General features: G+C 60.8%; 57 protein-coding genes (2 of these 57 only partly in view). 36 read left to right on the top strand and 21 right to left on the bottom strand.

From position 1 onward, the window contains the following. On the top strand, positions 1–615 hold the 3' portion of the coding sequence (locus HMPREF3138_RS05260; RefSeq protein WP_038873150.1) for a 2OG-Fe(II) oxygenase. It extends 99 nt beyond the left edge of the window; the window shows 615 of its 714 coding nt (coding positions 100–714); its start codon lies beyond the left edge, outside the window; it ends in the stop codon at positions 613–615. Here HMPREF3138_RS05260 and tehB read toward each other — a convergent pair. Continuing rightward, positions 610–1,473: an SAM-dependent methyltransferase TehB gene (tehB, locus tag HMPREF3138_RS05255; protein ID WP_038873152.1), complete on the bottom strand. Its 864-nt coding sequence runs from the start codon at positions 1,471–1,473 to the stop codon at positions 610–612. The genes HMPREF3138_RS05260 and tehB overlap by 6 nt on opposite strands. A 178-nt stretch (positions 1,474–1,651) precedes the next feature. On the opposite strand from tehB, the gene HMPREF3138_RS05250 reads away from it, so the two are divergent. Continuing rightward, the gene (locus HMPREF3138_RS05250) at positions 1,652–2,755 is read left to right on the top strand and encodes a DUF1615 domain-containing protein (RefSeq protein ID WP_047728783.1); all 1,104 of its coding nucleotides are present in this window, start codon (positions 1,652–1,654) and stop codon (positions 2,753–2,755) included. Between the two features lie 53 nt (positions 2,756–2,808). Here the strand turns inward: HMPREF3138_RS05250 and HMPREF3138_RS05245 are convergent, their stop codons facing one another. Then, entirely contained in the window at positions 2,809–4,488 is a 1,680-nt protein-coding gene (locus HMPREF3138_RS05245; protein ID WP_038873155.1) for an alpha-keto acid decarboxylase family protein, read from the bottom strand. Between the two features lie 673 nt (positions 4,489–5,161). Between HMPREF3138_RS05245 and HMPREF3138_RS05240 the strand changes: the two genes are divergently transcribed. The 4 genes from HMPREF3138_RS05240 (at position 5,162) to HMPREF3138_RS05225 (ending at position 7,316) form a co-directional block, all read left to right on the top strand. Beyond that, positions 5,162–5,641 (top strand): adenine nucleotide alpha hydrolase family protein, encoded by a 480-nt coding sequence (locus HMPREF3138_RS05240; protein ID WP_038873156.1) that lies wholly within the window; start codon positions 5,162–5,164, stop codon positions 5,639–5,641. A gap of 156 nt (positions 5,642–5,797) precedes the next feature. Beyond that, on the top strand, positions 5,798–6,388 hold the full coding sequence (gene pagP / locus HMPREF3138_RS05235; protein ID WP_038873159.1) for a lipid IV(A) palmitoyltransferase PagP: 591 nt from the start codon (positions 5,798–5,800) through the stop codon (positions 6,386–6,388). Between the two features lie 126 nt (positions 6,389–6,514). After that, entirely contained in the window at positions 6,515–7,003 is a 489-nt protein-coding gene (locus HMPREF3138_RS05230) for a YjjA family protein (RefSeq protein WP_015376789.1), read from the top strand. 49 nt (positions 7,004–7,052) lie between these two features. Next, a complete protein-coding gene (locus HMPREF3138_RS05225) occupies positions 7,053–7,316 on the top strand; it encodes a putative hemolysin (RefSeq protein ID WP_004940597.1) in 264 nt (87 codons plus the stop codon). A 35-nt stretch (positions 7,317–7,351) separates the two neighbouring features. Here HMPREF3138_RS05225 and HMPREF3138_RS05220 read toward each other — a convergent pair whose 3' ends face one another. Both HMPREF3138_RS05220 and HMPREF3138_RS05215 read right to left on the bottom strand, forming a co-directional pair. Next, on the bottom strand, positions 7,352–7,969 hold the full coding sequence (locus HMPREF3138_RS05220; RefSeq protein WP_038873163.1) for a hypothetical protein: 618 nt from the start codon (positions 7,967–7,969) through the stop codon (positions 7,352–7,354). A gap of 106 nt (positions 7,970–8,075) precedes the next feature. Then, positions 8,076–8,753 (bottom strand): ZIP family metal transporter, encoded by a 678-nt coding sequence (locus tag HMPREF3138_RS05215; protein ID WP_223294868.1) that lies wholly within the window; start codon positions 8,751–8,753, stop codon positions 8,076–8,078. Between the two features lie 150 nt (positions 8,754–8,903). Between HMPREF3138_RS05215 and HMPREF3138_RS05210 the strand changes: the two genes are divergently transcribed. Then, positions 8,904–9,686, top strand: a complete 783-nt coding sequence (locus tag HMPREF3138_RS05210) for a DeoR/GlpR family DNA-binding transcription regulator (protein ID WP_038873167.1) — start codon at positions 8,904–8,906, stop codon at positions 9,684–9,686. 5 nt (positions 9,687–9,691) lie between these two features. Further along, a complete protein-coding gene (locus HMPREF3138_RS05205; protein ID WP_038873306.1) occupies positions 9,692–10,075 on the top strand; it encodes a VOC family protein in 384 nt (127 codons plus the stop codon). Here HMPREF3138_RS05205 and HMPREF3138_RS05200 read toward each other — a convergent pair whose 3' ends face one another. Continuing rightward, positions 10,076–10,984 (bottom strand): LysR family transcriptional regulator, encoded by a 909-nt coding sequence (locus HMPREF3138_RS05200; RefSeq protein ID WP_038873170.1) that lies wholly within the window; start codon positions 10,982–10,984, stop codon positions 10,076–10,078. Between the two features lie 125 nt (positions 10,985–11,109). On the opposite strand from HMPREF3138_RS05200, the gene HMPREF3138_RS05195 reads away from it, so the two are divergent. The 5 genes from HMPREF3138_RS05195 (at position 11,110) to HMPREF3138_RS05175 (ending at position 14,085) form a co-directional block, all read left to right on the top strand. Then, complete coding sequence (locus tag HMPREF3138_RS05195; RefSeq protein WP_038873171.1) at positions 11,110–11,991, top strand: pirin family protein; 882 nt, start codon at positions 11,110–11,112, stop codon at positions 11,989–11,991. A gap of 117 nt (positions 11,992–12,108) precedes the next feature. Further along, entirely contained in the window at positions 12,109–12,735 is a 627-nt protein-coding gene (gene ycaC / locus HMPREF3138_RS05190; protein ID WP_038873172.1) for an isochorismate family cysteine hydrolase YcaC, read from the top strand. A gap of 154 nt (positions 12,736–12,889) precedes the next feature. After that, positions 12,890–13,219, top strand: coding sequence for a hypothetical protein (locus HMPREF3138_RS05185; protein WP_038873174.1), 330 nt, complete (start codon positions 12,890–12,892; stop codon positions 13,217–13,219). Between the two features lie 75 nt (positions 13,220–13,294). Continuing rightward, on the top strand, positions 13,295–13,747 hold the full coding sequence (locus HMPREF3138_RS05180) for a thiol-disulfide oxidoreductase DCC family protein (RefSeq protein ID WP_038873175.1): 453 nt from the start codon (positions 13,295–13,297) through the stop codon (positions 13,745–13,747). A gap of 86 nt (positions 13,748–13,833) precedes the next feature. Continuing rightward, entirely contained in the window at positions 13,834–14,085 is a 252-nt protein-coding gene (locus HMPREF3138_RS05175) for a hypothetical protein (protein ID WP_033642017.1), read from the top strand. Here the strand turns inward: HMPREF3138_RS05175 and HMPREF3138_RS05170 are convergent. The 3 genes from HMPREF3138_RS05170 to HMPREF3138_RS05160 all read right to left on the bottom strand — a co-directional run bounded on the left by HMPREF3138_RS05170 (position 14,076) and on the right by HMPREF3138_RS05160 (position 16,377). Continuing rightward, positions 14,076–14,624 (bottom strand): GNAT family N-acetyltransferase, encoded by a 549-nt coding sequence (locus HMPREF3138_RS05170; protein WP_038873177.1) that lies wholly within the window; start codon positions 14,622–14,624, stop codon positions 14,076–14,078. The genes HMPREF3138_RS05175 and HMPREF3138_RS05170 overlap by 10 nt on opposite strands. Before the next feature lie 95 nt (positions 14,625–14,719). Next, positions 14,720–15,466, bottom strand: a complete 747-nt coding sequence (locus HMPREF3138_RS05165) for a DUF2076 domain-containing protein (RefSeq protein WP_038873179.1) — start codon at positions 15,464–15,466, stop codon at positions 14,720–14,722. Between the two features lie 125 nt (positions 15,467–15,591). Next, the gene (locus HMPREF3138_RS05160; RefSeq protein ID WP_038873182.1) at positions 15,592–16,377 is read right to left on the bottom strand and encodes a helix-turn-helix transcriptional regulator; all 786 of its coding nucleotides are present in this window, start codon (positions 16,375–16,377) and stop codon (positions 15,592–15,594) included. Positions 16,378–16,494: 117 nt separating this feature from the next. Here HMPREF3138_RS05160 and HMPREF3138_RS05155 point away from each other — a divergent pair, with 117 nt between their 5' ends. Beyond that, positions 16,495–17,265 carry a class I SAM-dependent methyltransferase gene (locus HMPREF3138_RS05155; RefSeq protein ID WP_038873184.1) on the top strand — a complete coding sequence of 257 codons (771 nt, stop codon included), beginning with the start codon at positions 16,495–16,497 and terminating at the stop codon, positions 17,263–17,265. Positions 17,266–17,322: 57 nt separating this feature from the next. Here the strand turns inward: HMPREF3138_RS05155 and aqpZ are convergent, their stop codons facing one another. Continuing rightward, positions 17,323–18,018, bottom strand: coding sequence for an aquaporin Z (aqpZ, locus tag HMPREF3138_RS05150; RefSeq protein WP_004940529.1), 696 nt, complete (start codon positions 18,016–18,018; stop codon positions 17,323–17,325). Between the two features lie 426 nt (positions 18,019–18,444). On the opposite strand from aqpZ, the gene HMPREF3138_RS05145 reads away from it, so the two are divergent. Further along, the gene (locus HMPREF3138_RS05145) at positions 18,445–19,806 is read left to right on the top strand and encodes an esterase-like activity of phytase family protein (protein WP_038881661.1); all 1,362 of its coding nucleotides are present in this window, start codon (positions 18,445–18,447) and stop codon (positions 19,804–19,806) included. 198 nt (positions 19,807–20,004) lie between these two features. On the opposite strand, the gene HMPREF3138_RS05140 is transcribed toward HMPREF3138_RS05145, so the two are convergent. Then, positions 20,005–21,180 carry a low temperature requirement protein A gene (locus tag HMPREF3138_RS05140; protein WP_038873188.1) on the bottom strand — a complete coding sequence of 392 codons (1,176 nt, stop codon included), beginning with the start codon at positions 21,178–21,180 and terminating at the stop codon, positions 20,005–20,007. Positions 21,181–21,490: 310 nt separating this feature from the next. Between HMPREF3138_RS05140 and HMPREF3138_RS05135 the strand changes: the two genes are divergently transcribed. Then, a complete protein-coding gene (locus tag HMPREF3138_RS05135) occupies positions 21,491–21,775 on the top strand; it encodes a YdgH/BhsA/McbA-like domain containing protein (protein ID WP_038873191.1) in 285 nt (94 codons plus the stop codon). 240 nt (positions 21,776–22,015) lie between these two features. Then, positions 22,016–22,573 carry a class I SAM-dependent methyltransferase gene (locus HMPREF3138_RS05130; RefSeq protein ID WP_038873194.1) on the top strand — a complete coding sequence of 186 codons (558 nt, stop codon included), beginning with the start codon at positions 22,016–22,018 and terminating at the stop codon, positions 22,571–22,573. Here HMPREF3138_RS05130 and HMPREF3138_RS05125 read toward each other — a convergent pair whose 3' ends face one another. Further along, entirely contained in the window at positions 22,574–23,035 is a 462-nt protein-coding gene (locus HMPREF3138_RS05125; RefSeq protein ID WP_038873197.1) for a GNAT family N-acetyltransferase, read from the bottom strand. Between the two features lie 213 nt (positions 23,036–23,248). Here HMPREF3138_RS05125 and HMPREF3138_RS05120 point away from each other — a divergent pair, with 213 nt between their 5' ends. The 4 genes from HMPREF3138_RS05120 (at position 23,249) to aroL (ending at position 27,686) form a co-directional block, all read left to right on the top strand. Next, a complete protein-coding gene (locus tag HMPREF3138_RS05120; protein ID WP_038873200.1) occupies positions 23,249–24,364 on the top strand; it encodes an ABC transporter substrate-binding protein in 1,116 nt (371 codons plus the stop codon). Beyond that, on the top strand, positions 24,357–26,480 hold the full coding sequence (locus HMPREF3138_RS05115; protein ID WP_038873203.1) for a TonB-dependent siderophore receptor: 2,124 nt from the start codon (positions 24,357–24,359) through the stop codon (positions 26,478–26,480). The genes HMPREF3138_RS05120 and HMPREF3138_RS05115 overlap by 8 nt, the downstream gene beginning before the upstream one ends. 53 nt (positions 26,481–26,533) lie before the next feature. Continuing rightward, positions 26,534–27,052 carry a GNAT family N-acetyltransferase gene (locus HMPREF3138_RS05110; protein WP_038873205.1) on the top strand — a complete coding sequence of 173 codons (519 nt, stop codon included), beginning with the start codon at positions 26,534–26,536 and terminating at the stop codon, positions 27,050–27,052. A gap of 109 nt (positions 27,053–27,161) precedes the next feature. Further along, positions 27,162–27,686, top strand: coding sequence for a shikimate kinase AroL (gene aroL / locus HMPREF3138_RS05105; RefSeq protein WP_038873207.1), 525 nt, complete (start codon positions 27,162–27,164; stop codon positions 27,684–27,686). 36 nt (positions 27,687–27,722) lie between these two features. On the opposite strand, the gene HMPREF3138_RS05100 is transcribed toward aroL, so the two are convergent. Beyond that, the gene (locus tag HMPREF3138_RS05100; RefSeq protein ID WP_038873210.1) at positions 27,723–28,466 is read right to left on the bottom strand and encodes a helix-turn-helix domain-containing protein; all 744 of its coding nucleotides are present in this window, start codon (positions 28,464–28,466) and stop codon (positions 27,723–27,725) included. A 96-nt stretch (positions 28,467–28,562) separates the two neighbouring features. Between HMPREF3138_RS05100 and HMPREF3138_RS05095 the strand changes: the two genes are divergently transcribed. The 3 genes from HMPREF3138_RS05095 to ppnP all read left to right on the top strand — a co-directional run bounded on the left by HMPREF3138_RS05095 (position 28,563) and on the right by ppnP (position 29,778). After that, positions 28,563–28,967 carry a nuclear transport factor 2 family protein gene (locus tag HMPREF3138_RS05095; RefSeq protein WP_038873213.1) on the top strand — a complete coding sequence of 135 codons (405 nt, stop codon included), beginning with the start codon at positions 28,563–28,565 and terminating at the stop codon, positions 28,965–28,967. A gap of 47 nt (positions 28,968–29,014) precedes the next feature. Next, positions 29,015–29,215 carry a YaiA family protein gene (locus HMPREF3138_RS05090; RefSeq protein ID WP_004940491.1) on the top strand — a complete coding sequence of 67 codons (201 nt, stop codon included), beginning with the start codon at positions 29,015–29,017 and terminating at the stop codon, positions 29,213–29,215. A 272-nt stretch (positions 29,216–29,487) separates the two neighbouring features. Next, positions 29,488–29,778 carry a pyrimidine/purine nucleoside phosphorylase gene (gene ppnP, locus HMPREF3138_RS05085; protein ID WP_004940463.1) on the top strand — a complete coding sequence of 97 codons (291 nt, stop codon included), beginning with the start codon at positions 29,488–29,490 and terminating at the stop codon, positions 29,776–29,778. A gap of 65 nt (positions 29,779–29,843) precedes the next feature. On the opposite strand, the gene rdgC is transcribed toward ppnP, so the two are convergent. Next, entirely contained in the window at positions 29,844–30,755 is a 912-nt protein-coding gene (gene rdgC, locus HMPREF3138_RS05080) for a recombination-associated protein RdgC (RefSeq protein WP_004940461.1), read from the bottom strand. A 216-nt stretch (positions 30,756–30,971) separates the two neighbouring features. Here rdgC and mak point away from each other — a divergent pair, with 216 nt between their 5' ends. The 3 genes from mak (at position 30,972) to HMPREF3138_RS05065 (ending at position 32,605) form a co-directional block, all read left to right on the top strand. Next, the gene (gene mak / locus HMPREF3138_RS05075) at positions 30,972–31,886 is read left to right on the top strand and encodes a fructokinase (protein WP_038873216.1); all 915 of its coding nucleotides are present in this window, start codon (positions 30,972–30,974) and stop codon (positions 31,884–31,886) included. 102 nt (positions 31,887–31,988) lie between these two features. Then, positions 31,989–32,222 (top strand): type II toxin-antitoxin system Phd/YefM family antitoxin, encoded by a 234-nt coding sequence (locus HMPREF3138_RS05070; protein ID WP_038873218.1) that lies wholly within the window; start codon positions 31,989–31,991, stop codon positions 32,220–32,222. Further along, positions 32,219–32,605, top strand: a complete 387-nt coding sequence (locus tag HMPREF3138_RS05065; RefSeq protein WP_038873221.1) for a type II toxin-antitoxin system VapC family toxin — start codon at positions 32,219–32,221, stop codon at positions 32,603–32,605. Before HMPREF3138_RS05070 ends, HMPREF3138_RS05065 begins: the two co-directional genes overlap by 4 nt. Here the strand turns inward: HMPREF3138_RS05065 and licT are convergent. The 3 genes from licT to sbcD form a co-directional block, all read right to left on the bottom strand. Then, a complete protein-coding gene (licT, locus tag HMPREF3138_RS05060) occupies positions 32,602–33,450 on the bottom strand; it encodes a BglG family transcription antiterminator LicT (protein ID WP_038873223.1) in 849 nt (282 codons plus the stop codon). The two genes, HMPREF3138_RS05065 and licT, sit on opposite strands and share 4 nt — an antisense overlap. A gap of 231 nt (positions 33,451–33,681) precedes the next feature. Then, positions 33,682–36,933 (bottom strand): exonuclease subunit SbcC, encoded by a 3,252-nt coding sequence (gene sbcC, locus HMPREF3138_RS05055; RefSeq protein ID WP_038873228.1) that lies wholly within the window; start codon positions 36,931–36,933, stop codon positions 33,682–33,684. Continuing rightward, positions 36,930–38,162: an exonuclease subunit SbcD gene (gene sbcD, locus HMPREF3138_RS05050; protein ID WP_038873231.1), complete on the bottom strand. Its 1,233-nt coding sequence runs from the start codon at positions 38,160–38,162 to the stop codon at positions 36,930–36,932. Before sbcD ends, sbcC begins: the two co-directional genes overlap by 4 nt. Before the next feature lie 215 nt (positions 38,163–38,377). On the opposite strand from sbcD, the gene phoB reads away from it, so the two are divergent. The 5 genes from phoB (at position 38,378) to proY (ending at position 44,667) form a co-directional block, all read left to right on the top strand. Next, on the top strand, positions 38,378–39,067 hold the full coding sequence (gene phoB / locus HMPREF3138_RS05045) for a phosphate response regulator transcription factor PhoB (RefSeq protein ID WP_004940438.1): 690 nt from the start codon (positions 38,378–38,380) through the stop codon (positions 39,065–39,067). A 24-nt stretch (positions 39,068–39,091) separates the two neighbouring features. After that, complete coding sequence (gene phoR, locus HMPREF3138_RS05040) at positions 39,092–40,408, top strand: phosphate regulon sensor histidine kinase PhoR (protein ID WP_038873234.1); 1,317 nt, start codon at positions 39,092–39,094, stop codon at positions 40,406–40,408. Positions 40,409–40,422: 14 nt separating this feature from the next. After that, entirely contained in the window at positions 40,423–41,385 is a 963-nt protein-coding gene (locus tag HMPREF3138_RS05035) for a PstS family phosphate ABC transporter substrate-binding protein (protein WP_038873239.1), read from the top strand. Positions 41,386–41,870: 485 nt separating this feature from the next. Then, complete coding sequence (gene brnQ / locus HMPREF3138_RS05030; RefSeq protein WP_038873241.1) at positions 41,871–43,187, top strand: branched-chain amino acid transport system II carrier protein; 1,317 nt, start codon at positions 41,871–41,873, stop codon at positions 43,185–43,187. Positions 43,188–43,260: 73 nt separating this feature from the next. Then, complete coding sequence (proY, locus tag HMPREF3138_RS05025; RefSeq protein ID WP_019454218.1) at positions 43,261–44,667, top strand: proline-specific permease ProY; 1,407 nt, start codon at positions 43,261–43,263, stop codon at positions 44,665–44,667. Between the two features lie 32 nt (positions 44,668–44,699). Here proY and HMPREF3138_RS05020 read toward each other — a convergent pair whose 3' ends face one another. Together HMPREF3138_RS05020 and HMPREF3138_RS05015 are read right to left on the bottom strand one after the other, a co-directional pair. Then, a complete protein-coding gene (locus tag HMPREF3138_RS05020; RefSeq protein ID WP_070558822.1) occupies positions 44,700–44,963 on the bottom strand; it encodes a hypothetical protein in 264 nt (87 codons plus the stop codon). A gap of 132 nt (positions 44,964–45,095) precedes the next feature. Continuing rightward, positions 45,096–46,352 carry a mechanosensitive ion channel family protein gene (locus tag HMPREF3138_RS05015; RefSeq protein WP_038873245.1) on the bottom strand — a complete coding sequence of 419 codons (1,257 nt, stop codon included), beginning with the start codon at positions 46,350–46,352 and terminating at the stop codon, positions 45,096–45,098. Positions 46,353–46,599: 247 nt separating this feature from the next. On the opposite strand from HMPREF3138_RS05015, the gene malZ reads away from it, so the two are divergent. Further along, a complete protein-coding gene (gene malZ, locus HMPREF3138_RS05010) occupies positions 46,600–48,423 on the top strand; it encodes a maltodextrin glucosidase (protein ID WP_038873247.1) in 1,824 nt (607 codons plus the stop codon). Between the two features lie 53 nt (positions 48,424–48,476). Here malZ and ggt read toward each other — a convergent pair whose 3' ends face one another. The 3 genes from ggt to HMPREF3138_RS04995 all read right to left on the bottom strand — a co-directional run bounded on the left by ggt (position 48,477) and on the right by HMPREF3138_RS04995 (position 51,888). Beyond that, complete coding sequence (gene ggt, locus HMPREF3138_RS05005; protein WP_038873248.1) at positions 48,477–50,240, bottom strand: gamma-glutamyltransferase; 1,764 nt, start codon at positions 50,238–50,240, stop codon at positions 48,477–48,479. Between the two features lie 234 nt (positions 50,241–50,474). After that, positions 50,475–51,077, bottom strand: coding sequence for a peroxiredoxin C (locus tag HMPREF3138_RS05000; RefSeq protein ID WP_019454212.1), 603 nt, complete (start codon positions 51,075–51,077; stop codon positions 50,475–50,477). A 229-nt stretch (positions 51,078–51,306) separates the two neighbouring features. Next, positions 51,307–51,888: an ACP phosphodiesterase gene (locus HMPREF3138_RS04995; protein ID WP_038873250.1), complete on the bottom strand. Its 582-nt coding sequence runs from the start codon at positions 51,886–51,888 to the stop codon at positions 51,307–51,309. A 120-nt stretch (positions 51,889–52,008) separates the two neighbouring features. Here HMPREF3138_RS04995 and queA point away from each other — a divergent pair, with 120 nt between their 5' ends. The 3 genes from queA to yajC all read left to right on the top strand — a co-directional run. Then, positions 52,009–53,079, top strand: coding sequence for a tRNA preQ1(34) S-adenosylmethionine ribosyltransferase-isomerase QueA (queA, locus tag HMPREF3138_RS04990; protein WP_038873252.1), 1,071 nt, complete (start codon positions 52,009–52,011; stop codon positions 53,077–53,079). A gap of 72 nt (positions 53,080–53,151) precedes the next feature. Then, positions 53,152–54,276 (top strand): tRNA guanosine(34) transglycosylase Tgt, encoded by a 1,125-nt coding sequence (gene tgt, locus HMPREF3138_RS04985; RefSeq protein ID WP_033647322.1) that lies wholly within the window; start codon positions 53,152–53,154, stop codon positions 54,274–54,276. 33 nt (positions 54,277–54,309) lie between these two features. Further along, positions 54,310–54,581, top strand: partial view of a preprotein translocase subunit YajC gene (yajC, locus tag HMPREF3138_RS04980; protein WP_004940391.1) — the 5' portion only. It continues 61 nt past the right edge of the window; the window shows 272 of its 333 coding nt (coding positions 1–272); it begins with the start codon at positions 54,310–54,312; the stop codon falls past the right edge of the window.

Below are 54,581 nucleotides of genomic sequence, written 5' to 3'. Positions count from 1 at the left end.
AGCCAAGACCTGTGCCGCGAGCTGGCGGCGCTCTACCCGCTCGATGCGCACTTCCGCAGCCGCGTCGTGATGGCGCGGCACGGTTTTGGCCGCGGCGAGTACCGGTATTTCGCCTATCCGCTGCCGCTTCCGGTGGCCGAGGTGCGCAGCCTGATGTATGCACGGCTGGCGCCGGTGGCCAACCGCTGGAATACCTTATTGGGCTTGACGGTGCGCTATCCCGCCGAACACGAGGCCTACCTGGCCGAATGCCACCGGGCCGGCCAACGGCGGCCGACGCCGCTGCTGTTGCGTTACGAAGCGGGGGATTACAACTGCTTGCATCAGGATCTGTACGGCGAGCGGGTGTTTCCGTTGCAGGTGGCGTTTTTACTTTCCGCCCCTGAACGGGACTTCACCGGCGGCGAATTCGTGCTGACCGAACAGCGGCCGCGGATGCAGAGCCGGCCGGAGGTGGTGCCGCTGCAGCAGGGCGACGCGGTGGTGTTCGCCGTGCATCACCGGCCGGTGGCGGGAGTGAAAGGCTACTATCGGGTCAATCTGCGCCACGGCGTCAGCCGGATACGCGCCGGCCAACGCCACACGCTGGGGGTGATCTTTCACGACGCGCTATAGCTTGCGCGCCAGCAGGGTGGCGAAGCGCAGCGAGATGCGGTTGCCGGCGGCGTCGGTCTTGTGCAGTTGGCCGACGTCTTCGTTGTATTTGAGGATCCCCCAGTCGCGATAATAATGCTTCAGCTCACCCGGGCTGAAGGTGAACGGGAACGGCAGCGGGCAGGGATAATCCTCGGTATCCATCGCCGCCACGATCAGGTTATGGCCGCCGCGCACGGTGCTGTCCTGCATGTTTTGCACGATAGGCGGGATTTGCTGGCGTTCGAGGAACATCATCACCACGGTGGACAGGATGAAGTCGTATTCGCCGCTGAAGCGGTGGGTATTGAGATCCTGCACCCTGGCGCTCAGGCGGGTCAGCTGTTCGGCGTCGATGATTTGATTGAGGCGGTCTATCGACGGCGCGTGCTTGTCCCAGGCGGTGACGTCGAAACCTTTCAAATTGAGATAGAGCGAATTGCGGCCGCCGCCGCAGCCCAGATCCAGCGCCTTGCCCGGCGCGATGCGCGCCGCCGCCTCGATCACTTCAGAGTGGGTGCGCGTCAGTTCGTATTTCTTGTGGTAGTAATCTTCCGGCGTGCAGTAAAACGCCAGCCGGCAGATCATGTCGTCCGAGAAGGAAACGATGCGATGCCACTGCTGCGGTGCGATAAACGGCGGCTGGCTTTCGGGGCTGAACTGCCAGGTCTCGGTGGTGGCGCCGTCTTCGGTCATCATGGCGAACGTCAGGCTGCCGCTCAGGACGGTGAGCTTCGCCCAGGTGCCGCTCTGGGTGTTGTGGCGCTGGCGGAAGGCTTCCGGCAGCGTGTCGCTGTTCCATTCCGGCAGGGTTTTGTAGCAAAGCAGCTGCTGCTCCATAAGGGGCTCCTCTGGCTGGGCAAGCAAAGTGATTTATATAATGCATATAAAATACATCTTTATGGGGCATTTGAACATAGCGGCCTGACGGAAAGGCGCGGCGATATCTTTATACTGGATTGTGCGCGGCGGCTGGGCTAATTTCAGTGCTGTTCATGTCATCACGTTCAGGGAAAAGATGCCGATATCTCGTTTATTCCACCCGACGCCCTTCCGTTGGCTGAGCCTGGCCGCGCTGCTGGCGCTGGCGGGCTGTACCAGTAAAACCCCCACCACGGCGCCGGCGGCGCGCCCCGCCGATGTCAAAGCCCGACTGATGACGCTGATCCCGGCGAACGCCGGCGATCGTCAGGGCTGGGCTACCGATATTACCGCCGCCTTTGCCGCGCAGGGTATCGAGCCGAGCGATGAGAACCTGTGCTCGGTGCTGGCGGTGACCGAACAGGAGTCGACGTTCCAGGCCAACCCGCAGGTGCCGGGGCTGCCGAAGATCGCCTGGAAGGAGATCGATCGCCGTGCCGATCAGATGCACATCCCGAACTTTTTGGTGCACACCGCGTTGAAGATCTCGTCGTCGAACGGGCAGAGCTACAGCGAGCGGTTGGATAAGGTGCGCACCGAGAAGGATCTGAGCGATATCTTCGATGACATGATCGACCGCGTGCCGATGGGGCAGAAGCTGTTCGGGCATTTAAACCCGGTACATACCGGCGGCCCGATGCAGGTGAGCGTCGCCTTCGCCGAGGCGCACGCCAAAGGGTACCCTTATCCGATCGACGGCTCGATTCGCCGCGAAGTCTTCAGCCGGCGCGGCGGTATGTACTTCGGCATTATGCATTTGCTGGGGTATCCGGCCGATTACAGCCGGCCGATTTATCGCTTTGCCGACTTCAACGCCGGCTGGTACGCCAGCCGTAACGCGGCGTTCCAAAACGCGGTCAGCCGGGCGAGCGCGATCCCGCTGGCGCTGGACGGCGATCTTATCGACTTCGGCAGCGATAAGCCCGGCTCGACCGAGCTGGCGGTGCGCACGCTCGGCAAGCGCCTGAACATGAGCGACAGCGCCATTCGCCGGGCGCTCGAGAAAGGCGACACGGCCGGCTTTGCCGACACCGACCTGTATAAGAAGGTCTACGCGCTGGCGGGCGGCAAGCTGCCGCGTGAGATGCTGCCGGGTATCCAGCTGGAGAGCCCGAAAATCACCCGCAAGCTGACCACCGCCTGGTTCGCCAAGCGGGTGGACGAACGCCGCCAGCGCTGTATGGCGCGCGCCGGCGGATAATGACATAAAAAAACGCCGCCGGTGGCCTGAACCACCGGCGGCGCGACCGCGCCTCAGGCACTGCGGCGTGGGTTGGTCAGGCCGAAGTTAAAGCTGTTGCAGCGATTGCAGAACTCTTTCATCACCGGCGGCGTGTCCATCATCGGCACTTTCACCTCGATAAACGCCAGCCGATCCTGCCGCGAGGCGCGTTCCAGGGCCATTTCCAGCTGCTGCGTGGTCTCCACCGCCACGCTGAACGGCTGCGCCTGAGTATTCAGCACCGCCGGCAGTTTGGCGTAGTCCCACGGGCCGATGTCGTTGTAGGACGAGTTTTCGCCGAGGATATACCGTTCGATGGTGTAGCCGTCGTTGTTGATCAGGAAGATGATCGGCTTTTGCTCGCAGCGCAGCAGGGTAGACACTTCCTGCGCGGTGAGCTGGAAGGAGCCGTCACCGATGAACAGCAGGTGCCGGCGCTCCGGCGCCGCCATCAGGGTGCCGAGCAGCGCCGGCAGGGTATAGCCGATCGAACCCCAGATCGGTTGGTTGACCACCTTGACGCCGCCGGGCATGCGCATGCCGCCGATGGCGGCGCCCGAGGTGCCGTTTTCCACCACCACCACGTCATCCGCCCGGATAAATCGCTGGATCCGTTGCCACAGATAGGCCTGATCGATGGGGGTATCGCTCGGCGTCGCCAGCTTCTCACGCGGATCGGGCAGCGGCGCCAGGGGCTGTACCGGCGTGTCTTCACTCAGATCCAGCAGCGCCTGCAGCAGATCCGCCGTCGCCACCGCTGGGTAGGAGGTGTTGTCCAGCTTCAGCGAGAACGGCTGGATATCCACCTGAGCGGCGGCGGGAATTTGCTGCGAGAAATAGCCGGTGGTGGAGTCCACCAGACGCACGCCGAAGCTCAGCACGCAGTCCGAGTGGGCCATGCGCTCATACAGTTCGGGGCGCGACAGGTTGCCGCTGTAGCCGCCCATCCAACCGGCGGTATCTTCCGGAATAATGCATTTGGCGGTCGGCATATTGGTCAGCGGAATGGCAAAGCGATGAGCGACCTCGATCACCCGCTGCTGCAGCTGATAGCGATCCACCATTTGGTCGACCAACATGATTGGGCGCTGCGCGCGTTTTATTTTGGTTAACAGCGCCATCGCTGCCAGTTGCACATTGTATTTATCGCTGGCCGGCAACTGCGGCGCCGCTGCGGCTGCGGTGATTTCAATTTCGACGTCGCAAATATCGGAAGGCAGCTGTAAATAGACTGGTTTCTTCTCTATCCAGGCGCGGGAAATAACGCGCGGAATTTCCTGCGCGGCATTTTCCGGCGTTATCAAGGCTTGAGCAACGGTGAATTGTTTAAAACAGTTCATGACGTTGTCGAAATTGCCGTCGCCCAGGGTATGGTGCAATAGCTGATGATTCTTCATCGCGTGCAGCGGCGGCGTGCCGGCAATGCAGATCACCGGCGAGGATTCGGCATAGGCACCGGCGATGCCGGACAGCGCGGCCAGATCGCCGACGCCGTAGGTGACGATCAGCGCGCCGGCGCCTTTCATTCGGGCGTAGCCGTCGGCGGCGTAGGCGGCGTTCAATTCATTGCAGTTGCCGATAAACGCCAATCGGTCGTCGCTTTCCAGCAGCTCCAGCAGGCTGAGGTTATAGTCGCCGGGCACGCCGTAAATACGATCGACGTTCAGGGCGTGAAGCTGTTGCAGAATGAATGACCCGATAGTTATTTTCATTGATTGCTCCGGATTATTTATCTTTTTTTGTCAGGCGAAAATCAGCAAAAATAAATTGCTGGCGATGTTGTGTCGTTAGCTTTAACAGTTATTTAAAGCGTCGACTTGTTCAAGACAGGGTTGGCAGCCGGAAAATGGGCGGTTTGTATTCGGCGCTTTACGCGATTGAGTAAGACATAAAAAGTAGGGGTATTGTGTATTGGCGTGCGGCGGTATTTTTCCTTGATGGAATATCAGCAGAGAAACGGCGCCGCGTTGGCATTGGTCATGATGCAGGGGGAGTTTACCGGTACTTTTGATGCCGCGTTAAATCCTGCCTGGCGGTACCCGGCAGTAAGCCTGGAAAAGAAAAGCCGACGCTGACGCAAAGGGGGATTTTGGTGATCTGCCGCACGCTTATTTCAAGAAACCATCCAGTAACCAATTAAAAACAAAAAATTAACAAGGATCGTTTTTTATTCGTCGGTTTCCGTCAGCTTTACTTGACGGGGACGGCGGTGCGCGCCACGTCGGGCCGGCGTTAAAATACGCCGCCACGGGGGTTAAGATAACGTGGAGGCCATCACATTCCGTGGGAAGTGATACGTAAACTTTTCTCTACGTGCGCGCAGATGGCGTATACCTACCAAAGAGGGCAGTGCCTCAATGGCACTGACCAACGGGGGAAAGAGCGATGAAAAGCTATCGACACATTCTGGTACTGATTCACGATGAGCGCGATGGGCTGCCGTTGCTGCGTCAAACGGTGGCGATGGTGGGCGGGCTGCCGATCGCCATCACCGTCGGCCACCTTAACGCCGACTATGCGGAGCTGGAGTACGGCAGCGATGCGCTGGTCAAAGATCGCCAGGCGCAGGAGGTGATCGCCGCCAAGGCGATGCTGAGCCGGCTGGTGAGCGCCGTCGAGGCGCCGGTTGCGGTCAAGGAAATCGTCACTATCCGGCGCTTTAAGGACGTCAGCGATTTCATTCATCAGGCCGGTATCGATCTGGTGGTGGTCGGGCACCAAAATCGCCTGTTCGGTCTCTATTCCTCTTATTCCCTGGAGTTTGTGAACCGTCTCGATGTCGATGTGTTGGTCAAGCACCTTGCCCGCGAGTCGTGTGCGACAAAGCGGATTTTTCCCACGGCTTTGCCGCCCGAAAGGCGATAGCATACGCAGGCCGGTGCAACCTGTTAAAAGTTATCGGGAATTTTCCGGTGCTAAACTTAACCAAAGCATAACGGGCGTTGGATAAATTAGATACAGCTTGATCTTGCCTGGGCTATCGGTAAAAATCTGCGGCCGTATTTTTACAGGAGCTTTACGATGTTTCTCAAACGGACTCTTTTGGCATGTTCTCTGGCGTTGATATTTCCTGCACTGCCTTCTTACGCTGAGGTTGGTACAGAAAGTGGCAATACCGCGCAGGCTGAAAAACCGGGTCTATGGCAGCGTTTTACCCATAACGTGGCGGAGACCTGGAACAACTCGCCTAACCACGATCTCTATATCCCGGCCATCACCTGGCACAACCGTTGGACTTACGACGACGAGAAGATCGATAAGTACAACGAGCGCCCGTGGGGGGCCGGCTACGGTATCTCCCGCTACGACAGCGACGGTGACTGGCACGGCATCTACATCATGGCGTTTAAGGATTCCTTCAACAAGTGGGAGCCGATCGGCGGCTACGCCTACGAGAAGATCTGGCGCCCGCTGGATGACAAGGATTTCCGCCTGGGGCTGGGCTTCACCGCCAGCGTCACCGCGCGTGACAACTGGAAATACATTCCTATCCCGGCCCCGCTGCCGCTGGCCTCTATCGGCTATCAGCGGCTGACGTTCCAGGCGACCTACATTCCCGGCACTTATAACAACGGCAACGTGTTCTTCGCCTGGCTGCGCTGGCAGTTCTAAATTTCCTGAATTCCGAAAAACGGCGCGGCGGCGAGATAAAAGGAACTTGTCGCCGCCGGCGGCGTCGGAAGGGTATCCCGGCGCGCTGCGCCGATCGCATGCCGTTATTACAGGAGTTTCACCACTATGATCACCAAACATCGTTTACTGCTGGCCTTGGCGCTGTCCGCTACCTTGGCCAGCGGCGCCACCCAGGCCGCCGGGCTGATGGATTCCCTCAGTAGCGCGGCGGGTGAACTGAGCAAGTCGGGCGGCGACAGCAGCGGCGGCATGTCGCTCTCCTCGCTGACCGGCCTGTTGAACGGTGGCGACAAGGCGTTGAGCTCCAGCAGCATGACCAATGCCGCCGGTATCCTGCAGTACTGCGTGAAAAACAACGTGCTGTCGGCTAACGGTGCCGAAGGGGTGAAAGATCAGCTGCTCAGCAAGCTGGGCATCACCAGCACCGAAAACGCCAAGAGCCAGGATTATCAGCAGGGCCTGGGCGGCTTGCTGCAAACCGGCGAAGGCAAGAGCCTGGATCTGAACAGCCTGGGCACCTCGCAGATCACCGAGAAGGTGAAACAAAAAGCCTGCGATCTGGTGCTGAAACAGGGCAAATCCTTTATTTCATGATGAGCGAACGGCGGAGCGCTCCGCCGTTCTTTTTGCATAAGCTGGAAAAATGAAAAAAACGTTGATGCTTTCCCTGTTGGCAGGGATGACGATGTTGCAGGGGTGTTCCGTGAAATCCAACGATGCGCCGCCGCCACCGCAGGTGAAACCGATCGGCATGGCGAACCCGGCCGACGTGTATTGCACCCAAATCGGCGGCAAGCTGAATGCCAAAGAGAACGCGGCAGGCCAGTATTCCACCTGTACCTTGCCGAGTGGGCAGGAAATTGAAAGCTGGGAACTGTTCCGCCGCGATCACCCGGTGAAAAAGTAACCCTCGCGGCGCCGGCTCTTCCGCCCGGCGCCCGATCAGAATTGGCGATCCCCTATCGACTGCAGCTGCAGGCTGCCGTCTTTTTGTAGCGTCAGCGGCATGCGCCAATCGCTCTGTTTATCCAGGTTGAACGGCCGGGAGCGGAACATGCAGCCGGTCTTGATGTTCTTGATTTTCATGACGTGTTCCGCGTCCGCATTGATTTTCACCTCGAAGCTGCCGGCGGGCGGAATAAAGACTTCCGCCAGCTGTTGCGGCGCCGTCGGCGTTTCCAGCTTGACCAGCACCGCGAAATCGTTGCCCTGATTATCCAGCGTCAGCCGATGCAGACCGGTCGCGGGCAGCCGCGTCGGCTGATGCAGATAACCGGCTGAGGTGGGCCACGGCTGCCCGGCATTGTCGTGCAGCGGCCCGCCGCACTGTTCACGCGCCTCGCGCAGCGGCATTTCGCGCTTTATCGCGCGGTTGTAATCGGTGGGGGCGGCGAGGCTGAACTCGTCGTCATATTGGTGAGCGCGCAGATAGCGCTTGGCGCCGAGCACCGCGATGGCGACCAGCATAAAGAACAAAAATATCCTCAGGCGATTTTTAAAAATCAGCCCGAACAGCTTCCCGGGGAGTTGAAACAGCCACCTTGCGATCGTCAATAACATCGTTTTCCCTTTACGCCCAAGCCGTTACGTCTGCGGTAACTTCGCCTGCCTCAGTATAGCCAAAGCGTTGCCTCCGGGCGGCATGCGCCATGAAATTCCTGCTTTTTTACCCCAAACCTTCCTCTAACAGCAACAGCAGCAGGAAGCCGGCAAAGAACATCGCGGTGGCGAACGGTGTCTCTTTTCCGCCTTCATGCGCTTCGACCAGCAGCTCTTCGGTGACCAGGTAGAGCAGGGCGATCAGGCCAAAGGCCAAAAAGGCGGTCAGCCAAAATGCGCCCAGCATGGCCACCGGCGCCCCCAGCAGGCCACCGATAGGCAGCAGCAGCGCCAGGCCGACTATCGCCGCCATGGCCCGCAGCCGCCTGCCGAGAAAGTCTTTCAAATCGCCGACGATCGACAACCCCAGGAACAGCACTTCCAGCGTTAACGCCAGTGTCAACAGCAGACCGGCCTTGGCGCCGGCCGCGAAGGCAATACCCAGCACCAGCCCATCGATAAAGATATCGACGCCGACCGCGGCGATAAAACCGACCGGCCCCTGCGCTTTTTCACCCAGCTGCCTAACCAGCAGCATTAACAGCACCCCCGCAGCGCCGCCCAGCAACACGGCCACAGGCGACTGCTGCTTGAGATCGGGCAGGATTTCGGTGGCGGCGGCGGCGAAAACGATGCCGGCGGTAAAGTGATGGATGACGCGCATCGTGGCGGCACCGGGGCGGCGATAGAGTGCCATCGCAGCGCCGATGACGGTGGCTGCGGCGGGAAACAGTGTATAAAGCACGGCGGAGGTCATCGCGTCATAATCCCTTATCGGTGATGTCACTCTCAGTCTAGACGAGTGCCGCCGCTTCAGCGTGGCGAAAAAAATGATTGTTCGATTGTGTACGTTTATGTACATTCGTGATCACTTTAGCGTCACCGGATTTACGCGATGTCCAAACTGTTACCGAATGAACGCCACCAGGCCATTCTCGACGCGCTTCGCCAACAGGGGCGGGTGCTGGCCCTGGAGATGGCGCTGCGGTTGAATACCACCGAAGCCACCATCCGCCGCGATCTGCGCCAGCTGGCGGCGCAGAACCTGTGTAAACGTATCTATGGCGGCGCGCTGGCGCCGACGCCGGCCGAAGGCCCCGTTGCGGCGCGCATGACGCTCAGCGGCGATGAGAAGCTGACGCTGGCGCAGACCGCGCTGGGGTTGATCGGTGAAGAGCAGCTGATCTTCCTCGATGCCGGCAGCACCCACCTGTATCTGGCGGATCTGTTGCCGCGCGATCGGCGTTTGACGGTGGTGACCAATGCATTGAGCATCGCCGGCAAAATGCTGGAACGGCCGGGGATCCGCACCATCCTGATCGGCGGTGAGCTGGATGCGCAGGTCGGCGGCTGCGTGGACGCCAAGGCGGCGGAAGAGATAGACGGTTTCCACTTCGATCTGGTGTTCACCGGCATCTGCGCCTACGACCCGGACGGCGGCTTCTCCGCGCTGAGCTACCAGGACGCCACCTTCAAAAAGCGGCTGCTGACGCGCGCCGGCAGCGTGGCGGTGCTGTGTACCCGCGACAAGCTCAATACCTACGCCCCTTACCCCTTCCTGCCCGCCGGGCGGGTGGATCATCTGGTGACGGCGCGCGGCGTGCACCCGCAGCTCGAGCTGCAGGTGGCGCAGGGCGGCGGCCAGGTTTGGCACAGCGATTTACCGACCGGAGAATGATGATGATGAAAATAGCCCATGTTGCCCTGTGGACCCGTGATATCGACGCGCAGCTGGCGTTTTGGCAGTGCTATTTCAACGGTGAGGCGGGTGAGGAGTACGTCAGTCGCAACCGGCCGGGGTTTGTTTCCCGTTTCGTCAGCCTGGCGGCCGGGCCGACGCTGGAGATCATGCGCGTGCCGACGCTGTTGCCGGCGCCGGCCCAGGAAGAACGGGTAGGCTGGGCGCACATCGCGCTGTCGCTGGGGGATGAACGGCAGGTCGATCGATTGGCGCAGCGTGCGCAGCAGGAGGGTATCCTGCAGTCCGCGCCGCGCTGGACCGGCGACGGCTTCTATGAGGCCGTCATCCGCGATCCGGACGGCAACGCGATCGAAATTACCGCCTGATCACTCCTCTTCGATGCTGGCGAACTGCTCGCCCAGATAATCGAGCAGCAGCCGCACCGCCGGCAATAAACCGCGGCGCGACGGGTAGACTGCATGCACCACGCCGCCCTGCGGCTGCCAGCCGGGCAGCAGCTGGACCAGTTCGCCGCGCAGCATGTCGTCACGCATCATCATCGCCGGCAGCTGAACGATGCCGGCGCCGGCGATGGCGGCGGTGCGCAGCATCAGCATGTCGTCGGTGACCAGCCGCGGCGTGTGTTCCCACTCGATCCGTTCACCCTGCGGGCCGGTCAGCCGCCATTGGTGCTGAGCGCGCGCCGGGCCGAGATCGAGCGTCGGGTATTTACGCAGGTCTTCCGGCGTGTGCGCCGGCCCGAGGGTGCGCACCAGCGCCGGGCTGGCGGCGACGCACCAGGTGCGCTGCGCCAGGATCTTCAGCACCAGATCGCTGTCTTCCAGCGGCGGCGGCCGCACGCGGATCGCCAGATCCAACCCTTCCCCCACCACGTCCACTCGGCGGTTGGTGGCCTCCAGATGCACCGTCACCTTCGGATAGTCGGCCATAAAGGCCGCCACCATGCTGCCGACGCGGGTGTGCAGGATCGCCACCGGGCACGACATGCGCACCGTGCCGCAGGGCTCGGCGCGCGTCTGTTCGATCGCCTGCTGCGCCGCTTCCGCTTCCACCAGCATCGCCTTGCAGTGCGCGTAATAGTTTTGGCCGACCTCGGTCACCGAGAAACGCCGCGTCGAGCGCTGGATCAGGCGCACGCCCAGCCGCTCTTCCAGCAGCGCCACGCGGCGGCTGAGCTTGGATTTGGGAATGCCCAGCGCCCGGCCGGCGGGAGCAAATCCCTGGTGATCGACCACGCTGGCGAAGAAAAACAGATCGTTCAGATCGGTCAGCATCGTATCCCTTATCGTTCTACCAGTAGAACGCTGAGTGTACATCTTGCCTACTACTGCAGCAAACCCCGGCAGATTAAACTTCTGCCATCAACTTAAGGCCGTGAGGTCTGAAACGGGAGTTCAAGATGAAAAAAATCCTCGGTATTCACAACAGCCCGGAAGCACATTGGGTCGGTAACGGTTTCCTGGTGAATTCGCTGTTCTCTTATAACGATTTGGGGGCGGAAATGAGCCCGTTCCTGCTGCTGGATCATGCGGCGCCAACCAAATTCCGCTCTGCCTCCGGCACCCGCGGCGTGGGTCAGCATCCGCATCGCGGGTTTGAAACGGTGACCATCGTTTATCAGGGCGAAGTGGAACACCGCGACTCGACCGGCAGCGGCGGGGTGATTGGCCCCGGCGACGTCCAGTGGATGACCGCCGCCTCCGGCATTCTGCACGAAGAGTTCCATTCGCGGGACTTCTCGCGCAAGGGCGGCACCATGGAAATGGTGCAGCTGTGGGTCAACCTGCCGGCCAAGGACAAAATGGCCGAGCCCGGTTACCAGACGCTGCTGAACGCCGATATTCCGGTGGTTCCGCTGGCGGACGGCGCAGGGCAGGTGCGGGTGATCGCCGGTGACTTTGGCGGCCACGCCGGCCCGGCACGCACTTTCAGCCCGCTCAACGTGTGGGATATGAAGCTGAATGCCGGCCACACCACCACGCTGACGGTGAAAGAAGGCCATACGCTGGCATTGGTGATGCTGCACGGCGCGATCCTGGTCAACGGTGAAGAAGTGGTGCGCGAAACCCAAATGGTGCGTTTCGACCGGGCGGGGGATTCGATCACTATCGAAGCCAACAACGACGTCGCGCTGCTGGTGCTGAGCGGCGAACCGATCGATGAGCCTATCGTCGGTTACGGCCCGTTCGTCATGAATAGCGACGCGGAAATCCAGCAGGCGTTCCGCGACTTCAACAGCGGCAAGTTCGGCAGCATGAACGCCGAAGCGAGCGCCGGCTGATCGCAGGCGCCTGAGCCGTGAAGCGTTCTTCGGCTCAGGCGCTACACTTAAACCTCAACGCCCCGTCCCAGCGGCGGGGCGTTTCATCCGCAACATCTACCCCACAGGAGTAAAACCATGACTGCAAATTACAAACGCCTCGACAAGGACCAGGCCGCCGTATTGCTGGTGGATCATCAGGCAGGGCTGCTTTCGCTGGTGCGTGATATCGATCCCGATCGGTTTAAAAACAACGTGCTGGCGCTGGGTGATTTAGCGAAGTACTTCAATCTGCCGACCATTCTGACCACCAGTTTTGAAAACGGCCCCAACGGCCCGTTGGTGCCGGAATTGAAGGCTCAATTCCCCGATGCCCCGTTCATTCCTCGCCCCGGCCAAATCAACGCCTGGGACAACGATGACTTCGTCAAGGCGGTAAAAGCCACCGGCCGTAAACAGCTGATCATCGCCGGCGTGGTGACCGAAGTGTGCGTGGCCTTCCCGGCGCTGTCGGCGCTCAATGAAGGCTTCGAGGTCTTTGTGGTGACCGACGCCTCCGGCACCTTCAACGAGCTGACGCGTCAGTCGGCCTGGAGCCGCATGGAAGCCGCCGGCGCGCAGCTGATGACTTGGTTCGGCGTCGCCTGCGAGCTGCACCGCGACTGGCGCAACGACATTGAAGGCCTGGGCACGCTGTTCTCCAACCATATCCCGGACTACCGTAACCTGATGACCAGCTATAGCACGCTGACGAACGATAAGTAACACGGCGGCCCTTTACCCAACCTTTCGCCTTTCATCACGTTAGACGCGGGATGTAAGCAAAACGTAGCGGGGCGAAAAGGTAGCGAAAAGCGGCTTTCTCATTGGCCGGGGGCGGGGTAGCGTAATCCCGAACCCGGCAAATGAGGCTAATTTAATGAAACAAGCAATCAAGATCCTGGCGCTGCCCTGCATGGGCATGGCGCTGTTGTTCAGCGCGAGCGCGATGTCGGCCCCCGAGGCGCCTGCGGCCAACGCGTTGCCGCCCGCGGCGGATGAAGCGATGCGCATGCCGCCTTTCCCGGGCGGGCACCCGCCCAAACCGGGGTTCTGCCACGGCGGCGAACTGTTCTGCGCCACCTCGGCCAGCGACAATCCGGTGGAAACCATCAACAAACTGACGGCGGTGATCCCGGCGGGCAGCGCCAAGCATTACGAGGTGCGCGTCGCGGTGGTGGCCGTGCCTGACGCCCCGCCTGCGCCTTAACGGGCCCTGTCATCCCGCTCTGGTTCGCACGCTCAAGGCGCGTTAGGCTAAGGCGAGCGTTTATCGGGAGGCGGGATGACCCTTTTAGCACAACTGCCCTATCTCCAGCCCGGCGAGTGCGCGCTGTTGTTCGACGGCGAATGCAATCTGTGTCACGGGCTGGTGAGGTATCTTATTCGCGCCGATCGGCAGCGGCGCATTCTGTTGGCGACGGTGCAATCCGTCGAAGGGCAGGCGATCCTGCAGGCGTTTGGGTTGCCGACCGACCGTTTCGATTCCGTGGTCTATGTTGAGCAGGGGCGTTATTGGCTGCGTTCGGCGGCGCTGTTCCAGGCGTTGCGCCAATTGGGGTGGCCGTACCGCGTGCTGGCGCTGGCGCGTTACCTGCCGCCGCGGCTGGCGGACAAGGTCTACGATGCGGTCGCCGGCAATCGCTACCGGCTGTTTGGCCGCAACGACGGCACCGGTTTGCCGGGCGCCGACCAGCCCGGGCGCTATCTGCCCAGGCGGCGGGAACCGCCGGCCTGAGCTTTACGCTTCTTTACCATCCAACCGCTTGAAATATCAGCACTCCAGCTCCATATAATGGAACGTTCAGCCAACAAGGAGCGCGTATGGGAATCAGTGAAGAAGAGCACATCCGCCGTTTGACCCAGGAGAAGAACGACATGGGCAATACGGCGAAATGGGTGGCGATCGTTTCCGCCGTGTACTTTGCCTTGATGGTGTTTTACGGCCACCCGACCGGCGTATTGGCGATGTCGGGCGCGGTGTTCATCGTTTCTACCGCCACCTGGCTGAAAAAACGTCAGAAGGTCAAATCTTACCGCATGGCGTTGGCCAAAATCAGCGACGATCAGCCCTGATAGTCGCCGCGCTTTAGCGTATACACCAGGCTCGGCGCTGCGCCGGGCACGTCATCCAGCGTATCCACCCGCTGCATGCCAATCTTTTCCAGCACCCGCCACGAAGCCTGATTCTCCGCGCGCACAATGGCAGAAATCTCACCCAGCTCCAAACCGACAAACCCGTATTGCAGTGAAGCCAGCGCCATCTCGGTGGCCAGCCCCCTGCCCCACACCCGGGTGTCGAAGCGATAGCCGAGGTTAACGGTGCGCTGCGCGCCGAGCGGCTTCCAGGACAAGCCGCCAAAACCGATAACCCAATCCGGCCGTTCGCGCAGGGCGAGCGCCCAGGAGCCGTAGCCGTGTTGCCGCCAGACGGCGAGCCGCTCCTGCAGCGCCGAAGCGGCCTGCGCTTCGCTGGTGAGCGGGCCGGCGGGGTTGAAGCGTTGGGTTTGCGGATCGCCAAAGATGGCGTAGAAACGTTCGAGGTCCGCCATCACCGGCGGCCGCATCTGCAGGCGCTCGCTGAAGTACGGGGCTGAAGGATTAAAGCTCGGCATCGTTTCTCCCGGCCGGATCAATGAACAGCGTTCACTGTAGTCCAGATCGGCGAAACGGGAAATCCCCCTCTGCGGGTGAGAGGGGGAGAGGGGCATTACAGGAAGGAGTCGTCGTCGTCGTTGTAATCGTCGTCGGCGTAGTCCGTGTCATCCTGGTAGTTGGCGTTCTGGAAGCCGTTGTCCTGATTCAGGAAGCTACCGCCGTCGCCGTTGTTGAAGGTATCAAGGTTGTTGGAGGCGTCGAAATTGCGCATCGCGCTGTCGTCCAGCGGCGCCGGGTTTTCTTCGATAATATTCACGATTTCCTGCGGTTGCGAATGGCGGAACATGCCGGTCAGCATGTCGGCCAATACCACGCCGCCGGCGACGCCCGCCGCGGTTTGCAAAGCCCCACCCAGGAAGCCGCCGGCGCGCGAAGGTGCCGCCTGCTGCGGTTGGGCATAGGCTGGCTGCTGCGGCTGTGAGTAGCCCCCTTGCTGCGCGTTGTTCCAGGCCGCCGTATTTTGCTGCTGCGCCTGATACTGTTCACGCGGGCTTGGCGTACTGCGGCTGCCGCCGCCGAACAGGCCGGCCAGGAAGCCGCCGCTGCTCTGTTGGCCGTTGGCGGTTTGCTGCAGCTGCGCGACCTGGGCTTCCAGCTCTTTGACCCGCTGGTCCATCTGTTTGAGCGCCGCTTCCTGAATGATCATTGCCTGCGCCATGTAATAAGGGGCGGAAGGCTGCTCGCGAATATGCTGATTGATTTGCTGCTCTGCCTGGAGATCCCGTGGGCCTGTCTTGGTCTCGGCTTCTTTCAGGCGGCCAAACAGACCATCGATAAGGCGTTGTTCTTCGGATTGCATAGGCGTACCTCGGGAGATAAATAACGGTGCTGGACGATCGTTGTCATCGGTAACAATCACCCTAGCGCGTTTGCATGAACCAATAAATAAATGGCGGGTAAACCTGTCTATGAATTTGTTACCAATTACGGCAGCGGGATCAGCATCACCAGCTTCAGACCGCCGTGCTCCGCCGGATGGAAGGTGAGCTGGCGATAGCGCAGCGCACCTTGCTGAGGGTGCTCGAACGCGCGCTCGCCGCCTTCGCGCGCCATCACGTCATGCTGTTTCCACCAGTGATTAAAGTCCGCGCTGTTGTGCGTCATGTTGCGCACGAAGGCGCGCATCTCTTCGGTGTTTTGATGATGGCTGGTTTCGGCGCGGAATTCGGCCACCACGCGGCGGGCACGTTCTTCCCAATCGCTGACCAGCGTTTTCGCCAGCGGGTGGAAGAACATGAAGTGCAGCAGGTTAGGGCTGTTGGCCACATCCAGCCAGCCGCTGAACAGCGCCGCCGCCTGCGGGTTCCAGGCGACGACGTTCCAGGTCACGTCCAGCAGGTAGCAGGGCACCGTCATCTGGTGCACGCTTTGCAGCACCGCGTCGTTGGCGGTTTCGCGGTGCGTTTCCTGCTCGGGATCGGCGACGCGCGCCAGGGTAAACAGGTAGTGGCGTTCGGCGGGGCCGAGCCGCAGCGCCTTGGCGATGCGTGCCAGCGTATAGGGGGAAATGGACACCTCGCGCCCCTGTTCGATCCAGGTATACCAGGTGGCGCTGATGCCGCTGATTTGCGCCAGCTCTTCGCGCCGCAGGCCGCTGGTGCGGCGGCGCGAGGAACTGGGCAGGCCGAGCATTTCCGGCGTGATGCGCTCGCGGTGTGCGCGCAGGAATGCGCCGAGGGCCTTTGGCCCGGATAAGGCTTCTGATGACATAGCGTGGTACCTATTTATACCAGGATAACTGCTCATATTGTACCCGTATAGTAGCCTGATTATAGTAGCCGAAAGCCTTCAGGCACAGGCGCAAGCCGGATAATAACGGGAGCAAACATGAGCATCAGCAACAGCCATAAAAACGCGGTAGATCGGCAGTTCGGCGAGCAGGCCAACGCCTACTTAACCAGCGCGGTGCACGCGCAGGGCAAGGATTTGCAACGCCTCGCGCAGTTACTGGAACCGCACGCCGGCGCGCGCCTGCTCGATCTGGGCTGCGGCGCCGGGCACGCCAGCTTCACGGCGGCGGCCAGGGTGGCGCAGGTGGTGGCCTACGATCTGTCGGCGCAAATGTTGGCGGTGGTGGAGCAGTCGGCGGCGGAAAAAGGCTTGAGTAACATTCAGCTGCAGCAGGGCGTGGCGGAGTCTTTACCGTTTGAGGACGCCAGCTTCGATCTGGTCATCAGCCGCTATTCGGCGCACCACTGGCACGACGTTGGCCAGGCGCTGCGTGAGGTCAAGCGGGTACTCAAGCCGGGCGGCAGAGCGATCTTTATGGACGTGGTCTCGCCGGGGCATCCGCTGCTGGATATCTATCTGCAAACCGTGGAAGTGCTGCGCGACACCTCACACGTGCGCAACTATGCGCCGGGCGAGTGGCTGGCGTTATTGACCGAGGCCGGGTTGGTGGTGCGCGAGGTAACGTCGGATCGGTTGATGCTGGAGTTCGGCAGTTGGGTGGCGCGCATGCGCACGCCGGCGCATTTCGTTACCGCGATCCGCGCGCTGCAGCAAAGCGTGTCGCAGGAGGTGGCGGCGCACTTCGCCATTCAGCCGGACGGCTCCTTTACCAGCGATATCATGATGTTTGACGTGATGAAGGGCTGAAAGCAACGGGGCAGCCGATGAAGGCTGCCCCGTGAAACGCTATCGACTGCGATGCGCTTATTTTTTATCTTCCAGCAGGCAGCGGTAGATCAGGCCGCCGATAATGCCGCCGACCAGCGGCACCAGCCAGAAGACCCACAGCTGCTGCAGCGCCCAGGTGCCCTGGAAGATCGCTACACCGGTGCTGCGCGCCGGGTTGACGGAGGTGTTGGTCACCGGGATGCTGATCAGGTGGATCAGGGTCAGCGTCAGGCCGATCGCCAGCGGGGCGAAGCCTGCCGGCGCGCGTTTGTCGGTCACGCCATGAATAACGATCAGGAAGAAGGCGGTCAGCACCAGCTCAATCACGATCGCAGCCTGCAGAGAATAACCGCCCGGTGAGTGTTCGCCGTAACCGTTGGAGGCGAAACCGCCTGCGGTGGCGTCGAAACCGGCTTTGCCGCTGGCGATCAAATACAGCACCGCCGCTGCGGCGATACCGCCGATCACCTGTGCGATAACGTAAGGGATCACGTCTTTCGCCGCGAAACGGCCGCCGGCGAATAAGCCAACGGTAACCGCCGGGTTAAAATGCCCGCCGGAAATATGGCCGACGGCATAGGCCATCGTCACCACGGTCAGACCGAAAGCGAGCGCGACGCCGAGGAAACCAATACCCAGCTGTGGGAATGCCGCTGCCAATACTGCGCTACCACAACCACCAAACACCAACCAAAATGTGCCAAAAAATTCAGCAAAAAGTCGCTTTGACATAGATTCCATCCTGCGGAATAGACTAACGGGCGTTAGCACTAAAAACTATAGAACAGCTTTTTCAGTTCATGCAGATATTCTATAGAATTTTCTTAATGCACCTTGAATAACGGCGGTATTAAATCCCCGGCATTTTATTTTGTCTATGAGAAAAACGCCGTTTTTCGCCGTGCTGGCGCGCGTTTGCCGATTTTTTTATCTTTGATATAAGAATTTACCCTAAGCGAAATGATGGGTTATTTTCAGGCGATTTTTTCCAGCGGTTTTCTCCATTCAATATCCTCAGGTTAATTGCTCATTTCTATTTGCCAGCCAACCTTATTGCCTATTGCACATTTGACGAAGCGCCTGTTGTCATCTCAGTGTCATGCTAAATTAATATCTTCTTCTGCCTGATAACGCTTCGTTCAACCTCGGGTAAAAACCATGAAAATAAAATCGCTCTCCCTGCTGTTGGCTTCACTGTTTCCTGTATTCACCTACGCTGCAGATATTGAGGTGGCGCGTTATGTGGTCGGCTTCCCCGGCGGGGAACGCGTCGCCTATCAGGGGGCGTTCGCCAAGAATTTCCCGCAGGGGCTGCCGGTGGGGATCGGCTCCGGGCTGACGTTCAATAGCAAGCAGGGCGACGATCTGGTGCTGACGACGCTGACCGATCGCGGCCCGAATGCCGATGCCCCTGCGGTGGGCAAGCAAGAAGCCAAAATTTTCGCCAACCCGCAATTCGTGCCTCTGTTGATGGACATTCGTATCGGCGGCGGCAAGGCCGTGGCCGAGAATGCACGGCCCTTGCATGACGAAAAAGGGCCGATTAGCGGGCTGCCGTTGCCGGGCGAGCTGATTGGTTCCACGAACGAAGTGGCGTTGAACGACGCGTTGCAGCCGCTGTCCGGCGATCGCCGCGGGTTGGATACCGAAGGGGTGACCGGTGACGGCAACGGCGGCTATTGGCTGTGCGATGAGTACGGTCCGTTTCTGATCCATATCGACGGCAAAGGTAAAATTCTCGCCAAATACGGCCCAACACCGCAGGCCGGCGAGCAGGCGGTGGCGGGCGGTTTGCCGAACATCCTGAAGTGGCGCCAGCCCAACCGCGGTTTTGAGGGGCTGACCCGGATGCCGGACGGGCGCATTCTGGCGGCGGTGCAGAGCACGCTGGATGTCGATGGCAAAAGCAAAAACAAGGCGCAGTTTACCCGGCTGGTGAGCTTCGATCCGCGCAGTGGCAAAACCGCTATGTACGGCTATCCCATCGATATCGACAGCTATAAAAAAGCCAAAGACGCCAAGATTGGCGATGTCGTGGCGTTGGACAACCAGCGCATCCTGTTGATTGAACAGGGAACCGGTAAAGATAAGACGATGATCAACAAGATCTATCTGGTGGATCTCGCGCAGGCCAGCGATCTGAGCGCGTTTGACGGCCAGGGTAAAGCGCTGGAGTTCGACGATGCGAAAGATCTCGCTAAACGCGGCGTGAAGCTGGCGCAGAAACGGGAAGTGGCGGATCTGCGCCAGTTGGGCTGGCGCCAGGAGAAAGCGGAAGGGTTGGCGCTGATCGACGATCGCACGCTGGCGGTGATTAATGACAACGATTTCGGCCTGCAGGCCAAGCTGGTGGACGCATCGCCAAAAAGCAAGAAAATCGGCGATTATCAGCTGGAGAAAGAAGGGCGGCTGAGCCTCGACGGCGACAAGACCAACGCCCGTATCGAATTGCGCCCGCTGGAGCAGCCGGAGTCGCTGAGCGAGCTCTGGGTGCTCACCTTGCCGCATCCCTTGAAGTGAGACAGCGGGGGCGATAGCGCCCCCGTCAGACCGTTGACAAAGGAGGAAAAAACGTGGTTTTTCCTCCTTTGTGGCCATCAGCCGAAAATCAATAAATTGATTTTCCTTGTTTTTTTATCCGCTGCTCTCTGCAAACCCGGCAATGGCATGAGGTTTGTCATCAATCTCACAGCGGGGGCGGTGACGTCCCCGTTTGCTTCAGGCTTCCGCGTGCCGCCGCGGCGCTCTGCCGCGCGAGATGCTCTCCCACACCGCCACTACCACCATGATCAGCGTCGTCAGGCCATTGACCATCAGCAGATCGGTTAAATAGGCGACGGGGGCCAATACCGCCAGCGCCAGCAGCCCCACCAGGTGTGACAGCGGGAAGCGATGATACACCAGCCGTTTATACAGTGCGTTGGCGAACAGGTAGAGTGCCGGCCCGAGCAGCAACACCGCCGCCGTGGCGTTTTGGATGCGGCCGTCGGGATGGGCGATCACCAGCTCGTTGGCCACGGCGCAGACGATGATCGCCCCCACCAGCGCGACGTGCACGTAATGGAAGTAAGCGCCCAGCTGGCCGGGGTTTTCCGCCTGGCTGATGGCGTGGCTGCCGGCTTTGCTGCTGGTGTCGAAGTAGATCCACCACATCGCCAGGCTGCCGAGAAAGGCCACCAGCGAGGCGATGAGCACCGGCAGGTTCCAGCTTTCCATCTCGCTCAGGGTGGCGCCGGTGATCAGAATGGTTTCCCCCAGCGCCACGATCACGAACAGCTGGCAGCGCTCCGCCAGATGGTGACCCTCGATGCTCCATTCGCTGCTGCTGTCCGAGCGCCCCAGCACCGGTAGCCGGAAGCCGAACATCGGCGAGACGTATTCGCACAAGACCGCGACCGCCCACAGCGCCAGGCGGGCGTTGCCTTCCGCCAGCCCACCGGCGATCCAGAAGACGGCGGAGATGCACAGCCAGCCGAGAATGCGGTGAAAGTTTCGTTTTAACGGATGACCGGGCACCAGCAGGCGCAGCACCGTGACGGAGCGCCCGACCTGAATGGCGACATAGAACAGCGCGAAGATCAGGCCGCGCTCGCCGAACGCCTGCGGCAGTGCGGCGGCGGCGAACAGCCCCAGCAGCATGATAGCGAACAGCAGCAGGCGGATCTGACGGGTATCCGGATTGAACCAGTTGGTGACCCAGGCGGTGTATTGCCAGGCCAGCCAGACGGCGAACCACAGCAGCAGGGTTTCCAGCGCACCGGTCAGCGTCAGGTGGTGCAACAGATAGTGGGAAAGTTGGGTCACGGCGAAAACGTAGATCAGATCGAACAGCAGCTCGGAAAATGAGACCGACGCGCCCTGACCGTCACGCACACGCAGCAGGTTTTGCGACATAAGCGTTCTTCCTTAAAAGGGTAAGCCACAAAATTCAGCGTAGCTCAGCGCGCTCCGGCGGGTAAAAAATCTTAAATAGACGCGGCGCGCATTCTTTATCACGCGCCGTCTTTAATTGTTCATCAAATAGGGGTAAGGTGAAGCCTATAAAGTCATTCTCGCCTGAAAATACACACCCGCTCTCATTTCCTCCTTATTCTCCTCACAATGATTGATGTTCTTTACGTTGCATGACGTCCGTTTTCATTGGCTAGCGGATAATTAACATCACTGACAACGAGCTAATAAACAAGAACACCTGGAGTCAATCATGAAACTTATCCCAAGCATCGCAGCCGTATTGATCGCCGCCGCTTCCTTCTCCACTTTCGCCGCGCCGCTGTCGTCGGTGAAACAGGTCAACAGCGAACAGGCCGCCAATCTGCAAAGCCTCGGTGTGGTGTCGGTTTCCGGCATTAGCGGCTCACCGCATGACGCCATTCACGCCCTGAAAGAAAAAGCCGCGGCGGACGGCGCCGGCCATTACCGCATTATCGGCCTGGACACCCCCGGGGATTCCAGCAACTGGCGCGGCAATGCGGAAATTTATCGCTAAGCGTTGGCTTTTTACTCTCTGGCTACGGCAACGTGGCCAATAAAATAAACGGTCGTAATAATTATCTGATAGGGCGCACGTGGGCGGCTTATTTTCAGGTCATTATTACGGCCGTTTTTCATTTTTCCGCTGCGGCTGAGGTTGCATTTTATTACAACTGTGTCCGCCGCTTTCGGAATCATGTTAATGAATACTTAAGAAATTCGGCTCACATTGAGGGCTTAACCCAAGGAGGCCTCAATGTTAAATGCGACCCGGCTGCAACTGATGAATCACTTCGCTTACCTGCAGCAATTTATGGCTTCACCGCGCACCGTCGGTACGCTGGCGCCTTCTTCCCCGTGGCTGTGCCAGGCGATGCTGAACCAGGTTGAATGGACCCGGGCGCTGTCGATCGCGGAGCTGGGCGCGGCGGACGGCGTATTGACCAAGCGCATTCTGGGGCGGATGCGCGCCGATGCGGCGCTGGAGGCTTTCGAGATCCAACCGCATTTCGTGCATCGGCTGCGGGGAATAGACGATCGGCGGCTGCAGGTGATGGCCTATTCGGCGACCCAAATGGCCACGGATTATGACGTGGTGTTTTCCTGCCTGCCGCTGCTGTCGATCCCGATCAGGATCAGCGTGCGCATTCTTCAGCAGGCCCGGCAGCGGCTGCAGGCGCGCAACGGCACGCTGGTGCTGTTCCAATACAGCCACCTGTCGGAAAAATTGCTGTCCCGCTATTTTCACTGGAAGCGCCTGCGGGTGGTGCGCAATTTCCCGCCGGCGCTGGTGTATGTCTGTACGCCGCGTTAACTACAGCGTTTTCACCATCACCACCACGTCTTCGTCATACTGCCGCCGGCGTTCCAGAGGCTGCCAACCCCAGCCGGCGTACAGCGCTTCCGATTTGTCGGTGATGAGATGCAAAATCGAATGATGGCGCTGCCGCGCCGCTTCGACGATCGCCATCTCCAGGCGGTGGGCAATGCCCTTACGGCGGTGATCGGGATGCACGAAGACGCCGGCCAGCCACGGGGTGAGATCCTGGCGCTGATGATCGTCGCTGGGCCACAGGCTGGCCATGCCCACCGGGCGATCGCCGTCGATCATCATCAACGTCAGATGATCGTCGCTCGGCCGGCTGCATTGGACGAAGCGCTGCTGGGTGCGCTCCAGCGATCCGCCGTGCTGTGAACCCCACTGGCCGAAGGCCCAGGCGGCGCACACATCGGCAAACTGCGGGCACTCCGACAGCGGAATAATGCGTTGACCCATGGATGTCTCCCTATTTGGTGGTTTCCGCTCTATTTAACCGATTTCCCCGCCATTTTTTTAACTTTTTAAAGCCGCTCTTTTAGCGGTTTCGCCATGTTTCGCCGTGCGCCCGGCGCCATTTCCCGGATTTCTTTTGGCAATCGCCGTGCAGGATTGCAAGTGCTAATGAGAGTGATTATCATGCGCACACTATTCCCCCGTGTCGGCTTAATCATGCGCAATTCCCTCATTTTACTGCTGCTTTCCCTGTGCTTCGGCGTGTTCTCCGCTCAGGCGAAGACGGTGACCGATATCACCGGCCGCCAGGTCGTGGTGCCGGACAACCCGCAGCGCATCGTGGTGGGGGAAAGCCGCATGCTGTATACGCTGGCGCTGCTGGAGCCGGGCAACCCGGCGCAGCGCATCGTCGGCTGGCCGGCGGATCTGGCGCGGTTCGATGCGCAAAGCTGGCAGCTCTATACGCAGAAGTTCCCGCAGATCGCCGCGATCCCCATTATCAGCGGCAATAATTTCCGCCAGGTCAATATTGAAAGCCTGCTGCAGCTGAAGCCGGATCTGGTGATCCTGGCGCGCTACGCGCGTGAAGACGGCGACAACGATCTGCTGGTTTCCGCGCTGAACAAGGCCGGCGTGGCGGTGATCTACGTCGATCTGCGCATCGATCTGCTGAACAACACCATGCCGAGCGTACGGCTGCTGGGCGAAGTGCTCAATCGCCAGCAGCGCGCTGAGCAGTTCATCGCGTTTTATCAGCAGCATATGGCTGTGATTCAGCAGCGGCTGGCGGGCTATCAGGGGCCGAAGCCCAAAGTGATGCTGCACCTGCATCTGGGGCGGCGCGACACCTGCTGCACCACCGCCGCGCACGGCAACCTCGGCGATCTGCTGACCTTCGCCGGCGGCGACAACATCGCCAACGCCAGCGTCAAAGGGGTGTACGGCGAGCTGAACCCGGAAACCATCCTGAGCGCCAATCCCGACGTTTACCTCGCCACCGGCATGGCCGGGCCGCAGGGCAAGCGGCTGTCCGATCTGCGCCTCGGGCCGCAGGTCAGCCAACAGGACGCCGCCGACAGCTTCCGCCGGCTGATCGCCACACAGCCGATGCTGGCCAGCCTGCAGGCGGTGAAGCATCACCGCGCCTGGAGCGTCTGGCACAACTTTTACCTCAGCCCGTACCACGTGGTGCTGGTCGAGATGTTCGCCAAAGCGTTTTACCCGGATCTGTTCGCCGACATTAACCCGCAGCAGACCTTCCAACAGCTGTATCAGCAGTTTTTGCCGTTACCTTTTTCAGGGACCTATTGGAGTCAGTTAGATAATGAATAACAACAAGCGCGGCTGGTGGTGCGCATTGCCTTTGGCGGCCTGCGCGACATCGCCGACGTGGGCGGCGGAGAAAGCCGCGCCGCAGGAAGAGAGCCTGGTCGTGGTCGGCCGCAAAGATGCCGACGGCGTGCAGAGCTATCAGCCGTTGACCAGCGTCACCGGCACCCGCAGCGAAACCAACCTGCTGAACGTGCCGCAGGCGATCGACGTGGTGCCGCAGCAGGTGATTACCGATCAGGCGGTCAGCAGCCTGGACGAAGCGCTGTACAACGTCAGCGGCATTACCCAGGCCAACACGCTGGGCGGCACCCAGGACGCGGTCATGAAACGCGGCTTCGGCGACAACCGCGACGGCTCCATTCTGCGCGACGGCGTGCGCTCGGTACAGGCGCGCAACTTTACGCCGACCACCGAGCGGGTGGAGGTGCTCAAGGGGCCGGCCTCGATGCTGTACGGCATGGGCGAGCCGGGCGGGATGATCAACATGATCACCAAAAAGCCCCAGCTGCAGCAGCATACCCACGTGGAAGGCTGGGGCAGCAGCTTCAACGGCGGCGGCGGCCAGCTCGACGTTACCGGGCCGCTCGGCACGTCGGGGTTTGCCTATCGGATGATCGTCGATCACGATGAAACCGATTACTGGCGCAACTTTGGCCGCAATCGCCAGACGGTGATCGCGCCGTCGTTGATGTGGTACGGCGAGAACACCGCCGTGCGCTTGGCCTATGAACATATGGAATATCTGGTGCCGTTCGATCGCGGCACCATTATCGATTCGCGCACCGGCAAACCGGTGAATACGCCGCGCGATCGCCGTTTCGACGAAGCCTATAACGCCACCCGTGGCGATCAGGACAGCATTACCCTGCAGATCGATCAGACGCTCAACGAGCGCTGGAAAAGCTCGCTGACCTACGCCTACAGCCGCAACAGCTACAGCGACAACCAGGCGCGCGCCACGGCGTTGAATCCGGTGACCGGCGTGTTGAGCCGCCAAGCCGATGCGACCGCCAATGCCGTCAGCCACGCCAACGCGGTACAGCTGACGCTCAATGGCGACGTGGACTGGGGCAGCATTAACCACCAGATGCTGTTCGGCTTCGATTTTGAAGATAACCGTACCTACCGCGGCGACATGATCCGCGGCAAAAAGAACAGCGATTTTAATATTTATCATCCGGTATACGGCCTGATGCCGCCGTCGACGGCGGTCAGCGCCAAAGACAGCGACCAGCGGGAAAACCTCACCAGCTACGGTTGGTTTATGCAGGATTCCATTCAGCTAACCGATAAATGGCTGGTGATGGGCGGGCTGCGTTACGACGCTTTCGACGTCTATGCCGGTAAGGGGCGGCCGTTCCAGACCAACACCGACAGCTCGGACAGCAAGCTGGTGCCGCGCGCCGGAGTGGTGTACAAGCTGACGCCTTATGTGTCGCTGTACAGCAGCTATACCGAGTCGTTCAAGCCGAACTCTTCCATCGCCACCCAAATTGGTTCGCTGCCGCCGGAGCAGGGCAAGTCGTGGGAAGTCGGCGGCAAGCTGGCGCTGCCGAACGGCGTCACCGGCACGCTGGCGCTGTTCGACATCACCAAGCGCAACGTGATGGTCAATGAGCTGGTGGAGGGTGAAACCGTGACGCGCACCGCCGGGCGCGTACGTTCGCAGGGCGTGGAGCTGGACGTAGCCGGTAACCTCACCGATTCGCTGAGCCTGATCGGCTCCTATGCGTATACCGACGCGCGGGTGGTGGACGATCCGGACAACAAGGGGAAAGAGATGACCAACGTGGCGCGCCACACCGCCTCGCTGTTCCTGACCCAGAACCTGGGCAGCCCGGGCTTCTACAGCGGCGATGAGGTGCGCATTGGCGCCGGTGCGCGCTACGTAGGACGCCGCCCGGGTGACGCCGCCAACAGCTTCTCCCTGGATAATTACACCGTTGCCGATGCGTTCGCCGCTTACACCATGCCGATCAACGGCTATCGGGTGAAATGGCAGCTGAACGTGAAGAACCTGTTCGATAAAACCTACTACCCGTCCAGCGGCGGCAACTTGCGCGTGGCGGTGGGGGAACCGCGTGAGGTGGTGCTGCGCGGCAGTATCGATTTCTAAGCCACGGGCGGTGAAATTTGCTTAAATAACCGCCCCAACGTTAAGGAGAACCCATGAGCCTGCAGATTCGTTTGGCGCAGCAGCGGGATATCGTGCATCTGATGGCGGTTGAACGTTCGGCGGCGCAGCTGTTTCGCCAGCAGCCGGAGTGGCGCTTTATCGCCGAAGGCGAGGTGATGGCCCCGCAGCAGCATGCCGCGTTTATCGCTGAGCGCCGTGAATGGCTGGCGGAAAGCGACAACGGCGAGTGCGCCGGTTTTATCGCCGTGCAGGTTCAGGGGGACGATTGGCACATCGCCGAATTGTCGGTCGCCGGCACCTGGCAGCGGCAGGGCGTAGGCCGTCGCCTGATCGGCGCGGTGGCGGAAGAGGCCAAACGGCAGGGCGCCGGCCGCCTGACGCTCACCACCTTCATTGAGGTACCGTGGAATGCGCCTTACTACCGGCGGCTGGGATTTCGGCCGCTCGACGACGCGCGGCTCACGGCCGCCTTGCGGCAGCATCTGGATGAGGATCTGGCGCACGGCTTTGCCGCCGGCAGTCGCTGTGCCATGGAATTTACACTATCGTAAATATTGAAATACAGAGCGGGCAGGGTATGATGCTGCCACCACGCCATCGCACCCGCTCGGTATTTTGGTATGCAATGCACTCAAGTCACCGCATAAGGGACAACCCGTAATGACACAAACCCTGTTCATGATAGGCGCTCGCGGAGCCGGCAAGACCACGGTAGGCAGCGCATTGGCGCTGGCGTTGGGCTATCAGTTCGTCGATACCGATCTGTTTATGCAGCAGGCGGCGCAGATGAGCGTGGCGGAAATGGTCGAGCGCGAGGGCTGGCTGGGGTTCCGCCGCCGCGAGACCATCGCGTTGCAAACCGTAACCAAGCCGTCAACTATAGTTTCCACCGGCGGCGGGGCGATCCTGGCGGAGGAGAACCGTCAGTTTATGCGTCAGCATGGCACCGTTATCTACCTGCGCGCGCCGGCCAGCGTGTTGGCGCAGCGGTTGGCAGAGTATCCGGAAGATGCGCAGCGCCCGACGCTCACCGGCAGGCCGATCGCCGAGGAGATGCTCGAGGTGCTGGCAGCGCGCGAAGCGCTGTATCAGGACGCTGCGCATTACGTGATAGACGGCGCCGCCGATCCGCAGCGGGTGGTGGAACAAATCCTCGCGGTGCTGCCGCGTGAGACGGTGAAGTAACCCTTTCTTCTCTTCGGGCACTGGGCGCCCGTTTTCTTATTCCGTTTGCCGAGCCGGCGCAAAGTACGCCCCGGGCGTGACGCCGAAGCGGCGGCGAAAGGCGGCGATATAGGCGCTGACGTTGTCATAGCCACAGGCGTCGGCCACCTTGCTGACCGTTTCCCCGCGTGATAATCCCTCCAGTGAACGCAATACCCGCGCCTGCTGGCGCCACAGCGCGAAGCTGATGCCGGCTTCCTGCAGAAAACGGCGGCTCAGGGTGCGCGGGCTGAGCCCGGCCCAGGCGGCCCAGTCGCACTGGCTGCGCGGGCTGGCGGGATCGTTCAGCAGCGCCCGGGCGATGTTCAGCAACCGGGCGTCCTGCGGCAGCGGCAATTGCAAAGGGGTGCGGCTTGCCGCGTGCATTTCGTCCAGCAGCACCTGCAGCAGCCGCCGTTGCGGCGCACTCAGCGGGCCGGCGGGGAACTGAGCGATGCGCTCCACCAGGGCCTGCAACAGCGCAGAGGCTGTGAACAGCTGCGGCTGCGGCGGCATCTCAGGCACGCTTTCCACCGGCAGATACAGACTCCAGCCCGCCACGTCGCCGCAGGCCAGCGCCTGATGGGCGCATCCCGGCGGCAGCCAGCCCAGCGTACCGCCGGCGATCGCCCATTGCCGGCCCGGGAGTTCCATGGCCAGCATGCCGCGCGTCAAGAGATAGATCTGGCCGCCTTCGTGCCGGTGCCAGGGCGTCAGGTGCTTTTTTTCATGCTGAAGGCGTTGGCTGCGGATCTGCGTCATGTTGGCCGTTTAACGTTATTGAAAGTCTTGATGTGGTTATTATGCCATCGCCTGGCCGGGATAGGATCGTCGTTCACCCTATTTCGGAGAAACATGATGACTCAACTTACCCCACTGGATCTGGTACTCGATACGCTGCAGCAGGTCGTCGCCAGCCCGGAGCACCGGCCGACGCAGCTCGCCGCCCGTTTCAGCGCAGACTACCGCCAGCAGGTGGATGGCAAGGTGCTGAACTTCGAGCAGTTTGAGCAACACATGGCGCTGCTGAAGCGGCAAACCTGCCGCATGACGCTGAGCGTGATCGCGGCGGCGGAGCAGGGCGAGGCGGTGCTGACCCACCATCTGGTTGAGCTGGAAAAGCGCGACGGTTCCTGCTGTCGCGTGCGGGTGCTGGCGCACTTCACCGTGCGTGAAGGCCGCATTTGTGCCTGCGACGAACTGACCGAGCTGTTGGCGGGCGCCCCTGGCGATCGCGATCTTGGCTCGCGCGTGTCGGAATGAGGGCGGCTGCTATACTTGCTACTGTGTGAAACACACGGGAGAACGGCATGCGCGAAAATGATCAACCTGCTTATCCACGGAGCGCCCGCGTCGTAGAGGTGTTTCGGGGCGACCCGAACCTGCATCTGCGCCGTTTTGAAGTGCGCACCGACGACATTGAGCCGAATACGCTGCTCAGTGAACATGAAACCGAGCAGGAAGCGCTCGACGCCAAGCATCGCTATGAGGACGAGGCGTTAGAGCTCTGACCTGCAGCCCGGCGGAAACCGGCGCCAGGCCGGTTTCCTGTTTATGGTTTGGAAACCGACGCCCTTGCCATTTTTCAGCGCGGATCTCGCCGCTTGCCCCGCCTTACGCTGCGCTCCGACTTTATTCCGCTATCCGCCCATTTGCCGGTAAGCGTCCCGGCCGCAGGTTTACCCTGCGTCGCGATCGCATTTCGCGCGAAAAACCAGTGACAGATCAACCGCAATCCCCCAATATGGATTTTCCATCAAGATGATTACGCGGGTGCCAGTCTATGCTGAAAGTGAATGAGTATTTTGCCGGAAAAGTGAAGTCTATCGGTTTTGACAGTAGCAGCATCGGTCTTACCAGCGTGGGCGTGATGGAAGAGGGGGAATACACCTTCTCCACCGCACAACCGGAAGAAATGACGGTGATCACCGGGGCGTTGAAAGTGCTGCTGCCGGGCGCGCCGGACTGGCAGGTGTTTACGCCGGGCGAGAAGTTCTTCGTGCCGGGGCACAGCGAATTCAACCTGCAGGTGGCCGACGCGACCGCCTATCTGTGCCGTTACCTGAGCAAATAAATTTTGTTCGTGAGGGGATCGCAGGGCTCAGCAGATGCTGGGCCCTGGTCGTTTCTGCGGCGGGATTAACGCTGGGCTTCGCCGCCGAGCGCTTCGATGGTGTTTTTGATCAACGCCGCCAGCTCGCTGGTCATCAGGATAAAGTCGGCGTCAAAGCGCTGAGCGAAGTCATCGCGATCGATATCGTCATTCTGCTCGCGCAGCGTGTCAGCGAACTTCAGGCGCTTGAGCGAGCCGTCGTCCGACAGCATCAGCTGAATGCGCTCCTGCCAATCCACCGCCAGTTTGGTCACCAGCTTGCCGGCTTCGATATGCACCGCGATTTCGTCGCTGATCAGATTCTGTTTCTTGCAGCGGATCACGCCGCCTTCTTCCAGAATCGCTTTCAGTTCCGCTTCATCCTGAATGGCGAAGCCGGCCGGCATCTCGCCGGAACGCACCCATTCGGTCAGCGTCAGTTCGATCGGGCTTTCCATGGTCAGCGGCACCACCGGCAGCGAGCCGAGGCTCTTGCGCAGCAGCGCCAGCGTATCTTCGGCGCGTTTGGCGCTGGCGGCATCGACCATGATCAGATCGTTGACGGTGTCTATCCACATGAAGGTCTGATTGAAGCGGCTGAACGCGCGCGGCAGCAGGCTGTGCAGCACTTCGTCCTTCAGCGCGTCTTTCTCGGTTTTCTTCAGTTTGCGGTGTTGTTCCGCCTCCAGGCGCTCAATCTTGGCCTGCAGCTCTTGCTTGATGACCGGCGACGGCAAGATTTTCTCTTCCTTGCGCGCGCAGATGACGATCTGGCCGTTGACCGCGTGCGTCAGCGCATCGCTGTGCGAGCCCATCGGGGAGACCCAGCCGGTCTTCGCCATGTCCTGGCTGCCGCACGGCGTGAAGGCGAACGCGCTGAGTTGTTTTTCCATTTCATCCGCGTTTAACGCCACTTCGCGGCTCAAACGGTAAACCATCAAATTCTTAAACCACAGCATAATGTTATCCCTGGCTGGGCGTGCGTTCGGCACGCTGATTCGTCAAAAGCAGGGCGGCATGATAACGAATTGACGCTGAAAAATCGCCCCATTCTCTCCGAATTGCGTCGCCGTACGCGGCGGAAAAGGCCTGGCCGGGGAGAGGGAAACAGGTGATTCATCCGCGCGCTTACATTAGGCTGTGGCAACGCTGCGCTGCATCGAGGAGAAAAAAACGTGCGTATTGGCATCGATTTGGGCGGGACAAAAATTGAAGTGATTGCGTTGGCGGACGACGGGCGGGAGCTGTTCCGCCATCGTATCGCCACGCCGCGCCATGACTACGGGCAAACCCTGGCGGCGATCGCCGGGCTGGTGAAACTGGCGGAAGATCATACCGGTGAACAGGGATCGGTCGGGATCGGCATTCCCGGCACGCTGTCGCCGTTTACCGGGCGGGTGAAAAACGCCAACTCGGTATGGCTCAACGGCCAACCGTTGGACAAGGATCTGTCGGCGCTGTTGGCGCGCGAGGTGCGTATCGCCAACGACGCCAACTGCCTGGCGGTGTCGGAAGCCACCGACGGCGCCGGCGCCGGCGCGCAAACCGTGTTTGCGGTCATTATCGGCACCGGCTGCGGCGCCGGCGTGGCGCTGAACGGCCAGGCGCATTCCGGCGGCAACGGCATCGCCGGCGAATGGGGCCACAATCCGCTGCCGTGGCAGGATGACGATGAGCTGCGTTACGCCCGCGAAGTGCCGTGCTACTGCGGCAAGCCGGGCTGCATCGAAACCTTTATTTCCGGCACCGGTTTCGCCACCGACTATGCGCGCCTGAGCGGCAGCGTGCTGCAAGGGCACGAGATCATGGCGCTGAGTGAGCGGGGCGATGCGCTGGCGGAGCAGGCGATCGTGCGCTACGAAATGCGGCTGGCGAAAGCGTTGGCGCACGTGATCAACATTCTGGATCCGGACGTGGTGGTGCTCGGCGGCGGCATGAGCAACGTGGATCGCCTGTACCGCACGGTGCCTGAAAGGGTGAAAGGTTGGGTATTTGGCGGCGAGTGTGAAACGCCGATCCGCAAGGCGGTTCACGGCGACTCCAGCGGCGTACGCGGTGCGGCCTGGCTGTGGCCGCAACAGCAGCGCTAAGCGTTGCAACAAAGCGCGAGCCTGCTCGCGCTTTAAACGACTCACTGTACAAAAACTGGACGGCGCTTTATGCTTTAGCTAACTTAGCTAAGGAGGACGCGTATGGCAATTCAGGCCAATATGCACGAAGCCAAATCCAATCTGAGCCAGCTGGCGGACAGAGCCGCGGAGGGAGAAACCGTGATTATTGCAAAAGCAGGGAAGCCGTACGTACAGTTGGTCGCCATCCAGGGCGAAGCGCGCCGCCCCGGTGCCGCCAAAGGCAAGTTCACCGTGCCGGCGGATTTCAACGCGGGGGATGCGGTCATTGCGGCGCTGTTTGAGGGCGATGAATGAAGCGTCTGCTGCTGGATACCCACACATTGCTGTGGTGGCTGATTGATGACGCCTGCCTGGGCGCGAACGCCAAAAGGCAGATCGCCGATCCGGGCAATGCGGTGTACGTCAGCGCGGCCAGCATTTGGGAGATCTCGATCAAACAGGCGCTGGGCAAGCTGGCGCTGCCGGAAGACATCTTTGCGATCATCGAGGCCGAAGATTTTCTGGCGCTGCCGATGGACGCCTTTCACTGCCAACAGGCCGGGCAGCTGCCACCCTATCATCAGGATCCTTTCGATCGCATGCTGATCGCACAGGCGCAGGCCGAGGGGCTCACGCTGATCTCCGCCGACGCGGTGTTTCCGCAGTACGGCGTGCGGGTGGCGGACGCCCGCCGTTAAGCCGGTTTTTCCTCGCTTTCGCTGCGCACCCGTTCGATATGAATGGTCAGGAACATCATCTCTTCCGTGGTGAGCTGATGCTGATAGTGCTTTTCGATGTGGCGGTTGATCTTGCCGGCGCAGGCGAATGACTCACGGTATTTCTCTTTCACTACCTGATACAGCGAGTCGTCGTCGCTGTCGACGTAGTTTTTCCCCAGCAGGCGCTGGGCGAAGAATTTCAAATGGGTGACGAAACGGTGGTAGCTCAGGGCTTCCTCGTTGTAATCAAAGCGGAAGTGGTATTTGACCAGGTTGAGGATCTCTTGCATCACGCGGGTGATGTGCAGCGTATTGTGCATCTCGTCGTTAAGCTGGGCGTTGACCAGGTGCAGGGCGATAAATCCGGCTTCATCTTCCGGCAACGCGGTATTCAGCCGTTGGGCGATCAGGGCCAGCGCCTCCAGGCCGACGGCGAACTCGGCCGGATAGAGCTTTTTAATCTCCCACAGCAACGCATTTTTGATATCCAACCCTTCCGCGTGGCGCTGCAGAGCGAAATGGATGTGGTCGGTCAGCGTGATGTAGACGATGTTATGCAACTTGCCCGGCAGCCGTTCGCGGGCGAGGGTAATAATCTTGTCGGCGGTGGTGACGCAGGCCAGCGGGATCTCGGAGAGCAGCTCTTTATAACGCTCGGCGATTTCGCCGCCGTTATGGGTGAACACCTTTTCGATCAGGCTTTCGTCCAGCGTGTCGCCGGGCTTCTTTTTAAAGCCGATTCCTTTTCCCATTACCACCGTCTCTTCCTGACGGTCGTCCAGCGTAATCACCACGTTATTATTGAGTATTTTAGCGATTTTCATGGTCTTTCCCGGTGTTTCAGCATCCTGAAAACGAAAAAACCTGACGCCCGGAAGCGATCCCGGGCGTCAGGTTTTGCCTGTATTTTATGTTTCTGTCCTGCGGCCTGAGCGGCGGAGGGGATACAGTAACAATCCTGTTATGCCTGCATAATAACCCGTGCTCGCCGCGGCTCAACGCTTTTCACCGCGGAGTGCCGCCGCGGTCACACTTCTGTGCCGCGCACGGCGGGATCATTCCAGCCTGAAGTGCGCCTCCAGCCGGCTGACGCCGAGCCCATTGACCTTTTTCACTTTGATCTGCACCGGAATGCGCTCTTTCATCGCCTCGACGTGGCTGATCACGCCAATGGTTTTACCGGAAGCATTCAGGCTGTCCAGTGCATCCAGCGCGGTATCGAGGGTTTCGGCGTCCAGCGTGCCGAAGCCTTCGTCGAGGAACAGCGAGTCGATGCTGGTTTTGTGGCTGACCAGATCGGACAACGCCAGCGCCAGCGCCAGGCTGACCAGGAAGCTCTCGCCGCCGGACAGGGTACGGGTATCGCGCAGCGCGTCGGCCTGCCAGGTGTCCACCACCTGCAGCTCCAGCGCGTCGCTGGTTTTGCGCTGCAGCAGGTAGCGCCCGTGCAGCCGGCCGAGCTGAAGGTTGGCCAGATAAACCAGATGATCGAGCGTCAGCCCCTGCGCGAAGCGGCGGAACTTGTCGCCTTCTTTCGAGCCGATCAGCTGGTTGAGGTAGCTCCAGTCGTCGTAGTCTTGCTGGCTGCGGGCGATTTGCTCGAACAGCGCCTGTTGATTGAGACGGCGGGCGGCGTCGCTTTCCAGCTGGTTGCGCAGCTCGCCCTGGCTCAGCTGCAGCGCCTTCAACTGCTGTGCCAGCTCGGCCAGCGATTGGGTGAGTGCGTCGAGATCCGCGTTGGCTTCATCCGTCCCTTCCGGGCGGTTCTGCCGATGCTGCTCCAGCGTTTGCGTCGCCTGAGCCAGCAGGGCCGCAGCCTCTACCTGCCGCTGTTGCAGCTGCTCTTTGCGCTGCTGCAATTCGCGGCGCAGGGCGTCGTCCAGCAGCGCGGCGGCGAAGGCAGTTTCATCGGCGAATTCGCTGTCGGCCAGCGCCAGCTGCCATTGCTGCTCCGCCTGTTGCAGCCGTTCCTGCATTTGGGCGTGCTGTTGTTGCAACCCGGCCTGCTGGCCGGCCAGGCGCTCGCGCAGTTCCTGCGCCTTTTGCCACTGCTCGGCGGCCTGTAAGCTGGCCTGTTCACAGGCGGTTTGTTTGGCGCGCAGCTGTTCCCGCACCTCGGCGACTCGCTGTTCGCCAAACAGTGCCAGCCGCTGCGCGCGCCGCTCGGCGAGGGTCTTCTCGCCTTCCTGCCAGCGTTGAAGCAGGTCTTGCTGCTGTTGCAGGCTGTCGGCGTGGGTTTTCTGCAGCAGCGTAAAGCGCTCTTCGAGCAACGCCAGCTGTTGCTGCGCCTGTTGCTGCTGCGTTTGCAGAGCGGCGAGCGCGTCTTTTGCCTGTTGTACCGCCTGCGCCGCCTGTTCATGCTGCTGCAGTGCGTGCTGCCCGTGCCGCTCTTCGTCGTCGCAGCCGCTCAGCCAGGCGCTGAGTTGCTCGCCCTCCGCCAGGGTAAAGTCGAATGCCAGCGGCGCGCTGAGCTGCTGCCACTGCTGCTGTTGGGCAGCCAGCTGCTGCTCATCCTGCGCGATAGCCTGCTGCTGGCGTTGCTGCTGCTCTTGCAGGCCTTCACAGCGGGTGCGCAGCTCGGTGCCCTGGGTTTGCAGTTTCTCGGCGAGGGTGCGCATCTCAACCAAGCGTTGTTCCGTCGCCGAAGGCTGCACCGCCTGATATTGCTCCACCGCCGGGTGGCTGGTGGAGCCGCACAGCGGGCAGGGTGCGCCGCTCTGCAACAGGGCGCGCTCCGCTTCCAGACTGACGATGCGTTTTTCCAGCTCGTGGATCCGCTCCACTTCCTGCAGCTGCGCCTTGTGCTGTTTGAATTGCTGACGCGCGTTCTCCAGCTGGTGTTGCAGCCCGGCGAGCTGCGTTTGCCGCTCGGCGTGCTCCGCCTGTTGCCGGGCCAGACGCTCGCGGGTCTGACGGTAAAGAGAAGCGAGCGTAAATAACTGCTGGCGCGTCGGGCGCAGATCCGCCAGGGCGCTCAGGCGCTGGCGCAGCGGGGCCAGCGGGGTTTGTGCCTCCAGCACCTGCTGCCGTTGCCGTTGAGCGGCCAGCGCTTCGATCAGCGCGTTCAACTGCTGCTGATGCTGTGCGGCCTGCGCCGTCAGCTGGCTGCGCTGGGCGGTGAGCTGCTCCAGTGCGGTCTGCTGCTGGGCGCACTGCTGCGCGGCGGCATCGCCGGCCTGTCGCCGCTCGGCCTGCGTCGACTGCAGTTGGGCGATCTGATGGTCGAGCGGGGCGACCTGGTCATCGATCAGCTGTTGCTGTTGCCGCATATGCTCGGCATGGGCTTGCTGCGCCAGACGGGCCTTTTCCACCGCCTGCTGCAGCGGCGCCAGCTGCGCCGAGTGCTGCTCCTGTTGCTGCGTCAGCTGGGCTGCCTGCTGTTGTATCGTCTGCAGCTCGGCGCGGCAGCGATCGCGTTCGCCGCGCAGCGGCCGCAATTTCTCGGCCGGTTCGCTCAGCGCCAGCCGCTGCAGCTGCGGGGCGGCCTCGGCCTGCTCGCGCAGGGCGGTTTCCAGCCGCCGTTGCCCCTCGTTTTGCTGTTGCTGGAGGCGCTGCCATTGCTGCAGCCAGCTCAGCGCCTGTTGCTGTTGCTGGGTTTGCTTGCCGAGAGCGCTTTCCTGCGCGCTCAGCGCCGTCAGCCGTTCCGTCAGGGAGTGGCGCTGTTCATCGTTCAGCAGCTCGATGCCGCTGGCGCGCTGGTGCAACGCATCCAGGTCAGTTTTGGCCTGCTTGTGGGATTCGAACACCTGTTCGGACAGCCGCCCGTAGATTTCGGTGCCGGTCAGCTCTTCCAACAGCTCGGCGCGATCGTTGGCGTCGGCGTTGAGGAACGCGGCGAACTGCCCCTGAGACAGCATCATCGATTTGGTGAAGCGGCCGAAGTCCAGCCCGGTGATGGCCGCGGTGATCTCCAGCTTATCGCGCACTTTATCCGCCAGGATCTTGCCGTCCTCGCGGCGCGCCAGTTCGACCTTCGGCGCCTGCAGATTGCCGTCCGGCGCGTTTTTGGCGCGGCGCTGGCTCCAGAAGGCGCGATAGCCGACGCCCTTGACCTCGAATTCGACCTCCGCCAGCGATTCGGCGGTGTGGCGGGTCATCAGTTCATTCTGGCTCGGCGTGACGTTGAGACGCGGCGTCTGGTGGTACAGCGCCAGGCAGATGGCGTCCAGCAGGGTGGTTTTGCCCGCGCCGGTCGGGCCGGTAATGGCGAACAGGCCGTTGCTGGCGAACGGCTCGGCGGTGAAGTCAATTTTCCACTCGCCCTGCAGCGAGTTGAGGTTTTTTAACCGCAGGCTGAGGATCTTCATGGGTGGGTCTCCTCAGGATTGTGCTGCACCGCATCGACCACCTGGCGGAACAGTTGATGCATCCGCCGTTGGCGCGCTTCGGGCATGTCGGCCTCCTGCGCCAGGCGCCGTTCGAACACCTCGTTGACGCTCAGCTCGTTCAGCGTTTCCTTGTCCTGCTGCGCGATCGCCTGGCGGCGTTGCTCTTTGCTGCGCCGCAGCAGCACCACTTCCACCGGCAGCTCATCCGCCATCAGCTGGATACGGCGCTGGATATCGCTGAGGTAGTCCTGCGTTGCCACTTCGATATCCAGCCACACCGGCAGCTCGCCGGCATAGTCGGCAAATTGCTGCAGCTGCCGTTCGATTTCGGCCAAATCGCCTTTGATCAGCTGCATGGGCTGGAACTGCGGGATCGTTAACGCTTCTACCTGCTGCAGGGTGCCGTCGGCGAAATCCACCAGGAAGACGCTTTTGGCTTTGCCCAGTTCATCGAAGCTGAGCGGAATCGGTGAACCGCTATAGCGAATATGTTCCGACTTGGCGACGTTTTGCGCGCGGTGAATGTGGCCCAGCGCGATGTAATCGGCAGGGGGGAAGGCCTGCGCCGGGAAGGCATCGAGGGTGCCGATATAGATGTCGCGCACCGAGTCGGAGGTGGTGACGCCGACGGTGGTCAGGTGGCCGGTGGCGACGATCGGCAGCGGCAGGCCCAGCCGCTCGCGGCGTTCACAGGCCGCCTGATACAGCGCTTGGTAATGTTCGGCGATGGCTTCCTGCAGCGCCTGCTGTTTCTGCGCGCCGGATTCGCCGGCGCGGCTGGTGAGCAGATCGCGCGGCCGCAGAAAAGGAATGGCGCACAGCACGGCGCCCGGCTGGCCGTCGCGCCGGTTAAGCACCACGATCTGCTGCTCAAGGGAGCCCTGCGCGCTCGCGATCACCGTGGTGTTCAGGCAAGAGAGCAGTTCCCGCGATTCGTTCAGCGTCGCTACCGAGTCGTGGTTGCCGCCCAACACCACCAGCTGGCAGCCGGTGCGCTGCAGTTCCACCACGAAGCGGTTGTACAGCTCACGGGCGTAGCTGGGCGGCGAACCGGTATCGAACAGATCCCCGGCGACGATCAGCGCATCCACCTGCTGCTGCTCGATCTGTTCGATCAGCCAGTTCAGAAAAGCCTGGTGCTCGGCGGCGCGGCTTTTGGTGAAAAAGTACTGGCCAAGATGCCAGTCAGAGGTGTGGATTAGGCGCATGACACTCCCGGATGCAAAGGTAATGGCGATGATTATAAAGGCCGCGGCTGCGGCTGTCCCGGCGCAATGGCGACGACTACGGAATGATTTTTCTTTGCGCCGGGAAATAATCGCTATGCTTACTGCCTATAACAGCCGCTTTTTTTCATAAAAGTGTCACAAAACTGACGCATAATGGCGCCCGCAAAGTCGCTAACACATTGGCAGGATTGACGATGGCAAGACGCATACTGGTGGTGGAAGACGAAGCGCCGATCCGTGAGATGGTGTGCTTTGTGTTGGAACAGAATGGTTACCAACCGTTGGAAGCCGAGGATTATGACAGCGCCGTGACGCGCCTGTCTGAGCCGTTCCCTGATTTGGTGTTGCTCGACTGGATGTTGCCCGGCGGTTCCGGCATTCAGTTTATCAAACATATGAAGCGCGAAGCGCTGACCCGCGATATTCCGGTCATGATGCTGACCGCGCGCGGCGAAGAGGAAGACCGCGTGCGCGGCCTGGAAGTGGGGGCGGATGATTATATCACCAAGCCGTTCTCGCCCAAGGAGCTGGTGGCGCGCATCAAGGCGGTCATGCGCCGCATTTCACCGATGGCGGTGGAAGAAGTGATTGAAATGCAAGGGCTGAGCCTGGATCCGTCCTCCCACCGCGTGATGGCTAACGATCAGGCGTTGGACATGGGGCCGACCGAGTTCAAGCTGCTGCACTTCTTTATGACCCACCCAGAGCGGGTTTATAGCCGTGAGCAGTTGCTTAATCACGTCTGGGGCACTAACGTTTATGTGGAAGACCGTACCGTTGACGTGCATATCCGTCGGCTCCGCAAGGCGTTAGAAACCAGTGGGCATGATAAAATGGTTCAAACCGTTCGGGGCACCGGCTACCGGTTCTCAACGCGCTACTGATCGCGCCGCGCTGGAGAATATGCCGTGTTAGAACGTCTGTCGTGGAAGAGGCTGGCTCTGGAGCTGGCTCTTTTTTGTCTGCCCGCCTTACTGCTGGGGCTGATTTTCGGTTATCTGCCCTGGTTCCTGCTGGCCTCCGCGCTGGCTGCGCTGGTGTGGAATTTCTACAACCAGCTCAAACTCTCCCATTGGCTGTGGATCGACCGCAGCATGACGCCGCCGCCCGGCCGCTGGAGCTGGGAGCCGCTGTTCTATGGCCTGTATCAGATGCAGCAGCGCAATCGCCGCCGCCGGCGCGAGCTGGCGCTGCTGATCAAGCGCTTTCGCAGCGGGGCCGAATCGCTGCCTGATGCGGTGGTGATGACCACCGTCGAAGGCAATATCTTCTGGTGCAACGGGCTGGCGCAGCATCTGCTCGGCTTTCGCTGGCCGGAAGACAACGGCCAGCACATCCTCAACCTGCTGCGCTATCCGGAATTCAGCCACTACCTGCAACAGCAGGAGTTCTCGCGCCCGCTGACGCTGCAGCTGAACAACGAACACTACGTCGAATTCCGCGTAATGCCTTACTCCGAAGGGCAGCTGCTGATGGTGGCGCGCGACGTCACCCAGATGCGCCAGCTGGAGGGCGCGCGGCGCAACTTCTTTGCCAACGTCAGCCATGAGCTGCGCACGCCGCTGACGGTGCTGCAGGGCTACCTGGAGATGATGGGCGACGAAGAGCAGGACGGCTCGCTGCGCAGCAAGGCGCTCGGCACCATGCAAGAGCAGACCCGCCGGATGGACGGGCTGGTCAAGCAGCTGCTGACGCTGTCGCGCATCGAGGCAGCGCCCAATGTCGACATGAACGAGCGGGTGGATATTCCGCTGATGCTGCGGGTGTTGCAGCGCGAGGCGCAATCGCTGAGCGGCGGCAATCACGAGATCAGCTTCCGGGTGAACGAACAGCTCAACGTGTTCGGCAATGAAGACCAGTTGCGCAGCGCGGTGTCTAACCTGGTGTACAACGCGGTTAACCACACGCCGAAGGGCACCCATATCGAAGTGAGCTGGCAGCAGACGGCGCACGGCGCGCAGTTCCAGGTCAGCGACAACGGGCCGGGCATCGCCGCCGAACACCTTCCGCGCCTGACCGAGCGTTTTTACCGCGTCGACAAGGCCCGTTCGCGCCAAACCGGCGGCAGCGGGCTGGGGCTGGCGATCGTCAAACACGCGCTCAGCCATCACGACGCGCGGCTGGAGATCCTCAGCGAGCCGGGGATCGGCACGCGCTTTATCTTTACCTTACCCAACCGGTTGATTGTTCCCGCCGCTTTATCAGAGAATGCGGTGAAAAATTAACGCGAGACACCGGTATGACCCGAATAACCCGAGGGCTGTTGCTTTGCCTGGCGCTGCTGGCCGGACGCGGCGCGCTGGCGCAGCCCGAAGGCATGCTGGCGGGCAACCTGTCCAGCGTCGGTTCCGACACTCTGGCGAATCTGATGGCGCTGTGGGCGCAGGATTTCAGCCAGCATTACCCCAACGTTAACCTGCAGATCCAGGCCGCCGGCTCCTCTACCGCGCCGACCGCGTTGGCGGCGGGCGCCGCGCAGCTGGGCCCGATGAGCCGGCCGATGAAGGCGGCCGAGGTTTCGGCGTTCGAACACCGTTACGGCTATGCGCCGCTGGCGGTGCCGGTGGCGGTGGATGCGCTGGTGGTATTGGTGCATCAGGATAACCCGCTGCGCGGCCTCAATTTGCAGCAGCTCGATCGCATTTTCTCCGCCACCCGGCGCTGCGGTGAAAGCAAACCGCTGACGCGCTGGGGCGAGCTGGGGCTCAGCGGCGACTGGGCAACGCGCTCGCTGCAGCGCTTCGGCCGCAACTCGGCGTCCGGTACCTACGGCTATTTCAAACTGCGCGCGCTGTGCGGCGGCGATTTTATGCCGCGCGTCAATGAGCTGCCCGGCTCAGCTTCGGTGGTGCAGGCAGTGGCCGGTTCGCTCAACGGCATCGGCTATGCCAGCATCGGCTTTCGCGCCAGCGGTGTGCGGCTGCTGCCGTTGGCGGAGTCGGGAGAGGACTATGTCGCACCTACCGCCGCCAACGTGCGTAACGATCGCTACCCGCTGTCGCGCTATCTCTATATCTATATCAACAAAGCCCCCAATCAACCGCTCGAACCGCTGACCGCCGCGTTCCTCGACCGCGTGCTGTCGACCGCAGGGCAGAGCCTGGTCAATCACGACGGCTATCTGCCGCTGCCGCCGGCCGCCCTGCAGAAGACCCGCCAGGCGCTCGGCTTGCAGCCGCTCGCGTCGGCCACGGTGCAATAAGCGGCAAAAAACGGCGTAATTTTCGCCTTTTTTCACGGCCAAACGGAGCTTATGCCACGCGAAAACCGGGCATTTATTGGCGTTTTCGCGCGGTAAAGTGATATATGCTTCACGTTTCGTGAATCTGTTGTTCAAAAATGATACAAATCATGTAGTGTATATTTATTGATAGCCAATATGATCGACTGGTGGTAAAAGTTTATATGGTCGATAGTTCTGCTTTTCGCCGTGCGCCTTGCCTTGAAGCGCTATAAACGTTTACCTTAGCCTTCGTTGTCGGATTAAACCTCCATTTTTATAACTCCTAAAATTTTGCCCATCTTCATGAGCGGCCACTTTCGAATAGGGACATAAACGCCGGATCTATTGCGTTTAGGGTGCTTATTTGGCGCTGCAACGATCGGGCATGCCGGCAACCGGGTGGGGCGTCACGCCACCACGCTATCGGACACTATTTTTCATTTGAACAGGCAACACGACATCGTATGAGTCATCGTTTAACGTCAAAAGATATCCTGGCACTGGGCTTTATGACCTTTGCCTTATTCGTCGGGGCCGGGAACATCATCTTCCCGCCGATGGTCGGCTTGCAGTCCGGTGAACACGTCTGGACCGCGGCGCTGGGCTTCCTGATCACCGCCGTCGGTCTGCCGGTCATCACCGTCATCGCGCTGGCGCGCGTCGGCGGCGGCATCGACGCCCTCAGCTCACCGATCGGCCGTGGCGCCGGCCTGTTGCTGGCGACCGTCTGCTACCTGGCCGTCGGCCCGCTGTTTGCCACGCCGCGTACCGCTACCGTGTCCTTTGAAGTAGGCATCGCCCCGCTGACCGGCGACGGCGCCATGCCGCTGTTCATCTACAGCCTGGTGTACTTCGCGCTGGTGATCGGCATCTCCCTGTATCCGGGCCGCCTGCTCGACACCGTCGGCCACGTGCTGGCACCGCTGAAGATTGTGGCGCTGGCCGTATTGGGCATCGCCGCGCTGCTGTGGCCTGCCGGCGCGCCGATCCCGGCGACGGCGGCTTACCAGAGCGTGCCTTTCTCCTCCGGCTTCGTTAACGGCTATCTGACCATGGATACGCTGGGCGCGCTGGTATTCGGCATCGTTATCGTCAACGCGGCGCGCTCGCGCGGCGTGAAAGACGCCGGTCTGTTGACCCGTTACACCATTCTGGCCGGTTTGATTGCCGGCGTGGGCCTGACGCTGGTTTACCTGAGCCTGTTCAAGCTGGGCTCCGGCAGCGGCGCGTTGGTGCCTGACGCCACCAACGGTGCGGTGATCCTGCACGCTTACGTTCAGAACACCTTCGGCGGCCTGGGCAGCTTCTTCCTGGCGGCGCTGATCTTCATCGCCTGTATGGTAACCGCGGTCGGCCTGACCTGCGCCTGCGCCGAGTTCTTCGCGCAATACCTGCCGTTCTCGTACAAGACGCTGGTGTTTATCCTGGGCCTGTTCTCGATGGTGGTGTCCAACCTCGGCCTGAGCCACCTGATTCAGATTTCCATTCCGGTGCTGACCGCGATTTACCCGCCGTGCATCGTGCTGGTGGTGCTGAGCTTCACCCTGCGTTGGTGGCACAGCGCGCCGCGCATCATCGCGCCGGTGATGCTTGTCAGCCTGTTGTTTGGTATCCTTGACGCGGTGAAAGCCTCCAGTTTCCAGCAGCTGCTGCCGGCCTGGACCACTCACCTGCCGCTGGCGGAGCAGGGGCTGGCATGGTTGCCGCCTTCGCTGCTGATGCTGGTGCTGGTCGCGATTTATGATCGGGTGTGTACGCGTTCCCAAGTGACCGCGCACTGATAATCCCCCGGCTTAATCCAGGGCCACGGACATGTCCGTGGCTTTTTTACGTTTAAAACTATGGGTCATCTTCATGCAACAACAGTCACCCACCACGGCCCCCGACAATAAGCTGAAACGCGGCCTCAGTACGCGTCATATCCGCTTTATGGCGCTGGGATCGGCCATCGGCACCGGGTTGTTCTACGGCTCGGCGGACGCCATCAAAATGGCCGGCCCGAGCGTGCTGCTGGCTTACCTGATCGGCGGCATCGTGGCCTTTATCATCATGCGCGCACTGGGGGAGATGTCGGTCAACAACCCGCAGGCCAGCTCGTTTTCCCGCTACGCGCAGGACTACCTCGGCCCGATGGCGGGTTACATCACCGGCTGGACCTACTGCTTTGAAATCCTGATCGTCGCCATCGCCGACGTGACCGCCTTCGGCATCTATATGGGGGTCTGGTTCCCTGAAGTGCCGCACTGGATCTGGGTGCTGAGCGTGGTGCTGATCATCGGCGCCATCAACCTGATGAGCGTCAAGGTATTCGGCGAGCTGGAGTTCTGGTTCTCGTTCTTCAAGGTCGCCACCATCATCATCATGATCGCGGCCGGCATCGGCATCATCATCTGGGGCATCGGCAACGGCGGGCAACCGACCGGCATTCATAACCTGTGGTCGAACGGCGGCTTCTTCAGCAACGGCTTTATCGGCATGATCCTGTCGCTGCAGCTGGTGATGTTCGCTTACGGCGGCATTGAAATCATCGGCATCACCGCCGGCGAAGCCAAAGATCCGAAAAAATCGATTCCGAAGGCCATCAACTCGGTGCCGTGGCGCATTCTGGTGTTCTACGTCGGCACGCTGTTCGTCATCATGTCTATCTACCCGTGGAACCAGGTGGGCACCAACGGCAGCCCGTTCGTGCTGACCTTCCAGCATATGGGCATCACCGTGGCGGCAGGCATTCTCAACTTCGTGGTGATCACCGCTTCGCTGTCGGCGATCAACAGCGACGTGTTCGGCGTCGGCCGCATGCTGCACGGCATGGCCGAGCAGGGCCACGCGCCGAAGATGTTCAGCAAGGTGTCGAAACGCGGCATTCCCTGGGTGACGGTGGTGGTGATGATGCTGGCGCTGCTGCTGGCGGTATATCTCAACTACATCATGCCGGAGAGCGTGTTCCTGGTGATCGCGTCCCTGGCGACCTTCGCCACCGTGTGGGTGTGGATCATGATCCTGTTCTCCCAAATCGCCTTCCGCCGCAGCCTGAGCAAAGAGCAGGTGAAGCAGCTGGCGTTCCCGCTGCGCGGTGGGGTGTTCACCTCGGTGGTGGCGATCGTGTTCCTGGTGTTCATCATCGGCCTGATCGGCTACTTCCCGACCACGCGCGTCTCGCTGTACGCCGGCCTGGTCTGGGTGGTATTGCTGCTGGCGGGATACTGGTTCAAGGTCAACCATCAGAAAAAACGCGCGCCGTTGGCGACGCAGCAAGACTAAATGGAAAAACACCGGCTGAGGCCGGTGTTTTTTTAGCGTTTGTCTTCCACTTCATCCCCCCCGGCGGCGCGCGCTTCGATACGCATGTCGCCGCCGTTAAGGCGTTCTTCCTCTTCCTCGCCGGCGCAGCGCGCCAGCACTTCGCGAATGTCCTGCATATTGCTGCTGAGGGCGCTCAGCGAAGGTTGCAGATTGCGTGGCATGCGGCTTTCGTCCAGCGAAGCGCTGTGCAGGCAGCCGATAAACAGCAGGGTGGCCATCAGGGTAAACAGCCGATGACGTAACCGTTTCAGCAAGGGCTTTCCCTCTCGGTGGTGAAGGTGATGGCGCATTAACGCCGTTTTCGCCGGGGAAAAGAAGGGGATGGAGATATCTGCTGGCAATTGAAAGAACATCATTACCAGCAGACACAGTTACGTCAGCCGACGTCAGGAAGCGTTCGCGTTTTGTAGCAGCATGCCGCGCAGGTCATTGCCGGTTGGCGTTTGATGCACGCGCAGGCCGAACTCGTCGATCACCGCCAGAATATGGTCGAAAATATCTGCCTGAATGCTTTCATACTCCGCCCAGACCGTGGTGTTGGTGAAGGCGTAGATTTCCAGCGGCAGGCCTTCCGGCGTCGGTGCCAGCTGGCGCACCATCAGCGTCATGTTCTGGTGAATGCGCGGGTGAGCGCGCAGATAGGCTTCCAGATAGGCGCGCAGCGTGCCGAGGTTGGTCAGGCGGCGGCCGTTGAGCGGCGAGGCCAGATCGACGGCGATCTCCTGGTTATGCTGGCTCAGCTCTTGGGTCTTGACGTTCAGGTAGCTGTGCAGCAGCGGGTTGCGCTGCAGGCGGCGCTGTTCCTCTTCCGACAGGAAGTGCACGCTGCCGGTGTCGATATTCAGGCTGCGCTTGATGCGACGCCCGCCGGATTCCGACATCGACCGCCAGTTTTTGAATGAGTCGGAGATCAGCGCGTAGGTGGGAATGGTGGTGATGGTGTTGTCCCAGTTACGCACTTTGACCGTGGTCAGGCCGATGTCGGTGACCGCGCCGTCGGCGCCGTATTTCGGCATTTCCAGCCAGTCGCCGATCTTCAGCATATCGTTGGCGGAGAGCTGAATGCCGGCCACCAGCCCGAGGATCGGATCCTTGAACACCAACATCAAGACCGCGGTCATGGCACCCAGGCCGCTGAGCAGCAGCAGCGGCGATTTGCCCATCAGCAACGAAACGATCATGATGCCGATCAGGATCGCCGCCACCAGCTTCAGGCCCTGGAAAATGCCGCGCAGCGGCAGCTGATTGGAAATCGGGCTTTGGCGCAGCAGCGCCAGCAGCGTATCCAACAGCGAGAACAGCGACAGCAGGGTGAAGGCGAGGATCCACACCTGCGCGGCGGTGACGATCACCGCCTGGGTTTGGCTGCCGCTCTGCAACCACAGCGTCGCCTGGATGCTGATGATCACCCCTTGCAGCAGCAGCGCCACGCGCTGGAACAGTTTGTATTGGGTGATGGCCTGTTGCCAGACGCGCTGCGATTGCTGGCCACGGCGCTGAAGGGCGGCCAGCACCACCCGGTGCAGCACCAGGTGGATCGCGACCGAGATCAGGACAATCAACCCCAATACCATCAACAGCGACATCACTCCGCCGAATTCCAAACCAAACTGTTCCAGCCAGCGCGTTATCTGTTGTTGCATTACCGCTCCTTAAAAAATGCGCAAAAAACATCCTGTAAACTTAAAACGCGTTAGCCTAAGGGGTAACGCGCAGGATTTGTGCCTGTTTACCTTTTTTTACATCGAGTTAGCGTTATTTTTCGGTCTCCGCCCCCCGGCTCATCCCCGGGTTTTGCGGCCAGAGAGGAGGGGGAGTTGCACTTAACGTGGCATTGTTCGCTTCTTGAAGAACGCCGTCGATTTCGTTTGGTACAGCAGGAGAAACAGTATGCTTAACGCCTGGCATCAACCGGTCCCGCCTTTTGTGGTGAAGCAAGGGCAACGTTTGGATATCACGCTGTGGTTACAGGGGGATGAACTGCCGGAACGGGTGTTTTTGCGCGCCGAACCGGACAACGAAGAGTGGCTGCTGGTGATGAAAGCGCAGCGTCACGAGGGAATGCGGCGCTACCAGGCCAGCCTGACGCTGAATGAGGGCGAGCCGACGCGGCGTTACTGCTTCAAGCTGCTGTGGGCCGATAGCCAGCAGTGGTTCGGCCCGCAGGGCTGGTCGCCAACGCCGCCGGGCCAGCTGGCGCAGTTCGCCGTCGACGAGCCCGACCATGGCCCCGAGTGGGTGGCGGATCAGCTGTTCTACCAGATTTTCCCCGATCGGTTCGCCAGCAGCGGCGGCGAACACGGCATCCAGAGCGGCAGCTACCGCCATCACGCGGCCGGTGCCGAGGTGATTCGGCGCGACTGGCAGCATCCGCTGGAGGATCGCCACGCCGCCTCGACCTTTTACGGCGGCGATTTGGACGGCATCAGCGCCAAACTGCCGTATTTGCAGCAGCTGGGCGTGACGGCGCTGTATCTGAACCCGATTTTTACCGCGCCGAGCGTGCATAAGTACGATACCGAGGACTATTACCAGGTCGATCCGCACTTTGGCGGCAACGCGGCGCTGCAGCGTTTGCGAGTGAGCACTCACAAGGTGGGCATGAAACTGGTGCTGGACGGGGTATTCAACCACACCGGCGACTCGCATCCGTGGTTCGACCGCCATCGCCAGGGCGAAAACGGCGCCTGTCACCACCCCGATTCACCGTATCGCGGCTGGTTCAACTTTTACCCGGACGGCCGCGCGCTCGACTGGAAGGGCAACGCCAGCCTGCCGAAGCTTAACTTCGCCGAGCCGCAGGTGGCGGAAGCGATCTATCGCGGAGAAGGCAGCGTGGTGCGCCACTGGCTGCGCCCGCCGTACAGCATCGACGGTTGGCGGCTGGACGTGGTGCACATGCTGGGGGAGAACGGCGGCGCCACCGGCAACCTGAACCACCTGGCTGGCATCTATCAGGCGGTGAAGCAGGAGAACCCGCAGGCCTACGTCTTGGGCGAGCATTTCGGCGACGCGCGCCGCTGGCTGCACGCCGGCGTGGAGGACGCGGCGATGAACTACATGGGGTTCGCGCTGCCGGTGCGGGCATTTTTGGCGGGGCTGGACGTGGCCTATCACCCGGTGCGGCTGGACGCCGCCGGGTGCGCGCAGTGGATGGACGGTTACCGCGCCGGGCTGCCGCACGGCCGCCAGCTGATCCAGTTCAACCAGTTGGACAGCCACGATACCGCGCGTTTTCTCACGCTGTTGCAGGGGAACGCGGCGCGCATGCAGATGGCAGCGGTGTGGTTGCTGAGCTGGATTGGCGTGCCTTGTCTCTACTACGGCGATGAGATTGGTCTGGACGGCGGCAACGATCCGTTCTGCCGCAAGCCGTTCCCGTGGGACGTCGGCGACTGGGACCGGCCGCTGTTGGCGCTGTTCCAGCGCATGGCGGCGCTGCGTAAACAGAGCGTGGCATTGCGTCGCGGCGGCTGTCAGGTGCTGTATGCCAGCGGAGAAACGCTGGTGTTCGTGCGCCTGTATCAGCAGGAGCAGGTGCTGGTGGCGCTGCAGCGCGACGGCAGCGGCCAGGCGCAGCTGCCGCACAACCCGCTGTTGGCGCGCGGCCCGTGGCGGCGTGTGGAAGGGCGGGGAGAGTTGAGTGAAACGGCAGGCGGGCTGCGCCTGCAGCTGGCGGAAGAGTCGGCCACCGTGTGGCGCTGCGAAGGCTAAAGCAACTGCGGGGGCCAAAGGGCCCCCGCGATAAAAGTGAGTAGGCGTTTACATCAGTAACCGACCGCAGAACCTGCCGGGCGACGCACGTCGTTGGCGCCATACAGATAGCCTTCGCGCACCTTGCCGGAAACCGCCGAGTCGTTGCCGGAGTTGGCCGGGCTGACGCCCGCCGCGCCCGGCAAACCGACCAGAATCAGTTCGGCGGCGCCCCACGGCGTTTGCTCGACCATCTTATAGCCCATACCGCTCAGCAGCTTCAGCGTATCGGCGGAAACGCCGCGCTGTTCGTAGTACACCTCATCCGGCAACCATTGGTGATGGATGCGCGGTGCGTCCACCGCTTCCTGCGGTGCCATGCCGTGGTCGATCACGTTCAACGCGGTCTGCAGGGTGATGGTGATGATGCGCGAACCGCCCGGCGAGCCCAGTACCATAAAGATCTTGTTGTCCTTGGTCACCAGCGTCGGGCTCATCGACGATAGTGGGCGCTTACCGGGGGCAATGCTGTTGGCGGTGCCCTGCACCAGTCCGTACAGGTTTTTCTCGCCCACTTTGACCGTAAAGTCGTCCATCTCGTCGTTGAGGAAGAAGCCGGTGCCCGGTGCGATCACCACGGCGCCGAAGCGGCCGTTGACGGTATAGGTGGTGGAGACGGCGTTGCCGTCGTGATCGACGATCGAATAGTGGGTGGTTTCCGGTTTTTCATGCGGCTCCATGCCGGGCTGCACGTTTTCCGACGGCGTGGCCTTGTCCGCGACGATTTTCTTGCGGATCTGCTCGGCGTAGCTCTTGCTCACCAGCCGGTCGATCGGGTTCTTGATGAATTCCGGGTCGCCGAGGTAGGTGTTGCGGTCCATGTAGGCATGGCGCATCGCTTCGGTCATGGTGTGAATGGCCGCCGCCGAGTTGAAGCCCATGCTTTTCAGGTCGTAGCCTTCCACCACGTTGAGGATTTCGCACAGCGTCACGCCGCCGGAGCTGGGAGGCGGCGCCGACACAAACTTGTAGCCGCGATAGCTGCAGGTAATCGGCGGGGTTTCGGTGACCTTGTAATTGGCGAAGTCGGCGGCGGTCAAGATGCCGCCGCCCTGTTTGGCCGCCGTCTCCACCGCCTGCGGGATCTTGCCTTTATAGAAGGCGTCGGTTCCCCCTTTGGCGATGGCTTCCAGCGTATTGGCCAGATCGGTTTGCACCAGTTTGTCCCCCGGCTGCAGCGGGCTGCCGTCCGGGCGCAGGAAGATTTTGGCCGACTCGGGATCCTGTTTGAAGCGTGCGACGGTGGTGTCGAGAATATCGGTATCGGCGCGGGTCAGCACAAAGCCTTCGCGCGCCAGCCTGATAGCCGGCGCCAGCACCTGTTCGCGGCTCAGCTTGCCGTACTTCTCACGCGCGGTTTCCATCCCCAGCACGGTGCCCGGCACGCCCGCTGCCAGATAGCCGTACAGGCTGGCGTCTTTCTTTACCTTGCCGTCGGCATCCAGATACATGTTGGCGCTGGCCGCCGCCGGCGCGGTTTCACGGAAGTTGATGAAGGTGTCGGTGCCGTCCGCCAGGTGGACGGTCATAAAGCCGCCGCCGCCGATGTTGCCGCAGCAAGGGTTAACCACCGCCTGCGCATAGCCCACCGCCACGGCGGCGTCGATGGCGTTGCCGCCCATCTTCAGGATATCCACGCCGACCTGCGAGGCCAGGTGTTGCGAGGTGACCACCATGCCGTTTTTGGCTTCCACCGCCGGGTTGGATGCCGCATACAGGCTGCCGCTGACCAGCAGCGCCGCCATGGTCAGGGGTTTGCTCCATTTCTGTAAAAACATAGTTATTCCTACCCTGTCAGTTTTTTATTGTGTTGTGTTTGCTTGCCGCTGTTCACTTGCAAAGCGCGAGCCAGCGTTATTGATAGTAGCCGCAGATGGGTGTGCGCGCGGCGAGCAGGGTGGGAAATGTGAGCGGAAACAGGGAAATAAAGCACTGAAGGTGGGCGGTCTGCCCCATAAAGGGGCATAAAAAAACCGGCCGCGTGGGCCGGTTGATTCACTATCAGGCTGAAATTACAGCTTGGCAGCGTTTTCAGACAGGTATTTTGCAACGCCGTCTGGGGAAGCGCCCATACCTGCTTTGCCTTTTTCCCACTGAGCCGGGCACACTTCACCGTGCTCTTCGTGGAATTGCAGCGCATCAACGGTACGGATCATTTCGTCGATGTTACGGCCGATTGGCAGGTCGTTAACAACCTGAGCACGCACGATGCCGTCTTTGTCGATCAGGAAAGAGCCGCGCAGCGCAACGCCGGCTTCCGGGTGTTCGATGCCGTAAGCTTTCTGGATTTCACGCTTGATGTCAGCAACCATTGCGTATTTCACTTCACCGATGCCGCCTTTGTCGACAGGGGTTTTACGCCATGCGTTGTGGACGAACTCTGAGTCGAAGGAAACGCCAACCACTTCAACGCCACGCTTCTGAAACTCTTCATAGCGGTGATCGAAAGCGATCAGCTCGGAAGGGCATACGAAGGTGAAGTCCATTGGCCAGAAGAACAGCACGGCCGGTTTGCCGTTCAGGTGCTTCTTCAGGTTGAAGTTTTCAACGATTTCGCCGCTACCCAGTACGGCAGCTGCAGTGAAGTCAGGGGCTTGACGAGTTACCAGGACCATAATTACTCCTGTAATAGGTGTTAAAGGGTGGATGTAAAAACAAGGGCCAGTATAGGGGCCGCGACGTGGTGAATAAAGGGTAAAAGACCAATCGATGAGATAGCTTTCACCTATCAAAGTCGTTGATATAATTTAGCGAGCTTTAAAAATAACCTTTTCCCACAAAAGGGCAAGCGGCAAAACGTAAATTCTTGCAAGGCGTTGCAATTTCAATGGCTTGGGCTTGACCTCAGAGCGCTTTGTCCTTCGCCTGCCGCATCATTTGCGGGTAAAACTGCCAGAACTGTGTTTCAAGCTGATGATAATGTTGCTCGACGTCGGCGAACGAGCCGGCCAGCGCATCGAGGCGCGGGCGGCGGCTGGCCATGCCCTGCAGCACCCGGGCAATGAACGGCAATTCGGCGTAGCGTTCCAGCCAGCGTTCCGGCCACAGGTAGCCGTTCAGGTTCTGAAAGCGCGGCGGCGTGAGCGGCAGAAAAGGTTCGATCTGGCTGCGGGCTTCCTGGGTAAACTGGTGCAGGTCGCGCGAAGGCTCCAGCTGCTGCCAGTGGCGCGCCAGAAAATGGTCCCACACCACGTCGAGGGTGATCGGTGCCACGCGGCGGTAAGGGGCGCTGAAATAGTCGCGGCTGGCTTTGACCTGCGGCAGGCTGTCGGTCAGCACGTCGACGCGGCGGTGCATCATGATGCCGGCCACCACGTCGGGCTGGTAGTCGGCGGCGGGGTTGCCGCGCACGAAATCGGCCAGCAGGTTGCCCAGCAGCGAGCTGTTCGCCAGCATGGCCAAGTGAAGATGAGCGAGAAAATTCATCCCTCAACTATACCCGAAGTCAGGCAAATCCTCCTTATTTCTTGCCGCTGACCGCCCCCGGCTTTAGACTAGGCCGCCTGTTTTTTACCAACCAGCCCTAAATTGAAGAAGTGAATACCCATGCGCGTCGCTGATTTTTCGTTTGAACTTCCCGAATCCCTGATTGCCCACTATCCCCAGGCCGAACGCAGCGCATGCCGCCTGCTGCAGCTGGACGGGCCGAGCGGGGCGCTGACGCACGGTGTATTCACCGATCTGCTGGATAAGCTGGAAGCCGGCGACCTGCTGGTGTTCAACAATACCCGCGTGATCCCGGCGCGCATGTTCGGCCGCAAGGTCAGCGGCGGCAAGATTGAAGTGCTGGTGGAGCGCGTGCTGGACGACCATCGCGTGCTGGCGCACGTGCGCGCGTCGAAAGCGCCGAGGCCGGGCGCCGAGCTGCTGTTGGGGGATGACGAGAGCATCGCCGCCACCATGGTAGCGCGCCACGAGACGCTGTTCGAGCTGCGCTTCAACGACGAACGCGACGTGTTCACTATCCTCAACGCCGCCGGCCACATGCCGCTGCCGCCTTATATCGCCCGCCCGGATGAAGACGCCGACCGCGAGCTGTATCAGACGGTCTACAGCGAGAAACCCGGCGCGGTCGCCGCGCCGACCGCCGGCCTGCACTTCGACGAACCGCTGCTGGCGGCGCTGCGCGCCAAGGGCGTAGAAATGGCGTTCGTGACGCTGCACGTCGGCGCCGGCACCTTCCAGCCGGTGCGCGTGGAAACCATCGAAGATCATGTGATGCACGCCGAATACGCCGAAGTGCCGCAGGACGTGGTCGATGCGGTGCTGGCCTGCAAGGCGCGCGGCAAACGCGTCGTGGCGGTGGGTACCACCTCGGTGCGTTCGCTGGAAAGTGCCGCGGCGGCCAGCAAAGAGGCGCTGATTGCGCCGTTCTTCGGCGACACCAGCATTTTTATCTATCCGGGCTATCACTATCAGGTGATCGACGCGCTGGTGACCAATTTCCACCTGCCGGAATCGACCCTGATCATGCTGGTGTCGGCCTTCGCCGGCTATAAAAATACCATGAACGCCTATCAGCAGGCGGTGGCCGAGCAGTATCGCTTTTTCAGCTACGGCGATGCGATGTTCATCAGCCGTAACCCGCAGGCGGAAAACGAGTCCGTCGGCGGTTAATTTCCCGGGCTGCGCCCACGGCGCGGCCCCGTTTCAACGACATCAGACTGTTTCTCTGATGCTGGAGGCTTTGTGAAGTACGAACTACAAACTACCGATGGCCGCGCGCGTCGCGGCCGCCTGATCTTCGACCGCGGCGTGGTGGAAACCCCGGCCTTTATGCCGGTCGGTACCTACGGTACGGTCAAGGGCATGACGCCGGAAGAAGTGAAAGAGACCGGCGCACAGATCCTGCTGGGCAACACCTTCCACCTGTGGCTGCGCCCGGGCCAGGAGATCATGAAACTGCACGGCGATCTGCACGACTTCATGCAGTGGCATGGGCCGATCCTTACCGACTCCGGCGGTTTCCAGGTATTCAGCCTGGGGGCGATGCGCAAGATCAAAGAGGAAGGCGTGTACTTCCGCAACCCGATCAACGGCGATAAGGTGTTCCTGAGTCCGGAAAAATCGATGGAAATCCAGTATGACCTGGGTTCCGACATCGTGATGATCTTCGACGAATGTACGCCGTACCCGGCCGACTGGGACTACGCCAAGCGTTCGATGGAAATGTCGCTGCGCTGGGCGGAACGTAGCCGCAAACGTTTCGACGAGCTGGAAAATAAAAATGCGCTGTTCGGTATCATTCAGGGCGGCGTTTACGAAGATTTACGTGATGTTTCAGTCAAAGGGCTGGTGGATATCGGCTTTGACGGGTACGCTGTGGGCGGCTTGGCTGTAGGCGAGCCGAAAGAGGATATGCATCGCATTCTTGAACACGTTTGCCCGCAAATTCCGGAAGATAAGCCACGCTATTTGATGGGCGTCGGCAAGCCGGAAGATTTGGTGGAAGGCGTGCGTCGCGGCATCGACATGTTCGACTGCGTCATGCCGACCCGCAACGCCCGCAACGGCCATCTGTTCGTGACTGACGGTGTGGTAAAAATCCGTAATGCCAAGCACAAGGATGATACTTCTCCGCTGGATAAGGACTGTGATTGCTACACGTGTCGCCATTACAGCCGCGCCTACTTGCACCATCTCGACCGTTGCAACGAAATATTGGGTGCTCGACTGAACACGATTCATAACCTGCGTCACTACCAGCGCCTCATGGCGGGTTTACGCCAGGCTATCGAAGAGGGTAAATTAGAGCAGTTTGTTGCGGATTTCTATGGTCGGATCGGCAAGCCGATTCCGCCTTTAAACGCTTGATCTAATAATTGATAACTTAATGAGGGAATTTCAATGAGCTTTTTCATTTCTGACGCCGTCGCATCCGCAGGGGCTCCGGCTCAGGGAAGCCCGTACTCTCTGATCATTATGCTGGTGGTGTTCGGCCTGATCTTCTACTTCATGATCCTGCGCCCACAGCAGAAGCGTGCGAAAGATCACAAGAAGCTGATGGACTCCATCGGTAAAGGCGACGAAGTGCTGACCACCGGCGGCCTGATCGGTCGCGTGACCAAAGTGGCCGACACCGGCATCATCGCCATCGCGCTGAACGACACCACGGAAGT

It is taken from the genome of Serratia sp. HMSC15F11, from assembly GCF_001808215.1.
Lineage (GTDB): Bacteria > Pseudomonadota > Gammaproteobacteria > Enterobacterales > Enterobacteriaceae > Serratia > Serratia nevei.
Note: the sequence above shows the minus strand (reverse complement) of the source record. Positions and strands in the feature narration are given on the sequence as shown.

Bases quoted from the DNA above. Each gene is read 5' to 3' on its own strand.
- HMPREF3138_RS05160 (WP_038873182.1), bottom strand. From the start codon at position 16,377: ATGTCATCAGAAGCCTTATCCGGGCCAAAGGCCCTCGGCGCATTCCTG.
- HMPREF3138_RS05220 (WP_038873163.1), bottom strand. From the start codon at position 7,969: ATGTTATTGACGATCGCAAGGTGGCTGTTTCAACTCCCCGGGAAGCTG.
- HMPREF3138_RS05035 (WP_038873239.1), top strand. From the start codon at position 40,423: ATGACCCGAATAACCCGAGGGCTGTTGCTTTGCCTGGCGCTGCTGGCC.
- HMPREF3138_RS05205 (WP_038873306.1), top strand. From the start codon at position 9,692: ATGAAAATAGCCCATGTTGCCCTGTGGACCCGTGATATCGACGCGCAG.
- HMPREF3138_RS05145 (WP_038881661.1), top strand. From the start codon at position 18,445: ATGAAAATAAAATCGCTCTCCCTGCTGTTGGCTTCACTGTTTCCTGTA.
- HMPREF3138_RS05240 (WP_038873156.1), top strand. From the start codon at position 5,162: ATGAAAAGCTATCGACACATTCTGGTACTGATTCACGATGAGCGCGAT.
- HMPREF3138_RS05210 (WP_038873167.1), top strand. From the start codon at position 8,904: ATGTCCAAACTGTTACCGAATGAACGCCACCAGGCCATTCTCGACGCG.
- HMPREF3138_RS04995 (WP_038873250.1), bottom strand. From the start codon at position 51,888: ATGAATTTTCTCGCTCATCTTCACTTGGCCATGCTGGCGAACAGCTCG.
- HMPREF3138_RS05090 (WP_004940491.1), top strand. From the start codon at position 29,015: ATGCGCGAAAATGATCAACCTGCTTATCCACGGAGCGCCCGCGTCGTA.
- tehB (WP_038873152.1), bottom strand. From the start codon at position 1,473: ATGGAGCAGCAGCTGCTTTGCTACAAAACCCTGCCGGAATGGAACAGC.
- HMPREF3138_RS05170 (WP_038873177.1), bottom strand. From the start codon at position 14,624: ATGCCGAGCTTTAATCCTTCAGCCCCGTACTTCAGCGAGCGCCTGCAG.
- HMPREF3138_RS05225 (WP_004940597.1), top strand. From the start codon at position 7,053: ATGAAAAAAACGTTGATGCTTTCCCTGTTGGCAGGGATGACGATGTTG.
- HMPREF3138_RS05110 (WP_038873205.1), top strand. From the start codon at position 26,534: ATGAGCCTGCAGATTCGTTTGGCGCAGCAGCGGGATATCGTGCATCTG.
- HMPREF3138_RS05180 (WP_038873175.1), top strand. From the start codon at position 13,295: ATGACCCTTTTAGCACAACTGCCCTATCTCCAGCCCGGCGAGTGCGCG.
- HMPREF3138_RS05140 (WP_038873188.1), bottom strand. From the start codon at position 21,180: ATGTCGCAAAACCTGCTGCGTGTGCGTGACGGTCAGGGCGCGTCGGTC.
- phoB (WP_004940438.1), top strand. From the start codon at position 38,378: ATGGCAAGACGCATACTGGTGGTGGAAGACGAAGCGCCGATCCGTGAG.
- HMPREF3138_RS05070 (WP_038873218.1), top strand. From the start codon at position 31,989: ATGGCAATTCAGGCCAATATGCACGAAGCCAAATCCAATCTGAGCCAG.
- HMPREF3138_RS05100 (WP_038873210.1), bottom strand. From the start codon at position 28,466: ATGACGCAGATCCGCAGCCAACGCCTTCAGCATGAAAAAAAGCACCTG.
- HMPREF3138_RS05165 (WP_038873179.1), bottom strand. From the start codon at position 15,466: ATGCAATCCGAAGAACAACGCCTTATCGATGGTCTGTTTGGCCGCCTG.
- HMPREF3138_RS05115 (WP_038873203.1), top strand. From the start codon at position 24,357: ATGAATAACAACAAGCGCGGCTGGTGGTGCGCATTGCCTTTGGCGGCC.
- sbcD (WP_038873231.1), bottom strand. From the start codon at position 38,162: ATGCGCCTAATCCACACCTCTGACTGGCATCTTGGCCAGTACTTTTTC.
- brnQ (WP_038873241.1), top strand. From the start codon at position 41,871: ATGAGTCATCGTTTAACGTCAAAAGATATCCTGGCACTGGGCTTTATG.
- aroL (WP_038873207.1), top strand. From the start codon at position 27,162: ATGACACAAACCCTGTTCATGATAGGCGCTCGCGGAGCCGGCAAGACC.
- HMPREF3138_RS05125 (WP_038873197.1), bottom strand. From the start codon at position 23,035: ATGGGTCAACGCATTATTCCGCTGTCGGAGTGCCCGCAGTTTGCCGAT.
- ycaC (WP_038873172.1), top strand. From the start codon at position 12,109: ATGACTGCAAATTACAAACGCCTCGACAAGGACCAGGCCGCCGTATTG.
- HMPREF3138_RS05120 (WP_038873200.1), top strand. From the start codon at position 23,249: ATGCGCAATTCCCTCATTTTACTGCTGCTTTCCCTGTGCTTCGGCGTG.
- HMPREF3138_RS05015 (WP_038873245.1), bottom strand. From the start codon at position 46,352: ATGCAACAACAGATAACGCGCTGGCTGGAACAGTTTGGTTTGGAATTC.
- HMPREF3138_RS05000 (WP_019454212.1), bottom strand. From the start codon at position 51,077: ATGGTCCTGGTAACTCGTCAAGCCCCTGACTTCACTGCAGCTGCCGTA.
- queA (WP_038873252.1), top strand. From the start codon at position 52,009: ATGCGCGTCGCTGATTTTTCGTTTGAACTTCCCGAATCCCTGATTGCC.
- HMPREF3138_RS05095 (WP_038873213.1), top strand. From the start codon at position 28,563: ATGACTCAACTTACCCCACTGGATCTGGTACTCGATACGCTGCAGCAG.
- proY (WP_019454218.1), top strand. From the start codon at position 43,261: ATGCAACAACAGTCACCCACCACGGCCCCCGACAATAAGCTGAAACGC.
- HMPREF3138_RS05175 (WP_033642017.1), top strand. From the start codon at position 13,834: ATGGGAATCAGTGAAGAAGAGCACATCCGCCGTTTGACCCAGGAGAAG.
- malZ (WP_038873247.1), top strand. From the start codon at position 46,600: ATGCTTAACGCCTGGCATCAACCGGTCCCGCCTTTTGTGGTGAAGCAA.
- HMPREF3138_RS05195 (WP_038873171.1), top strand. From the start codon at position 11,110: ATGAAAAAAATCCTCGGTATTCACAACAGCCCGGAAGCACATTGGGTC.
- ppnP (WP_004940463.1), top strand. From the start codon at position 29,488: ATGCTGAAAGTGAATGAGTATTTTGCCGGAAAAGTGAAGTCTATCGGT.
- HMPREF3138_RS05185 (WP_038873174.1), top strand. From the start codon at position 12,890: ATGAAACAAGCAATCAAGATCCTGGCGCTGCCCTGCATGGGCATGGCG.
- HMPREF3138_RS05135 (WP_038873191.1), top strand. From the start codon at position 21,491: ATGAAACTTATCCCAAGCATCGCAGCCGTATTGATCGCCGCCGCTTCC.
- HMPREF3138_RS05230 (WP_015376789.1), top strand. From the start codon at position 6,515: ATGATCACCAAACATCGTTTACTGCTGGCCTTGGCGCTGTCCGCTACC.
- sbcC (WP_038873228.1), bottom strand. From the start codon at position 36,933: ATGAAGATCCTCAGCCTGCGGTTAAAAAACCTCAACTCGCTGCAGGGC.
- HMPREF3138_RS05245 (WP_038873155.1), bottom strand. From the start codon at position 4,488: ATGAAAATAACTATCGGGTCATTCATTCTGCAACAGCTTCACGCCCTG.
- licT (WP_038873223.1), bottom strand. From the start codon at position 33,450: ATGAAAATCGCTAAAATACTCAATAATAACGTGGTGATTACGCTGGAC.
- HMPREF3138_RS05130 (WP_038873194.1), top strand. From the start codon at position 22,016: ATGTTAAATGCGACCCGGCTGCAACTGATGAATCACTTCGCTTACCTG.
- HMPREF3138_RS05200 (WP_038873170.1), bottom strand. From the start codon at position 10,984: ATGCTGACCGATCTGAACGATCTGTTTTTCTTCGCCAGCGTGGTCGAT.
- aqpZ (WP_004940529.1), bottom strand. From the start codon at position 18,018: ATGTCAAAGCGACTTTTTGCTGAATTTTTTGGCACATTTTGGTTGGTG.
- rdgC (WP_004940461.1), bottom strand. From the start codon at position 30,755: ATGCTGTGGTTTAAGAATTTGATGGTTTACCGTTTGAGCCGCGAAGTG.
- HMPREF3138_RS05250 (WP_047728783.1), top strand. From the start codon at position 1,652: ATGCCGATATCTCGTTTATTCCACCCGACGCCCTTCCGTTGGCTGAGC.
- pagP (WP_038873159.1), top strand. From the start codon at position 5,798: ATGTTTCTCAAACGGACTCTTTTGGCATGTTCTCTGGCGTTGATATTT.
- ggt (WP_038873248.1), bottom strand. From the start codon at position 50,240: ATGTTTTTACAGAAATGGAGCAAACCCCTGACCATGGCGGCGCTGCTG.
- HMPREF3138_RS05155 (WP_038873184.1), top strand. From the start codon at position 16,495: ATGAGCATCAGCAACAGCCATAAAAACGCGGTAGATCGGCAGTTCGGC.
- HMPREF3138_RS05065 (WP_038873221.1), top strand. From the start codon at position 32,219: ATGAAGCGTCTGCTGCTGGATACCCACACATTGCTGTGGTGGCTGATT.